This is a genomic window from Kocuria rhizosphaericola (assembly GCF_044462205.1).
GTDB lineage: Bacteria > Actinomycetota > Actinomycetes > Actinomycetales > Micrococcaceae > Kocuria > Kocuria rhizosphaericola.
The window spans coordinates 1-56,484 of record NZ_JBISWK010000091.1 but is presented as its reverse complement, the minus strand read 5'-3'; the positions used below and the strand labels follow the sequence as shown (position 1 = coordinate 56,484).

At 73.5% G+C, this 56,484-nt stretch carries 49 protein-coding genes, 1 pseudogene and 1 riboswitch (1 of these 51 only partly in view); of the genes and pseudogenes, 22 read left to right on the top strand and 28 right to left on the bottom strand.

What is annotated here, in order from left to right:
• Positions 1 to 1,046 carry the 3' portion of an SDR family oxidoreductase gene (locus tag ACH9D2_RS09640; RefSeq protein WP_396362622.1) on the top strand. The gene continues 517 nt to the left of window position 1, outside the view, so 1,046 of the gene's 1,563 nt are visible here — the last part of the coding sequence; the start codon falls outside the window, past its left edge; it ends in the stop codon at positions 1,044 to 1,046.
• Here the strand turns inward: ACH9D2_RS09640 and ACH9D2_RS09635 are convergent.
• On the bottom strand, positions 1,012 to 1,911 hold the full coding sequence (locus ACH9D2_RS09635) for a rhodanese-like domain-containing protein (protein ID WP_396362621.1): 900 nt from the start codon (positions 1,909 to 1,911) through the stop codon (positions 1,012 to 1,014). The two genes, ACH9D2_RS09640 and ACH9D2_RS09635, sit on opposite strands and share 35 nt — an antisense overlap.
• Before the next feature lie 9 nt (positions 1,912 to 1,920).
• The gene (locus ACH9D2_RS09630; RefSeq protein WP_396362620.1) at positions 1,921 to 2,463 is read right to left on the bottom strand and encodes an SRPBCC family protein; all 543 of its coding nucleotides are present in this window, start codon (positions 2,461 to 2,463) and stop codon (positions 1,921 to 1,923) included.
• 268 nt (positions 2,464 to 2,731) lie between these two features.
• Between ACH9D2_RS09630 and ACH9D2_RS09625 the strand changes: the two are divergent.
• A pseudogene (locus ACH9D2_RS09625) lies at positions 2,732 to 2,959 on the top strand (SLAC1 family transporter); the annotation flags it as partial.
• Positions 2,960 to 3,090: 131 nt separating this feature from the next.
• Here ACH9D2_RS09625 and ACH9D2_RS09620 read toward each other — a convergent pair.
• From ACH9D2_RS09620 to ACH9D2_RS09610, 3 genes are all read right to left on the bottom strand, one after another.
• Complete coding sequence (locus ACH9D2_RS09620; RefSeq protein WP_396362619.1) at positions 3,091 to 4,278, bottom strand: cystathionine gamma-synthase; 1,188 nt, start codon at positions 4,276 to 4,278, stop codon at positions 3,091 to 3,093.
• 8 nt (positions 4,279 to 4,286) lie between these two features.
• Positions 4,287 to 5,603, bottom strand: coding sequence for an O-acetylhomoserine aminocarboxypropyltransferase/cysteine synthase family protein (locus ACH9D2_RS09615; RefSeq protein ID WP_396362618.1), 1,317 nt, complete (start codon positions 5,601 to 5,603; stop codon positions 4,287 to 4,289).
• Between the two features lie 47 nt (positions 5,604 to 5,650).
• A riboswitch (SAM riboswitch) is annotated at positions 5,651 to 5,759 on the bottom strand.
• Positions 5,760 to 5,858: 99 nt separating this feature from the next.
• Positions 5,859 to 6,311 (bottom strand): Lrp/AsnC family transcriptional regulator, encoded by a 453-nt coding sequence (locus ACH9D2_RS09610; RefSeq protein ID WP_396362617.1) that lies wholly within the window; start codon positions 6,309 to 6,311, stop codon positions 5,859 to 5,861.
• Positions 6,312 to 6,553: 242 nt separating this feature from the next.
• Here ACH9D2_RS09610 and ACH9D2_RS09605 point away from each other — a divergent pair, with 242 nt between their 5' ends.
• From ACH9D2_RS09605 to ACH9D2_RS09595, 3 genes are read left to right on the top strand one after another with little or no spacing between them, the layout of a single operon-like run.
• Positions 6,554 to 7,729, top strand: coding sequence for a thiamine pyrophosphate-dependent enzyme (locus tag ACH9D2_RS09605; protein ID WP_396362616.1), 1,176 nt, complete (start codon positions 6,554 to 6,556; stop codon positions 7,727 to 7,729).
• Positions 7,726 to 8,775 carry a transketolase C-terminal domain-containing protein gene (locus tag ACH9D2_RS09600; RefSeq protein ID WP_396362615.1) on the top strand — a complete coding sequence of 350 codons (1,050 nt, stop codon included), beginning with the start codon at positions 7,726 to 7,728 and terminating at the stop codon, positions 8,773 to 8,775. The genes ACH9D2_RS09605 and ACH9D2_RS09600 overlap by 4 nt, the downstream gene beginning before the upstream one ends.
• 2 nt (positions 8,776 to 8,777) lie before the next feature.
• Complete coding sequence (locus ACH9D2_RS09595) at positions 8,778 to 10,250, top strand: 2-oxo acid dehydrogenase subunit E2 (RefSeq protein WP_396362614.1); 1,473 nt, start codon at positions 8,778 to 8,780, stop codon at positions 10,248 to 10,250.
• 35 nt (positions 10,251 to 10,285) lie between these two features.
• Here ACH9D2_RS09595 and ACH9D2_RS09590 read toward each other — a convergent pair whose 3' ends face one another.
• From ACH9D2_RS09590 to ACH9D2_RS09580, 3 genes are all read right to left on the bottom strand, one after another.
• A complete protein-coding gene (locus ACH9D2_RS09590; protein WP_396362613.1) occupies positions 10,286 to 11,539 on the bottom strand; it encodes an alpha-hydroxy-acid oxidizing protein in 1,254 nt (417 codons plus the stop codon).
• A gap of 90 nt (positions 11,540 to 11,629) precedes the next feature.
• Positions 11,630 to 11,791 (bottom strand): hypothetical protein, encoded by a 162-nt coding sequence (locus ACH9D2_RS09585; protein WP_396362612.1) that lies wholly within the window; start codon positions 11,789 to 11,791, stop codon positions 11,630 to 11,632.
• 192 nt (positions 11,792 to 11,983) lie between these two features.
• Positions 11,984 to 13,177 carry a nucleotide disphospho-sugar-binding domain-containing protein gene (locus ACH9D2_RS09580; protein ID WP_396362611.1) on the bottom strand — a complete coding sequence of 398 codons (1,194 nt, stop codon included), beginning with the start codon at positions 13,175 to 13,177 and terminating at the stop codon, positions 11,984 to 11,986.
• Between the two features lie 173 nt (positions 13,178 to 13,350).
• Here ACH9D2_RS09580 and ACH9D2_RS09575 point away from each other — a divergent pair, with 173 nt between their 5' ends.
• The gene (locus tag ACH9D2_RS09575) at positions 13,351 to 14,217 is read left to right on the top strand and encodes a UbiA family prenyltransferase (RefSeq protein WP_396362610.1); all 867 of its coding nucleotides are present in this window, start codon (positions 13,351 to 13,353) and stop codon (positions 14,215 to 14,217) included.
• Entirely contained in the window at positions 14,214 to 15,731 is a 1,518-nt protein-coding gene (locus ACH9D2_RS09570; RefSeq protein WP_396362609.1) for an FAD-dependent oxidoreductase, read from the top strand. Before ACH9D2_RS09575 ends, ACH9D2_RS09570 begins: the two co-directional genes overlap by 4 nt.
• On the opposite strand, the gene ACH9D2_RS09565 is transcribed toward ACH9D2_RS09570, so the two are convergent.
• From ACH9D2_RS09565 to ACH9D2_RS09545, 5 genes are read right to left on the bottom strand one after another with little or no spacing between them, the layout of a single operon-like run.
• Positions 15,721 to 16,902, bottom strand: coding sequence for a prenyltransferase (locus ACH9D2_RS09565; RefSeq protein ID WP_396362608.1), 1,182 nt, complete (start codon positions 16,900 to 16,902; stop codon positions 15,721 to 15,723). The genes ACH9D2_RS09570 and ACH9D2_RS09565 overlap by 11 nt on opposite strands.
• On the bottom strand, positions 16,899 to 17,255 hold the full coding sequence (locus tag ACH9D2_RS09560) for a lycopene cyclase domain-containing protein (RefSeq protein ID WP_396362607.1): 357 nt from the start codon (positions 17,253 to 17,255) through the stop codon (positions 16,899 to 16,901). Before ACH9D2_RS09560 ends, ACH9D2_RS09565 begins: the two co-directional genes overlap by 4 nt.
• Positions 17,252 to 19,738 carry a phytoene desaturase family protein gene (gene crtI / locus ACH9D2_RS09555; RefSeq protein ID WP_396362605.1) on the bottom strand — a complete coding sequence of 829 codons (2,487 nt, stop codon included), beginning with the start codon at positions 19,736 to 19,738 and terminating at the stop codon, positions 17,252 to 17,254. Before crtI ends, ACH9D2_RS09560 begins: the two co-directional genes overlap by 4 nt.
• Positions 19,735 to 20,853, bottom strand: a complete 1,119-nt coding sequence (locus ACH9D2_RS09550) for a polyprenyl synthetase family protein (protein ID WP_396362604.1) — start codon at positions 20,851 to 20,853, stop codon at positions 19,735 to 19,737. Before ACH9D2_RS09550 ends, crtI begins: the two co-directional genes overlap by 4 nt.
• A gap of 47 nt (positions 20,854 to 20,900) precedes the next feature.
• Positions 20,901 to 21,509: a MarR family winged helix-turn-helix transcriptional regulator gene (locus tag ACH9D2_RS09545; RefSeq protein ID WP_396362603.1), complete on the bottom strand. Its 609-nt coding sequence runs from the start codon at positions 21,507 to 21,509 to the stop codon at positions 20,901 to 20,903.
• Positions 21,510 to 21,547: 38 nt separating this feature from the next.
• On the opposite strand from ACH9D2_RS09545, the gene ACH9D2_RS09540 reads away from it, so the two are divergent.
• The 3 genes from ACH9D2_RS09540 to ACH9D2_RS09530 are packed head-to-tail and all read left to right on the top strand — an operon-like array spanning position 21,548 to position 23,541.
• A complete protein-coding gene (locus ACH9D2_RS09540; protein ID WP_396362602.1) occupies positions 21,548 to 22,351 on the top strand; it encodes a glycosyltransferase family A protein in 804 nt (267 codons plus the stop codon).
• Complete coding sequence (locus ACH9D2_RS09535) at positions 22,348 to 22,989, top strand: hypothetical protein (RefSeq protein WP_396362601.1); 642 nt, start codon at positions 22,348 to 22,350, stop codon at positions 22,987 to 22,989. Before ACH9D2_RS09540 ends, ACH9D2_RS09535 begins: the two co-directional genes overlap by 4 nt.
• 3 nt (positions 22,990 to 22,992) lie before the next feature.
• Entirely contained in the window at positions 22,993 to 23,541 is a 549-nt protein-coding gene (locus ACH9D2_RS09530) for a tryptophan-rich sensory protein (RefSeq protein WP_396362600.1), read from the top strand.
• Positions 23,542 to 23,587: 46 nt separating this feature from the next.
• Here ACH9D2_RS09530 and ACH9D2_RS09525 read toward each other — a convergent pair whose 3' ends face one another.
• From ACH9D2_RS09525 to ACH9D2_RS09515, 3 genes are all read right to left on the bottom strand, one after another.
• A complete protein-coding gene (locus ACH9D2_RS09525; RefSeq protein WP_396362599.1) occupies positions 23,588 to 25,717 on the bottom strand; it encodes a S8 family serine peptidase in 2,130 nt (709 codons plus the stop codon).
• A gap of 234 nt (positions 25,718 to 25,951) precedes the next feature.
• Entirely contained in the window at positions 25,952 to 27,613 is a 1,662-nt protein-coding gene (locus tag ACH9D2_RS09520; RefSeq protein ID WP_396362598.1) for a S8 family serine peptidase, read from the bottom strand.
• Positions 27,614 to 27,798: 185 nt separating this feature from the next.
• Positions 27,799 to 28,233: a DoxX family protein gene (locus tag ACH9D2_RS09515; protein WP_396362597.1), complete on the bottom strand. Its 435-nt coding sequence runs from the start codon at positions 28,231 to 28,233 to the stop codon at positions 27,799 to 27,801.
• Between the two features lie 126 nt (positions 28,234 to 28,359).
• On the opposite strand from ACH9D2_RS09515, the gene ACH9D2_RS09510 reads away from it, so the two are divergent.
• From ACH9D2_RS09510 to ACH9D2_RS09495, 4 genes are all read left to right on the top strand, one after another.
• A complete protein-coding gene (locus tag ACH9D2_RS09510) occupies positions 28,360 to 28,971 on the top strand; it encodes a malonic semialdehyde reductase (RefSeq protein ID WP_396362596.1) in 612 nt (203 codons plus the stop codon).
• A 92-nt stretch (positions 28,972 to 29,063) separates the two neighbouring features.
• Positions 29,064 to 30,236, top strand: coding sequence for a type III polyketide synthase (locus tag ACH9D2_RS09505; protein ID WP_396362595.1), 1,173 nt, complete (start codon positions 29,064 to 29,066; stop codon positions 30,234 to 30,236).
• A 9-nt stretch (positions 30,237 to 30,245) separates the two neighbouring features.
• On the top strand, positions 30,246 to 31,472 hold the full coding sequence (locus ACH9D2_RS09500; RefSeq protein ID WP_396362594.1) for an FAD-dependent oxidoreductase: 1,227 nt from the start codon (positions 30,246 to 30,248) through the stop codon (positions 31,470 to 31,472).
• 22 nt (positions 31,473 to 31,494) lie between these two features.
• Positions 31,495 to 31,956 carry an SRPBCC family protein gene (locus ACH9D2_RS09495; protein ID WP_396362593.1) on the top strand — a complete coding sequence of 154 codons (462 nt, stop codon included), beginning with the start codon at positions 31,495 to 31,497 and terminating at the stop codon, positions 31,954 to 31,956.
• A gap of 611 nt (positions 31,957 to 32,567) precedes the next feature.
• On the opposite strand, the gene ACH9D2_RS09490 is transcribed toward ACH9D2_RS09495, so the two are convergent.
• The 11 genes from ACH9D2_RS09490 to ACH9D2_RS09440 form a co-directional block, all read right to left on the bottom strand.
• Positions 32,568 to 33,644: a hypothetical protein gene (locus tag ACH9D2_RS09490; RefSeq protein WP_396362592.1), complete on the bottom strand. Its 1,077-nt coding sequence runs from the start codon at positions 33,642 to 33,644 to the stop codon at positions 32,568 to 32,570.
• Positions 33,645 to 33,811: 167 nt separating this feature from the next.
• The gene (gene ygiD / locus ACH9D2_RS09485; protein WP_396362591.1) at positions 33,812 to 34,690 is read right to left on the bottom strand and encodes a 4,5-DOPA-extradiol-dioxygenase; all 879 of its coding nucleotides are present in this window, start codon (positions 34,688 to 34,690) and stop codon (positions 33,812 to 33,814) included.
• 208 nt (positions 34,691 to 34,898) lie between these two features.
• A complete protein-coding gene (locus ACH9D2_RS09480) occupies positions 34,899 to 36,221 on the bottom strand; it encodes an MFS transporter (RefSeq protein ID WP_396362590.1) in 1,323 nt (440 codons plus the stop codon).
• On the bottom strand, positions 36,208 to 37,866 hold the full coding sequence (locus ACH9D2_RS09475) for an ATP-binding cassette domain-containing protein (RefSeq protein WP_396362589.1): 1,659 nt from the start codon (positions 37,864 to 37,866) through the stop codon (positions 36,208 to 36,210). The genes ACH9D2_RS09480 and ACH9D2_RS09475 overlap by 14 nt, the downstream gene beginning before the upstream one ends.
• Complete coding sequence (locus ACH9D2_RS09470; protein WP_396362588.1) at positions 37,859 to 38,701, bottom strand: ABC transporter permease; 843 nt, start codon at positions 38,699 to 38,701, stop codon at positions 37,859 to 37,861. The genes ACH9D2_RS09475 and ACH9D2_RS09470 overlap by 8 nt, the downstream gene beginning before the upstream one ends.
• Positions 38,694 to 39,635 carry an ABC transporter permease gene (locus ACH9D2_RS09465; RefSeq protein WP_396362587.1) on the bottom strand — a complete coding sequence of 314 codons (942 nt, stop codon included), beginning with the start codon at positions 39,633 to 39,635 and terminating at the stop codon, positions 38,694 to 38,696. The genes ACH9D2_RS09470 and ACH9D2_RS09465 overlap by 8 nt, the downstream gene beginning before the upstream one ends.
• A 43-nt stretch (positions 39,636 to 39,678) precedes the next feature.
• Positions 39,679 to 41,103 carry an ABC transporter substrate-binding protein gene (locus ACH9D2_RS09460; protein WP_396362586.1) on the bottom strand — a complete coding sequence of 475 codons (1,425 nt, stop codon included), beginning with the start codon at positions 41,101 to 41,103 and terminating at the stop codon, positions 39,679 to 39,681.
• Between the two features lie 344 nt (positions 41,104 to 41,447).
• Positions 41,448 to 42,215 carry an alpha/beta fold hydrolase gene (locus tag ACH9D2_RS09455; protein ID WP_396362585.1) on the bottom strand — a complete coding sequence of 256 codons (768 nt, stop codon included), beginning with the start codon at positions 42,213 to 42,215 and terminating at the stop codon, positions 41,448 to 41,450.
• A gap of 168 nt (positions 42,216 to 42,383) precedes the next feature.
• The gene (locus ACH9D2_RS09450) at positions 42,384 to 43,607 is read right to left on the bottom strand and encodes an aminotransferase-like domain-containing protein (protein WP_396362584.1); all 1,224 of its coding nucleotides are present in this window, start codon (positions 43,605 to 43,607) and stop codon (positions 42,384 to 42,386) included.
• A complete protein-coding gene (gene speB, locus ACH9D2_RS09445) occupies positions 43,604 to 44,698 on the bottom strand; it encodes an agmatinase (protein ID WP_396362583.1) in 1,095 nt (364 codons plus the stop codon). Before speB ends, ACH9D2_RS09450 begins: the two co-directional genes overlap by 4 nt.
• A gap of 80 nt (positions 44,699 to 44,778) precedes the next feature.
• Positions 44,779 to 45,345 (bottom strand): helix-turn-helix domain-containing protein, encoded by a 567-nt coding sequence (locus ACH9D2_RS09440; RefSeq protein ID WP_396362582.1) that lies wholly within the window; start codon positions 45,343 to 45,345, stop codon positions 44,779 to 44,781.
• 176 nt (positions 45,346 to 45,521) lie between these two features.
• Between ACH9D2_RS09440 and ACH9D2_RS09435 the strand changes: the two genes are divergently transcribed.
• The 8 genes from ACH9D2_RS09435 (at position 45,522) to ACH9D2_RS09400 (ending at position 54,586) form a co-directional block, all read left to right on the top strand.
• A complete protein-coding gene (locus tag ACH9D2_RS09435) occupies positions 45,522 to 47,006 on the top strand; it encodes a sodium:solute symporter (RefSeq protein ID WP_396362624.1) in 1,485 nt (494 codons plus the stop codon).
• Between the two features lie 71 nt (positions 47,007 to 47,077).
• Positions 47,078 to 47,467, top strand: coding sequence for a YybH family protein (locus tag ACH9D2_RS09430; RefSeq protein ID WP_396362581.1), 390 nt, complete (start codon positions 47,078 to 47,080; stop codon positions 47,465 to 47,467).
• The gene (locus ACH9D2_RS09425) at positions 47,464 to 48,954 is read left to right on the top strand and encodes a purine-cytosine permease family protein (RefSeq protein ID WP_396362580.1); all 1,491 of its coding nucleotides are present in this window, start codon (positions 47,464 to 47,466) and stop codon (positions 48,952 to 48,954) included. Before ACH9D2_RS09430 ends, ACH9D2_RS09425 begins: the two co-directional genes overlap by 4 nt.
• Positions 48,941 to 49,597, top strand: coding sequence for a cyclase family protein (locus ACH9D2_RS09420; RefSeq protein WP_396362579.1), 657 nt, complete (start codon positions 48,941 to 48,943; stop codon positions 49,595 to 49,597). The genes ACH9D2_RS09425 and ACH9D2_RS09420 overlap by 14 nt, the downstream gene beginning before the upstream one ends.
• 78 nt (positions 49,598 to 49,675) lie before the next feature.
• Positions 49,676 to 51,079 carry an NAD-dependent succinate-semialdehyde dehydrogenase gene (locus ACH9D2_RS09415; protein WP_396362578.1) on the top strand — a complete coding sequence of 468 codons (1,404 nt, stop codon included), beginning with the start codon at positions 49,676 to 49,678 and terminating at the stop codon, positions 51,077 to 51,079.
• Positions 51,080 to 51,140: 61 nt separating this feature from the next.
• Positions 51,141 to 52,724, top strand: coding sequence for a thiamine pyrophosphate-binding protein (locus ACH9D2_RS09410; protein ID WP_396362577.1), 1,584 nt, complete (start codon positions 51,141 to 51,143; stop codon positions 52,722 to 52,724).
• Positions 52,725 to 52,928: 204 nt separating this feature from the next.
• Positions 52,929 to 53,459, top strand: coding sequence for a hypothetical protein (locus ACH9D2_RS09405; RefSeq protein WP_396362576.1), 531 nt, complete (start codon positions 52,929 to 52,931; stop codon positions 53,457 to 53,459).
• A 446-nt stretch (positions 53,460 to 53,905) separates the two neighbouring features.
• Positions 53,906 to 54,586 carry a hypothetical protein gene (locus ACH9D2_RS09400; RefSeq protein WP_396362575.1) on the top strand — a complete coding sequence of 227 codons (681 nt, stop codon included), beginning with the start codon at positions 53,906 to 53,908 and terminating at the stop codon, positions 54,584 to 54,586.
• A gap of 82 nt (positions 54,587 to 54,668) precedes the next feature.
• Here ACH9D2_RS09400 and ACH9D2_RS09395 read toward each other — a convergent pair whose 3' ends face one another.
• Positions 54,669 to 56,468 carry an L-lactate permease gene (locus tag ACH9D2_RS09395; RefSeq protein ID WP_396362551.1) on the bottom strand — a complete coding sequence of 600 codons (1,800 nt, stop codon included), beginning with the start codon at positions 56,466 to 56,468 and terminating at the stop codon, positions 54,669 to 54,671.
• Positions 56,469 to 56,484: the final 16 nt, after the last annotated feature.

The window sequence follows — 56,484 nt, the reverse complement described above, 5'->3', positions numbered from 1 at the left end:
CGGCCCCGTCCTGGGTGACGAACAGCATCGAGCCCATCGCCGTCCGCGACGTGCTGTACTACCTGATCCATGCGATGGACCTGCCGGAGGGCCTCAACCGCACCTTCGACATCGGCTCCCGCGACGTCATGACCTACGCCGACGCCATGCGCCGCTACGCCCGGGTCGCCGGGCTGCGCCGGCGCACCGTCTTCCACCTGCCCCTCCCGGCGCCGCGGCTGTCGGGGTTCTGGGTGGGCATGGTCACCCCGATCCCCCTGGGCCTGGCGGTGCCGCTCGTGCAGTCGCTGCAGCACGACGCCGTGTCCGCCGAGCACGACATCGACGACTACATCCCGCAGCCCCCCGAAGGGCTGGCCGGCTACCGCCGTGCGGTGGCCCTCGCGCTGAAGAAGATCGAGGACAACTCCGTGGAGACCACGTGGGACGTCCACTACAGCTCCTCCGAGGCCGCCGCGGACCCGCTGCCCTCGGACCCGGACTGGGCCGGGCGCACGGTGTTCGTGGACGAGCGCAGCCGCACGGGCCCGGCCCGGCCCGAGCAGGTGTGGCGGGTCATCGAGTCCATCGGCGGTCGCAACGGCTGGTACTCGCTGCCCCTGGCGTGGCAGCTGCGCGGCGTCATGGACAAGCTCGTGGGCGGGGCCGGCCTGAACCGCGGCCGCCGCGACGCCACGGATCTGCACGTCGGCGAGTACGTGGACTGGTGGCGCGTCGAGGACATGGAGGAGGGGCACAAGCTGCTCCTGCACGCCGAGATGCGCACCCCCGGCCGGGCGTGGCTCGAGCTGTCCGTGGAGCCCGAGGACGGCGGCAGCCGGTACACGCAGCGGGCCATCTTCTTCCCCCGGGGCCTGCCGGGCCGGCTCTACTGGTGGGGCGTGTGGCCCTTCCACGGGTTCATCTTCCCGTCCATGGCCCGCAACATCCTCGCCACGGCCGCCGCGCTCGAGGATCCAGGTCCCGGCGACACGGACGAGACGGGACAGGCGGAACAGGCCGCCGGGCGGATCACTCCGGCCGGGGGGACTCCGGCCCACGGCTGACCCCTTCGGGGCCCGCCACGGGCCGGGGACCCGGGCGGCCCCACTCGCTCCAGGAACCGTCGTAGACCACGACGTCCTCGCGGCCCGCCAGGTGGGCGCCGAGCGCCAGGACGCACGCCGTGAGGCCCGACCCGCAGCTGGTGACGATCCGCCGTCCCTCGGGCGCGGCCGCCGCGATCCGCTCCCGCAGCTGCGGCAGCGGGAGCAGCCGCCCGTGCGCGTCCTGCAGTTCGGTGTACGGCAGGTTGACCGCCCCCGGCATGTGCCCGGGGCGCAGACCCGGGCGCGGCTCGGGCGCGGTGCCCGCGAACCGGCCGGCGGAGCGGGCGTCCAGGACGGTGGCGCCCGGGTCCGCCAGGGCGCGGGCGACGTCCTCCGCCCCGACGAAGCGGCCCTCGCGGGGAACGAGCTCGACGTCACCGGGCTCGGCGGGCGGCGCGGCGTGCGCCCCGGTGGGCCGTCCCTCGGCGACCCACGCCGGCAGGCCGCCGTCGAGGACGGCGACCCGGTCGAAGCCGGCGGCCCGCAGCAGCCACCAGACCCGGGCGGACGCGAAGACCCCCTTGCCGTCGTAGGCCACCACCGTGCTCGTCCGCGAGATGCCGAGCGCGCGCGCCGCCGCGGTCAGCTGCTCCGCCGGGGGCACTGTGTGCGGCAGGTCCGAGGACGGGTCGGAGAAGGGCCCGTCCAGGTCCAGGAGCAGAGCGCCGGGCAGGGCCTCGTCGACCCGGTTGAGCGTGGAGCTCGCGTCCACGAGCACGAGCCGGGGGTCATCGAGGTGCCTGGCCAGCCACTCCGTGCTCACCACGGGTCCGGGGAGCTCGATCGGGGCGGTGGCGTCGTCGGCGCGGATGGTGGGGTCCATGCGCCCAGACTAGGGCGGATCTCCCTCCATGTCGTTCAGGTGCGGGCCCCGGCCGTCCCCGGGGCCCGTCCGGAGCGTGCCGAGGAGGTCCGCGAGGCGGTCGGTCGCCTCCGCCCAGCCGTCCTGGAAGCCCATCTCGGCGTGCCGTTCCCGGGCCTCCGCGGTCCAGTGCAGGGCGCGCACGACGTGGCGGGTCCGGTCCCCGGCGTCGGACATGTCGACGACCGTGGTCATGAAGGGCACGACCGCGGGCCGGCTGGAGGGGATCCAGCCGGGGGCGAAGGCGTTGGTGAACACCAGCCGCCGCTCCGGAAGGGCCTCCAGGAACACGGCTTCGCCGTCGGACCGCTCACCGTTCGGCCCGTGCATGACGATGTGGGACGCGCCGCCGGGACGCGGCTCCAGCGCCTTCACCTCGGTCCTCCAGGACCGGGGGCCGAACCACTGCGCCAGGAGCACGGGCTCCGTCCAGCAGCGCCACACCGTCGCGCGCGGTGCCTCCAGCAGGCGCTCCAGCCGCAGCTCGAACCCCTCGGCCTCTCCGGTCGTCATCGCTCCTCCTCCGTGCCCGGGAGCACGCCGGCGCCGTCCGACGCGCCGGGGCGCTCGGGACCGCCGTACGAGACGTACGAGACGTACGAGACGTACGAGACGTACGAGACGTACGAGACGTACGACGAGTGTGCCGGGCCTGCCCGGCGTCGATCAAGACGGACCCCGCTGCGGCCGGTCGACCTGACCCCGCCCGACTGGGTGGCGATGGGGCGTGCGCCGTCACCGTGCTGGCGGCCTCCCGGAGCGTGGAGAGGTCCGACCCCCGATGGTCGCGGTGGTCCGCGGGCTCGTGGCCGGGCGGGGCGTGGTGTTCTGGGCGTTCGCCACGTGGCTGATCCCCGCCCTCGTGGCCGCGGGGTGGTGGCGCCACCGTGTGCACGGGGTGCCGCTGCGCTGCGAGTCCTCGCCGTGGAGCGTGGTCTTCCCGCTGGGGATGTACGCCGTGGCCGGCATCCACCTGGGCCGCGCGGACGATCTGCCGATCGTGGTGCTGGTCGGGGCCGCCTGGCTGTGGGTGGTCCTGAGCGCCTGGGCAGCGGTGTTCACCGCCGTGCTCGTGCACCTGGTGCGGCGGCTGGTCCTCGGCCGGCGGATCCCCGCCCCGGCATGGCCGGAGCGGGCCGGTCAGGCGGTGAGCGCCCGCTCGAGGTCCTCGAGCTGGTCCTCGACGTCCTCGATGCCCACCGAGAGCCGCACCAGGTCCACCGGCACGGCCAGCGCGGTGCCCCTGACGGAGGCGTGCGTCATCTCGGAGGGGTAGCAGATCAGGGACTCCACCCCGCCCAGGCTCACGGACAGCGAGTACAGCCGGGTGCCCTCCGCCACCGCCCGGGCCGCGGCCTCGCCGCCGGCCGACCGGAAGGAGACCATCCCGCCGAACCCGCGCATCTGCGCGGCCGCGAGCGCGTGGCCGGGGTGCTCGGGCAGCCCGGGGTAGAGCACCTGCGAGACCTCCGGGCGCTCCAGCAGCCACTCGGCGATCCGCTGCGCGTTGTCCTGGTGGCGCTCCATCCGCAGGCTCAGGGTCTTGAGCCCCCGGGCGGCCAGGTAGCTGTCCTGGGGGCCGGCCACCGCGCCGGCGGCGAACTGCTGGAAGCCGACCGTCTCCGCGAGCGGGGCCCCGCGCCACTCGGCCGCCCCGACGACCACGGCGCCGCCGAGCACGTCGGAGTGCCCGCCGATGTACTTGGTGGTGGAGTGCACCACGGCGTGCGCGCCGAGCTCGAGGGGGTTCTGCAGGTACGGGGACGCGAAGGTGTTGTCGACGACGAGCAGCGCCCCGGCGTCCCGGGCCAGCTCCGCCCAGGCCGCGACGTCGGCGATGCCGAGCAGCGGGTTGGACGGTGTCTCGAGCCACAGCACCTTGGTGGAGCCGGGCCGCACGGCCGCGCGGACGGCGTCGAGGTCGGTGATGTCCACGGGCGTCGAGGCGATGTCCCACGGGGCCAGGACCTTGGTGATCAGCCGGTTGGTGCCGCCGTAGCCGTCGGCGCCGAGCACGATGTGCTCGCCCGGGCGCAGGACCGCGCGCAGCAGGGCGTCCTCGGCGGCGATCCCCGAGGCGAACGCGAATCCGCGCTCGCCGCGCTCCAGGGCCGCGAGCTGCTCCTCGAAGCCGTTGCGGGTGGGGTTGGAGCCACGGCTGTACTCGTGGCCGGCGCGCAGCACGTTGATCCCGTCCTGGGCGAACGTGGAGGTCTGGTAGATCGGGGGGATGACCGCCCCGGTCAGCGGGTCCGGCTCCTGGCCGGCGTGGACCGCGGTGGTCGTGAAGCCCCGGTGGCGGGTGCGGGCGGCGGTGGAGGACGTCATGGCGGGGCTCACTTCCGGGTGGTCTGGACGGTGTCGAGGGCCTGGCCGAGGTCGGCCACGAGGTCCTGCGGGGACTCGAGGCCGATCGACAGCCGGATCGTGGTCTCGGCGATCCCGCCGGCCAGACGCTGCTCGGGGGTCAGCCGGCAGTGCGTCATGGCCGCGGGGTGGGCCACGAGGCTGCGGGTGTCCCCGATGTTGGCGACCAGCTTGAACAGCCGGAGCGCGTCGATGAACGGTCCCACGGCGGCGTCGGGGGCGGCGAGGTCGAAGGAGAACACGGAGCCGGTCCCGCGCGGGAAGTCCCGGGCCGCGATCCCGGCGCCGGGGTCCCCGGGCACGCCGGGGTGGTGGACGCGGGCGACGGCGGGGTGCCCGGCCAGGAACTCGGCCACCTCGAGGGCGGAGGCCGTGTGGCGGGCCACGCGCAGGTCGAGGGTCTCGGTGCCCTGCAGGATCTGGCTGGCGTTGAACGGGGACAACGTGGTGCCCAGGTCGTGCACGTACTTGGCCCGGACCAGGTGCAGGTAGGGGCTGGCCCCGGCGCACTTCTCAGCCAGGCTGAGCCCGCCCCAGCGGGCGCGGGCCTGCGTGAACTGCGGCCACTTCTCGGGCCGCGCGGACCAGTCGAAGGTCCCGCCGTCCACGACCGCCCCGGCGAGCGCGTTGCCGTGCCCGCCCAGGAACTTGGTGGCGGAGTGCACCACGATGTCGGCGCCCTTCTCGAGCGGCCGGTACAGGGCCGGGGACGCGAGGGTGTTGTCGACGACGACGGGCACCCCGGCGGCCCGGGCGACGTCGGCGATCCCGGGCAGGTCCGGCAGGGTGGCCAGCGGGTTGCCGATGGACTCGAGCAGGAACGCCCGGGTGTCGGGGCGCACGGCCGCGGCCCACGCCCCCGGGTCGGTGGGGTCCACGAAGGACACCTCGACGCCGAGGTCGGCGAGGGAGTCGGTGAGCAGGTCCACGGTCCCGCCGTAGAGCTTCTCGGAGGCCACGAGGTGCTTGCCGGCGCCCTGGCCGAGCAGGGCGAGCAGCGCGACGGCCACGGCGGACTGCCCGGAGCCGGTCGCCACGGCGCCCGCGCCGCCCTCGAGGTCGCTGATGCGCTGTTCGAGCACCGCCACCGTGGGGTTGCCGGTGCGCGTGTAGGTGAAGCCCGGCCGGGTCTGGGCGAACATCTGCTTGGCCGCCTCGTAGTCCGGGAACTCGAACGCCGCGGTCTGGTAGATCGGCACCGTCAGGGTGCGCTGGGTGACGTCGCCGTGGGTGCCGGCGTGGATCTGCCGGGTCGCGAGGTCGTGGTCGGTCACGGGGATGGACATGGCGCTGCTCCTGTGCCTTGCTCTTACCCGCACCGGACGGCCGCGGTCACCCGGGGGTGCCGCAGTGGATGCAGGCCGCTTCTTCATCCGAACCACCCAATGAGCATGGGGTTGGTGCGCGACCCAGTCGGAGCTTGGCGGTCACGTCTCGTGAAGCTGGAACAACACTATGCGCAGAGGTAGTGGGTGTCTCCCCGCGACGGAAGATGACGACCGTGACGGTTCATGACGCGGACCGTGCGCACCGGACCCGCGTCAGGCCCGTGTGTCGATGTCCTCGAAGACCAGGAACGTCTGCGTGTCCACCACGCCGGGCAGCTGCTGGATGTGCTCGAAGATCACCTGCCGCAGGTGCACCGTGTCCACGGCCCGGATCAGCAGCATGACGTCGAAGTTCCCGCCCACCAGGGCGATGTGGTGCACGGCCGGAATGGCCTGGAGCTGGGCGCACAGCTCCCGCCAGGTGTTCTGCTGGAGCTTGAGCGTCACATACGCGGAGGCCTGCAGCCCCGCCCGCACGGGGTCGATCACAGTGCTGAAGCGCAGGATCACGCCTTCGTCCCGGAGCCGGTTGATGCGGGCGTAGGCGTGGGCCCGGGAGACGTGCACGGCCGCGGCGATCGCGGTCACCGACTGCCTCGCGTCCCGGGACAGCTCCGCGAGGATCTTCCGGTCGGTCTCGTCCAGCTGCACGGGGGTCGAGGGCACGGCGGGCTCCTTCGGGGTGGGTGGGTCGCGGGGTGCGGAACGGGTCGGACGAATGCGTGTGCTCCACGCCACACTAGAACATTTCGTCCACATATTGTGCACTGTGTGTCACAGTCTTCTGCACTTTCCCGGCTCTCTGGGTACGAACCATGTCCGGATCGCATACTGGGGAGACAGAGCTGCACCAGCCTTCCTGCCTTCCCGGGCCCGCGTCCGGGCCGGGGACCGACCGAGGGGACACCATGAGCCAGACCGCCGAGACCCCCGAGGACCCGATCCTCCGGGCCTCCCAGAGCTTCGGCATCACGCCGGAGCAGTACATGCTCCCGGCCCGCGGCGAGATCCGCATGGTCGACCCGAGCGGGCGGCTGCTCGCCCCCGAGGAGCAGGGCACCGGCCCCGGCCACGAGTACCCGCTGCCCGCCAGCGACGTCCTGCTGGACGCCTACGAGAAGCTGGTGGTCGGGCGGCGGGTCAACGACCAGAACTCCGCGCTGGTCCGCCAGGGCCGGATGGCGGTCTACCCGTCCAGCCACGGCCAGGAGGCGTGCCAGGTGGCGGCCGCCCTGTGCCTGGAGCAGGACGACTGGCTGTTCCCCACCTACCGGGACACCGTGGCGGTCATGACCAAGGGCGTGGACCCCATGCAGGTCATGGCGATCTTCCGCGGCGAGTGGCACGGCGGCTACGACCCGTACGAGCACCGCGTGGGCATCCAGTCCACGCCGCTGACCACCCAGCTGCTGCACGCGGTGGGCGTGGCCCACGCCGCGAAGCTGCGCGGCGAGGACACCGTGGTCCTGGCGATGTGCGGCGACGGCGCCACGAGCGAGGGCGACTTCCACGAGGCCCTGAACTTCGCGGCCGTGTTCAAGCTGCCGGTCGTGTTCTTCGTGCAGAACAACGGCTACGCGATCTCCGTGCCCCTGTCCCAGCAGTCCGCGGCCCCGAGCCTCGCCCACAAGGCGGTCGGCTACGGCATGGCCGGCGAGCGCGTGGACGGCAACGACCTCGTGGCGCTGCTCGCCACCCTGCGCCGCGCCGTGGACCTGGCGCGCTCCGAGTCCGAGCCCCTCCTCCTCGAGGCGCACACCTACCGCATGCAGGCCCACACCAACGCCGACGACGCCACGCGCTACCGGGACGACGCCGAGGTCCAGGAGTGGATCGCCAAGGACCCGGTGACCCGGATGCGCTCCTACCTCGCCGGGGAGGGCGTGCTCGACGACGCTGCGGAGCAACGCATCGCCGCGGCCGCCGAGGACGTCGCCGCGGCCCTGCGCGACGGCATGAACGCCGACGTGGAGATCGACCCGCTCGAGCTGTTCCGCCACGTCTACACCGAGCAGACCCCGCAGCTCGCCGAGCAGGAGCAGTTCCTGGCCGCCGAGCTCGCCCGAGAGGAGACCGGACAGTGAGCACCCTCCACGCCCCCGCCCCGTCCGGCGAGGCCCCGGCGGTCAAGCCGGCCACCTTCGCCCAGGCGCTCAACACCGCCCTGGCCGACGCCCTGGCCGCCGACGACGCCGTCGTCGTGTTCGGCGAGGACGTCGGCACCCTCGGCGGCGTCTTCCGCATCACCGACGGGCTGGCGAAGCGCTTCGGCCGCACCCGCTGCTTCGACACCCCGCTGGCGGAGTCCGGGATCGCCGGCATGGCCGTGGGCATGGCGATGAACCGCATGCGCCCCGTCATCGAGATGCAGTTCGACGCCTTCGCCTACCCGGCCTTCGAGCAGGTCGCCTCGCACATCGCGAAGATGCACAACCGCACCCGCGGCGCCGTGCGCCTGCCGATCGTCATCCGCATCCCGTACGCCGGCGGCATCGGCGGCGTGGAGCACCACTGCGACTCCTCCGAGGCCTACTACGCCCACACCCCGGGCCTGAAGGTCTTCACCCCCGCCACCGTCGAGGACGCCTACCTCATGCTGCGGGAGGCGATCGACTCCGACGACCCCGTCGTGTTCCTCGAGCCCAAGAAGCTGTACTGGTCCAAGGCACCCGTGGACCTGGCCGAGCTGAAGGACCGCTACGAGAACGAGGCGCCCGAGCGCCGGGAAGGCCGCGCCGTGGTCGCCCGCGCCGGCGAGGACGCCACGCTGCTGGCCTACGGGCCGTCCGTGCCGACCGCCCTGGCGGCCGCGGCCACCGCCGCCGCCGAGGGGCGCTCGCTCGAGGTCGTGGACCTGCGCAGCATCGTCCCGTTCGACGACGAGACGGTCGCCGCGTCGGTGCGCAGGACCGGGCGCGTGGTGGTCGTGGCCGAGGCCCCGGGCTTCGCGTCCGTGGCGGCCGAGATCGTCGCCCGTGTCCAGGAGCGCTGCTTCCACTCCCTGGCCGCGCCCGTGCGCCGCGTGACCGGGTTCGACATCCCGTACCCGGCGCCCAAGCTCGAGGAGCACTACCTGCCGAGCGTCGACCGCATCCTCGACGCCGTGGACGACCTGCAGTGGGAGGACTGACCATGACCGTGAAGACGTTCACCCTGCCGGATCTCGGCGAGGGACTGACCGAGGCCGAGCTCGTGAGCTGGCTCGTCCAGGTGGGCGACACCGTCGCCGTGGACCAGCCGATCGCCGAGGTGGAGACCGCCAAGTCCGCCGTGGAGGTGCCGTGCCCCTTCGCGGGGACCGTGCACCAGCTGCACGGCACCTCCGGGCAGACCCTCGACGTGGGGGCGCCGCTGATCTCCGTCGACACCGGGGACCGGGACGGGACCCCCGCCCCGCAGGGCGGCGGCCCCAAGGGCGGGCTCTCCTACCGGGAGGAGGAGCGCGCCGGGGCCGACCCCGCGGCGGCAGCGGGGGCCTCCGACGACGACGCCGGATCGGGCAGCGTGCTCATCGGCTACGGCACACCGGCCGGCGGCACGGCCGGGCGCCGGCGCCGGCCGAAGCGGGCCGGTTCCGCGGACGAGCAGGGTTCCGCGCAGGCGGCGGCGCAGGCCGCGGCCACGGACGCCGCCCACGACGCGATGGCCTCCGCCCCGCGCCTGGCGCCCACGGTCGTCTCGCCGATCGTGCGCAAGCTCGCCAAGGACCGTGGGATCGACATCTCCACCGTGCGCGGCTCGGGCCCCGGCGGGCTCATCCTGCGCCGCGACGTCGTCGCCGCGGCGGACGCCCCTGCGCAGCCGGCACCGGTCCCGCAGGAGGCCGCCGCCCCGTCGTCGTCCCCCGCCCCCGAACCGTCCGCCGTGGCGCCGTCCGCCGTGGACGCCCGCACGGGGCTGAGGGTGGCCGAGCGGCTCCCGGTCGCCGGGATCCGCAAGGCCATCGGGCAGGCCATGACCCGCTCCCGCAGCGAGATCCCCGAGGCCACCGTCTGGGTGGACGTGGACGCCACGAAACTGGTGGAGCTGCGCGCCGAGCTCAAGGCGAAGGACCCCGAGCGGGCCCCGGGGCTCATGGCCCTGATCGCGCGGTTCGTGCTCGCCGGCCTGGCCCGCCACCCCGAGCTCGCCACCCGGATCGAGACCCTCGAGGACGGCAGCCAACAGATCGTGCGCTTCGACGGCGTGAACCTGGGCTTCGCGGCGCAGACCGACCGCGGCCTCGTGGTGCCGAACATCCGCGACGCGCACACGCTGAGCGCCCGCGGGCTCGACTCCGAGCTCCGGCGGCTCACCGAGCTCGCGCGCTCCGGCAAGGCCGGCCCCGCCGAGCTGTCCGGCTCCACGTTCACCCTCAACAACTACGGGGTGTTCGGCACGGACGGGGCCGCGGCGATCATCAACCACCCGGAGGTCGCGATCCTCGGGATCGGGCGGATCATCGACCGCCCGTGGGTGGTCGACGGGCAGCTGGCCGTCCGCAAGGTCACCCAGCTCTCCCTCGCCTTCGACCACCGGGTGTGCGACGGCGGGGCCGCCGGCGGCTTCCTGCGCATGGTGGCCGACGCCGTGGAGAACCCGGTGTCGGTGCTCGCGGACCTCTAGCAGCCGGCGGCTCCCGCGCCCGCGAGGGGTCGTGCTCAGCGCTGGTCTCTGGGCGCGCCCCTCCGGGAGAGGTCGGGGTGCCGGCGGGTGCCGAGCAGGTGCGGGCCCAGGTCGGCGACCGTCTCGGCGCCCATCAGCTGCATGCTGATCCGCACCTCCTCGGCCAGCAACTCGATGGCCCGCTCCACGCCCTGCTGCCCGCCGGCCATCAGCCCGTAGAGGTAGGCCCGGCCGATGAGCACGAAGTCCGCACCGGTGCACAGGGCGGTGAGGACGTCGGCGCCGCTCATGACCCCGGAGTCCAGGATCAGTTCGACGCCCTCGCCCACCTCGTCCCGCACCTCGGGCAGGGCGTGCAGCGAGGCGGGGGCGCGGTCCAGCTGGCGGCCGCCGTGGTTGGAGACCACGAGCCCGTCGGCCCCGGCGGCCCGGGACTGCCGGGCGTCGTCGCGGGTCAGCACGCCCTTCACGAAGAGCTTGCCCGGCCACACGGAGCGGATCCACTCGAGGTCCTGGTAGGACAGGGTCGGGTCGAACATCGAGTTCGTGATGGTGGGCAGGTCTGCGCTCGTGCTCGAGAGGGACGCGAATTTCAGGGAGTCCGTGGTCAGGAAGTTGAACCACCACTCGGGCCGGTAGGAGGCGTCGACCACCGTCCGCAGCGTGAGCTTGGGCGGGATGACCATGCCGTTGCGCACGTCCCGCAGCCGCTGCCCCGCCACCGGGGTGTCCACGGTGACGAGCAGGGTGCCGTAGCCGTTGGCCGCGGCCCGTTCGAGGAGGTCCCGGGACCGTGCCCTGTCCTTCCACAGGTACAGCTGGAACCAGCGGGTGGCGTCCGGACCGGCCGCGGCGACCTCCTCCAGCGACCGGGTGCCCATGGTGGACAGCGTGAAGGGGATGCCGGCCTTCTCCGCGGCGCGGACTCCCCCGATCTCGCCCTCCGAGTGCATGAAGCGGGTGAAGCCGGTCGGGGCGATGCCGAACGGCAGCGCGGACCGGGTCCCGGCGATCGGCGTGGACAGGTTCGGGGCGGCGATGCCGTGCAGGATCCGGGGCAGCAGCTCGACCGCGTCGAACGCCTCCCGCGAGCGCCGGCGGGTCAGCTCGCGCTGGGCGGCGCCGTCCGTGTAGTCGAAGGCCGGGCGCGGGGTGCGGCGGCGGGCGATCCGCCGCAGGTCCCAGAGGTCCGCGGCCTTGGCCAGCCGGGCCGCGCGGCGGTCGAGGGCGGGGGTCTCGAACTGCATGAGCGGGCGCAGCTCGGACCACTGGGGCAGACGCCGCTCCATGACGGACCTCCTGACGGTCGGGGTGCTCCCGACCACACTACGACGGAGGTCCTGCCGCCGGGCTCCCGCGCCCCGGAGATCGTGCGCCGGTCAGTCGGTCTCGGGCCCCGCGCAGTACGGGCAGTTCTGCTCGACGTCGTCCCACCCGTGCTGTGCGTCCCGGAGACTCCGGGACGGCGTCGCGACGTCCGTGGCCTCGTCCGGGAGCGCAGCGGCCTGGGCGGGGCGGGGCGGAAGCAGGTCGACGGTCATGGTTTGTCCTCCTGAAGGGGTGCTGCCGGGCGGGGCGTCGCCCGGTCGTTCCAGTATCGAGGTCACCACCCGTGCGGAACAGCGATGATTCCCGATGCCCATTCGTCAGTGGAGCCGATGTGTCGGCCGCGGGCGCGCGCCGGTGCGGGGCCCGCCGTCACGGCCGGGAGGACGCGGCGACCGGTGCCGGGCTCAGAGCGTGCCGAGGACGTCGAGGGCGGTCCGCAGCCCCTGCTCCTCCCGCACCGCGCGTCCCACCCGCTGCGCCCGCTCCCGGCGGGCGAGGGCGTCGCCCACCGCAGGGACCAGGGTCTCCGCCGTCAGCAACCGGCGCGGGATCGGAGGCGCGGCGACGCCGAGCCGGTGCAGCTGCCGGCCCCAGAAGGGCTGGTCGACGAGGAAGGGCACCACCACGGACGGAACACCCGCGCGGGCCACGGTGTGCACGGTCCCGGCCCCGCCGTGGTGAACCGCCAGGGCGGCGTCCGGGAGCACGGCGTCCAGCGGTGCGGCCGGCACGACGAGCACGTCGTCGCCGCGGCTGCCCTCCGGCAGCGCCAACCCGCCCCAGCCCGTGATCAGGAGGGTCCGCAGGCCGTGGGCACGCGCGCTGTCCACGAGGGTCCTCCCGAGCGCGGACGGGTCGCCGGCCGACATGGAGCCGAAGGTCGCCACCAGGCACGGCCCGCCCCGGACGAACTCGGTCACCGCGGGGTCCGGTGCGGGAACGTCCGCGCCGTCGTGCCAGGAACCGGTCAGGTGCACCCTGGCCGGCCAGTCGGCAGGTCTGGGCAGCAGCTGCGGGCTGATCCCCATCAGGGTGGCGCGGGACGCCGATGCGGGTGCGGGCGCCCGCCCGCCGGGCAGCTGCCGGCACGCCCGCTCGACGTCCCGGCGGAACAGCCGTGCACCGCTCCGGGGCACCGCGTAGGTCGTCCGGTTGAAGCGGCCGAGGTCCGTGGCGACCGTGGGGCCGCCCGGGGCGGAGAACTCCCGCGTGGGCGTCGCCACGGGCACGAACTCGGCCAGCGCGCGAGGGACGCCGAGGGCGTCCGCCACGGCCGGTGCCGTGAGGATCAGCGGGTGGTGCAGGACCAGGTCGGGGTCGAACGCGAGGGTCTCCCGCACCGCCGCGGAGAACATCCTCCGCATCCCCGGGCCCACCTCGGAGCGGAAGTGGCGCACCGCCGTCCACGGCGAGAGCCCGTGGGTCCGCATCAGCCGGTGGAAGTCCACGTCCAGGCTCACGGTGTCGAGCCCGGAGAGGTCCACCCCGGAGTTCTCCGGCACCCCCAGCCGGACGCGATGTCCCTGTGCGGTGGCGTACCGCGCCAGGGCCGCGAACGGCTCCACGTCGCCGCGGGTTCCGGAGGTCAGCAGCATCATGCGCACCCCCACAGTCTGCCCCGCGGCCGGACGGAGCACGAGTGGACCGTCCGGCCGCACCTGCGCCGCACCGGATCCGCCGGCGCCCTCCGTCCCGCCGGCGCCGGAAGCCACGTAGTGTGGGGCGCACCGGGGGGCCCCCGGTCACCCGTCGTCCGAGGAGAGCCGCCGCCGTGACCCAGGCAGGATCCGTCCCCGCGGTGCCGCGGATCGTCCACATCGCCCGGCCGGTGCTCTGGGTCAACACTCTGGGTCCCGGCATGGTGGGCATGTGGCTCGCCGGGGCGCTCTGGCAGTGGGAGGCGCTGCCGCTCCTGCTGTGGCTCACCCTCCCGTTGAACCTGCTGATCTACGGCGTCAACGACGTCTTCGACCAGGACACCGACGCCCTCAACCCGCGCAAGGGCTCGCTCGAGGGGGCGCTGATCGAGTCCTCCGAGGTGCGCACGATCTGGACCGCGGTGCTCGTCACCAACGTGCCGTTCCTCGTCTGGTTCGCCGTCGTGCTGTCCCCGGCCGCGCTGGCCTGGATCGCGCTGTACGTCCTGGTCTTCGTGTTCTACTCGGCCCCGCCCCTGCGCTTCAAGGGCCGGCCCTATCTCGACTCGCTGAGCAACGCCGCCTACGCGCTCCCCCTGGTCTTCGTCCCCCACGCGCTCGGGGACACCCCCGTGTGGCCCGCCGCGCTGGGCCTGATGGCCTGGAGCGTCGCCAAGCACGCGTTCGACGCCGTCCAGGACATCGAGGAGGACCGGGCAGTGGCCATCACGACGACGGCCGTCCGGCTGGGCCCGCGCGGGGCGGGCCTGTGGAGCGGTGCCTGGTGGGCCGTGTCCACGCTGTGCTTCGCGCTGGTCAGCATCCCCGTGGCCGCGGTCAACGCCCTCATCGCCGGGTGGCTCGTGGTGTCCCTCCTGCGGGACCCGAGACCCGGGACGGGGCACCGGCTGTACAGGCATTCCATCGCCTTCCCCTATGTCGCCGGCGCCGTGGCCGGCGTGCAGCTCACGGTGGCGCTGTACCTGGGGCTGTACCCGTGAGCCGCGTCGTCGTCATCGGCGGTGGCATCGGCGGGCTGACGTCGGCCGCCCTGCTCGGCCACGCCGGTCACCACGTCATCCTGCTCGAGGCCGCCGACCAGCTCGGCGGCAAGAGCCGCCGCATCGAGGCCGCGGGCCAGCGCATGGACACCGGGCCGTCCCTGTTCACGTTCCCGGGCGTGTGGGAGGAGCTCCTCCGCCGCCTGGACCGCCTGCGGGCGGCCGGCACCGCGCGCCCGCAGGCGTCCGCCCTGGAGACGCCCGCTCCGGGGGCCGGGGAGACCGCTGCGCTCGAGCTGGAGCGCCTCGAGGAGGTCGGCACCTACTACTACCGTGGCACCCGGTGCGAGCTGCCCGTTCCGCCCGGGCATCCCTGGCACGCGGCATGGGCCCGCTTCGAGGCCGATCACGGGGTGCTCGGCCCGGACATCACGCGGTTGCTGACCACGGACGTGCTGGACCGGGCGGCCCATCCCGCGCTGGGCCGGCTGGGGAGGCTGTACGGGCGGAGGCTCACGACCCGCAGCTACCTCGACAGCCTCACCTGGATGCCGGAGGGCCTGCGCGAGGTCATCGCCATCCACACCCTCAACGCCGGCGTCGGCCCCGCGCGGACCCCGGCCCTGTACGCGAGCATGCCGGCCGTCATGGCTCGCGACGGGGTCTGGGTCCCCCGGGGCGGGGTCTACGAGCTCGTCGAGGCCCTGCAGCGCCTGGTGGTGGGCTCCGGGGTGGAGATCCGCACCGGGGAACCGGTGATCTCCGTCGCACGCAGCCTCGTCCGCACGGCCCGGGGCACGTATCCGGCCGACGCCGTCGTCAGCGGGCTCGACGCCCACCAGCTGGACGGGCTGCTCGCCGGTCGCGCTCCCCGGTCCCCGCGCAGGCTCAGCTGCTCGGCGATCGGGATCTACGCGGTGCTCGACGCCGAGCTGCCCGGGGGGACGCCCCGGCACGGCGTCGTCCTGCCCGACCGCCCGGCCGATCTCTACGCCGACCTGGAGGCCGGGGCCGAGCCCGAGCAGACCATGGCCTTCGCGAACTACTATCCGGCGCACGGGGTCTACCCCAACAGCGCGGCGACGTTCGCCCTGCTGCTGACCGCACCGGCCAACGGGAAGTCGTACACCCTGGAGGACCCGTTCGTCGTGCGGGAGCTCGAGCGCTCGGCGCGGGTGCTCGGGCTGCCCGGACCGCTGGCGGATCGCTTTCGGAGCACGGAGATCCTGGATCCTGCGCATTTCGCCGAGCACGGTTCGGAGGGCGGCGCGCTGTACGGCGCGGTGCGCCCGACCTGGCGCAGCGGCCCGTTGCACACCCCGGCCCACACGAGTCCCCTGCGGCCGTGGCTGTGGCGGGTGGGGGCCTCCGTCCACCCGGGCGGCGGACTCCCGGCGGTGCTGGGCGGGGCCATGGTCTCGACCGACAAGCTGCTGCAGCGCCTCCACCGGGGCCGGGCCGCCGGGCGCGTCCGCGCCCCCCGGTCGAGGCGGCAGGAACCGGTCAGTGGGTGAGCTCCCACGCCCAGAGCAGCAGCAGCGTCACGAGGAACCCGGTGACGTAGTTGAGGGACAGGAACCGCCGCCAGCCCTGGTTGGCGCGTTCGCAGCCGGCGTCCGTGATGGTCAGGAACGGCACGAGGTTCGCGAGGTAGGGCAGCACCAGGAAGGACGCCACCGGCCCGGGCCAGGGGGTGAGCAGCAGGAGCACCCCGGCCACGAGGTAGAACGCCGCTGCGGCCCACACCGTGGAGCGCGCGCCCAGGACCGTGGCGATCGAGCGCAGCCCGCCCTCCCGGTCCGCCTGGACGTCCTGCACGGCCCCGAACGCCTGCGAGGCCATCGACCACAGGAAGAACCCGGCGCACAGGGCCACGAGCCCCGGCGACCAGTCCGCCCCGGCGAGCACGAGGCCGTGGACGGCCGGGGACACGAAGTGGGTGGCGGAGGTGGCCGAGTCCAGGAACGGGACCTCCTTGAAGCGCAGCCCCTTGAGACTGTAGGCCGCCACCGCGAAGAGACTGATCACCAGCACCCACGCCGCGGCGGCGCCGCCGGCCAGGAACAGGTACGCGAGGAAGGGCAGGGCGACCAGCACCGAGCCCACGAGGATCATCCGGTGCTCGGACCGGTCCACGAGCGCGCCCTCGACCCCGCCCTTGCGGGGGTTGAGGAGGTCGGACTCGTAGTCGAAGACGTCGTTGATCCCGTACATCAGGAGGTTGTACGGGAAGAGGAAGAACAGCGTCCCCACCACGAGGGGCAGGTCCACCCGGCCGGTCGTCATGACGTAGGCCGCCGCGAAGGGGTAGGCGGTGTTGACCCAGGAGACGGGCCGGGAGGTGGCCACGAGGGTGCGCACGGTGGCGGCGAGCCGTCCGCGCTCGGCCAGCCCCCACCACAGCGAGGGCAGCAGCAGCAGCGCGGCGAGTGGGTACGCGAAGTCCTCGACCGGCACGAGACCGATCCGGAGCTCGGTGATGTGCCCGGCCCCGTAGTCGAAGAACCCTGCCGCGATCATGAGGTTGTCGAACACGACCGTCAGGACGGCGAGCACCGCGAAGGAGATGCCGAGCACGGCCAGGGCCCTGCGCCGGGGAGGCGCCGGGGAGGGGCTGCGGACCAGGAGGGTGGCCGGGGTCAGGGCGAGCGCGAGGAAGACGGGGATCACGAGGGCGTAGGTCACGGGGCGTCCGCCTCCCCGCGGGCCGGCTCCGCCGCAGCGGAGCGGCGGGCCAGCACCTTCTCCGTCAGCCGGACCAGGTTCATGGTCAGGTAGCAGAGGAACACGAGGAACACGACCTCCTCGACGGGGATCTGCGGGGCGACCATCCAGCCGGTCGCCCAGTCGCTGCGGCTGTGCAGGAAGATCCCGAGGCTGATCCCGGCGACGTCCCAGGCGAGGAAGAACACCAGGCCCGCGAGCAGCACGATCGCCGCGCGGCGGGGGTCCTGGGCGAAGAACAGCCTCTGCCGCACGTCGAGGAGCACCATCCCCGCCAGGCTGAGCAGCAGGAGACCGAGGTACACGAAGCTCATCCGCGCGGCACCAGGGGTTCTGCCAGCGGTCCGGTGGAGGTGTCCCCGCGCAGGTCCTTGAGCAGGATCTCCGCACTGATCAGGCACATCGGCAGGCCGATGCCGGGGAGGGTCGAGGCCCCGCAGTAGTGCAGGCCCGCGACCTTCCGGCTGCGGTTGGCGCCCCGGAAGAACGCGGACTGCTTGAGCACGTGGGCGGGACCCAGCACGTTGCCCCGCCAGGAGTTGAAGTCCCGCCGGAAGTCCTCGGGGCCCACGGTGTGGCGCACCACGATGCGCTCCCGCAGGTCCGGCACGCCGGCCCACGCCGCGACCTGGTCGATCACCCGGTCCGCGACGGCCTCGACCTGCGAGGAGCCGGTGCCGTCCGGTCCGCCCGCGCCGAGGGCGGGGTCGGCGGGGACCGGGATCAGCACGAAGAGGTTCTCGTGCCCGTCCGGGGCCACGCCGGGATCGGTCGCCGAGGGCTTGCAGACGTAGACGGACGCGGGGTCCGGGACGCTCGTGGGCTCCTCGAAGATCGCCCGGAAGTTCGTGTCCCAGTCCTCGCTGAAGAACAGGCTGTGGTGCGCCAGCCCGGGCAGCTCCCCGCGCACCCCGAGCATCACGAGCACCGCCCCGGGGCCGGTCTGGCGCCGGTCCCAGTACCGCTGCGGATAGCTCTGCAGCTCGCGCGGGAGCAGCGCGGTCTCGGTGTGGTGCAGGTCCGCGGCCGAGACCACGACGTCCGCCGCGAGCTCGTGCTCCGCCCCGTCCGCGTCCCGCCACACGACGCCCGTGGCCCGGACCGGGCCGTCCGCGGCCGGGGCGGTGCTGATCCGCACCACGTCCGCCCCCGTCCGGATCCGTGCCCCGTGGGCGAGCGCGAGCCGTTCGACGGCCTCGACGACCCGGCGGAACCCGCCCTGCGGGTACTGGACGGAGTCCGTGAGGTCCATGTGGCTCATGAGGTGGTACAGCGACGGCGTCATCCGGGGCGCGCTGGCCAGGAAGACGGCCGGGTAGCCGAGCACCTGCCGCAGCCGCGTGTCCTGCACGGTCGCGGCGGCGAAGTCGTGCAGGGACCCGGTGAGGTGCCGGGCGAGCGCCGGCAGTCCCCGCACCACCGGCCGGGTGAGCAGCGGCGTGAACGAGGCGTAGGAGGTGTACAGGAAGTGGTCGACGGCCAGCTCGTACGTCCGCTTCGCCGAGGCCAGGTAGGCACGGATCCGCCCGCCCGACCCGGGCTCCACCGACTCGAAGAGCGCCACGGTGTCCTCGAGGTCCGAGCGGATGTCGATCGGCCGGTCGTAGCGCTCGCCCCAGACCCGGTACGCGGGGTCCAGGCGGACGAGCTCGAGCTCCTTCGCGGCGCTGGAGCCCATGAGCCGGAAGAAGTGGTCGAAGACCTCCGGCATGAGGTACCAGGAGGGCCCGGTGTCGAAGCGGAAGCCGTCCCGCTCGAGCAGCCCGGCGCGCCCGCCCGTCGTCGTCCCGCGCTCCAGGACGGTCACGTCCCAGCCGTCCTTGGCAAGCAGGCCCGCCGCGGCGAGCCCGGCGATCCCCGCCCCGACCACCACGGCGCGGCGTCCCCGAGGTGCGGGGGCGCGACGGCGGGTGCGCGCCTTGACCACGGCGGCCGCGGCGAGCCCGGCCTTGCGGGGGTTCGGCACGCGGATGCGGGAGCTCAGCAGCTCCCGGGCAGGGGTGGCACGGATCCGCACGGACAGCTCCCGGAACAGGTCGTGGGCGGCGAGGACGGCGGCGCGGGAGGACCCGGGGAGGTCGTCGACGACCGCGCGGGCGGCCGCGAGGTCGGCGTCGATGTCGTCGAGGAGGCGGTTCTTCTCGGTCTCGGAGAACTCCCCGGGCTCCACGCCGGGGAAGTAGACGCGGCCGAGCTGCCCGTAGTCCTCGGCCAGGTCGCGCAGGAAGTTGACCTTCTGGAACGCCGCGCCGAGCCGGCGGGCCCCCGCCACGAGCTGGGCCCGGCGCTGCTCGGGCACGGGACGGCCGGCCAGGAACACCTGCAGGCACATCAGCCCCACGACCTCGGCCGAGCCGTACACGTACTCGTCGAGGGAGTCGGCGCTGTGCCGGTCCTCGCTGAGGTCGGCGCGCATCGACGCGAAGAAGGGGCGCACGAGGTCGGGGCCGATGCCCGCCCGGCGGGCCGTGCGGGCGAAGGCGTGCACCACGAGGTTGCTGCTGAAGCCGCGCTCGATCGCACCGTACGTCTCCTCCTCGAGGGCGTCCAGCAGCTCCCGCGACCCCCGGGGCGGGACGCCGGCGCCGGCGCTGGCGCCGTCCACGATCTCGTCGGCGATCCGGACCAGGGCGTAGACGGCGTAGACGTGCGGGCGGATCTCCGGGCCCAGCAGCCGGCAGGCGAGGCCGAAGGACGTGGAGTAGCGGCGGATGACGGTCGCGGCGGCCTGCTGGGCGGTGTCGTCGTACCGGGCGGCGGCCTCGGCCGGTGACCCGGTGTGCTGGGCGGCGCTCACCGGATGCGCTCCGTGGCCCCGGCGACGATGCGGCGCAGGTCCTGCTCGAGGGCCGTGGGCAGCCCCGCGGCGTCGAGCAGCGCCCGGGCCTCGTCCGCGCACTCGGCGACCATGTCCTCGACCTCCCGCCGTGCCCCGCACCGCTCGAGCAGGTCGCGGGCCCGCAGGGCCTGCTCCCCGGTGATCTCGTGGCGGCCGAGGATCGCCTCGAGCTCCTCGCCGGCGGGCGTGCACAGGGCCGCGGCGACGAGCATGGTCTGCTTGCCCTCCCGCAGGTCGCTGACCACGGACTTGCCCGTGGTCTCCGGATCCCCGAAGACGCCGAGCAGGTCGTCCACGAGCTGGTACGCGGTGCCCACGGTCCGGCCCAGGCGCCCGAGCACCTCCACGTCCGCGTCGGGGGCCCCGCCGAGCACTCCGCCGGCCTGCAGGGGGGTCTCGAAGGAGTAGACCGCAGTCTTCAGGCACGTGGCCGCGAGGACCTGCTCGCGGCCGGGACGGGCACCGGGCAGTGCGTGGTCGACGTCGAGCAGCTCGCCCGCGGCCGAGGAGAACAGGGCCGCGTCGAGCAGGTCGAGGAGGCGGGGAAGCCGCTCGGACGAGAGCCCGGAGCGGGACACGAGCCGGTAGGCGCCGGCCAGGGCGAGGTCCCCGGCGATGACGCCCACACTCGCGCCGTACTGGCGCGCCTGGTCCAGCCCCGAGCCGGACGCGAAGGCGCGGGTGGCGGCGGCGGCGTTGATCGTGGGCTGGTGCCGGCGCTGCTCGTCCTGGTCGATGACGTCGTCGTGGACGATGAGGGCGGTGTGCAGCAGCTCGAACGCCGCGCCGACGGCCTCGACCACGGGCTCCGGCTCGGGCTCGGGATAGGCGCCGGCCGCGAGACGGACCAGGCGCGGGCGGATCCGCTTGCCGCCGGCGCTGAGCCGGGCGACCTCGCCCCACAGCCGGGCGAACCCGGGGTCCACGGCCTCCGCGCGGCCGGTGGCCTCGGCCAGGAACTCCTCCAGGACGGGAACCGGGGCAGGCTCCCTGCCGCCACCGTGCCCGGTGCGTGTCCCGGTGCCCGGTCGGGCGTTCGAGAAGGCCGATTCGCGCGAGAAGACCGTCACCATTCCCCCATTCCACCACAGTCCTTCGAAAATCGAATCAATCATCGGCGTCACGCCGTGCGCGGAGCCGCCCTGGGCTCTGCCGGCGAGGTCCCGTCCCGCTCGGCCGCCCCGTCCGCGGCCGTGCCCTCCCCCGCCCGGCGTCCGGCTCGGCGGACCGCGTCGGTGAGCTGGGGCAGGCGCCGCCGCAGGACCTCGATCTCCTCGTCGGTGCAGTCGTCGAGCACCGCCAGGACCTCCTCGGCCATGGCCGCGAACATCTGGCGGCCGGAGCGGTAGGCCTGGTCGGTGGCCTGCAGGCTGATCTCCCGCCGATCACGGGGATCGACCGCGCGCACCAGATGGCCCGCGGCGACCAGGCGCTTGATGACCGTCGTGGTGGCCGAGCCGCTCAGCACGAGCCGCTGGGCGATGTCCCCGGCACGGACCGGCCGGCCCGCGCGGTTGGCCTGCATGACCTCGTTGAGGGCGTGGACGTCCTTGTGCGCCAGACCGAAGCGGCGCCGGACCTGGTCCGCGTAGCGCTCGGCCTCGGTGCTGAAGTGCTGCAGCAGGAAGAGCACGTCGAACCCCCGCCGCCCCTGGTGCGGGCTGCCGCCAGGGATCACGTCCGGCGCCGTGGCGCCGGACGTGCTGATCGTGCCCTCGTCGGACTGCATGTCCTGATTCTAGGGCGCGAGCACGGGAGAATGGGCGCATGACCGACAGCAGAGACCACGCCGGAGCGGACCTCCCCCCGCCGGAGGCACCCGGCGGCCCGGCGGTGTCCGTGGTCGTGCCGGCCCGGGACGACGCCGTGCACCTCGCCCGGTGCCTGCGGCTGCTGGCGGCGCAGACCCGGCCGCCGGACGAGATCGTGGTGGTGGACAACGCCTCGAGCGACGGCACCGCCGACGTCGCCCGCGCCGCCGGGGCCCGCGTGGTGTTCGAGCCCGTGCGCGGCATCCCGCCCGCCGCCGCCACCGGCTACGACGCCGCCCGGGGTGACGTGGTGGTGCGCTGCGACGCGGACAGCGTCCCCGGCCCGGACTGGATCGCCCGGCTGCTCGCCGCCCTCGGCTCCCGACCGGGCGTGGTCGCCGTGGCCGGTCCGGGCTGCTTCCGCGGCCTTCCGCCCGGCCTCGACCGGCTGCTGTCCGCGCTCTACATCGGCCTGTACGTGCTCACCACGGCCGCCGCGCTGGCCCACCCGCCGCTGTTCGGCACCAACATGGCGATGCGCCGGTCCTGGTGGCTCGAGGTGAGGGACCGCGTCCACCGGCACGACCCGGAGCTGCACGACGACCTCGACCTCAGCTTCCGGCTGGCCCCCGGGCACAGCATCCTCTTCCGGCCCGGCCTGTCCGTGGGGATGTCCCCGCGGGCCCTGCGGGGCGGACGGCCCGCCGTCCGCCGTCTGCGGCGCGCCTTCCGGACGATCCGGCTCAACTGGGCCGACGAACGCCCGTGGGAGCGGTGGCAGGCCCGCCTGGGGCACCGGCTGCGCGGGGGCCTGCCATGAGCCGGCTGGCCCTGGCGGTGCGGTGGGTCGGCCCCCTCTCCGTGCTGCTCACGGCCCTGTTCTTCGACGTGGTGGGGGCTTCCGTCATGATGCTCGTGTGCCTGGCCATCACCATCACGTGGCGGGCCCGGCTGCCCGCGGCCCTGGAGATCGTCACGGACCTGACGCTGCTGCTCGCGGCCTGGAGCTCCGTGTTCCTGCTCTACGAGAAGTACGCCTACTGGGACGCCGTCATCCACTTCGCCGCCACCGCGGTGCTGGCCGAGCTCGCGTTCCGCTCCCTGGAGCGCTGGTCCCGGCTGTCCCCCCGGGGCCCGGTGTCCCACGTGGTCGTGGTCACCTCCCTGGGCGCGGCACTGGCCCTCGTGTGGGAGTACCTCGAGTTCACCGGCTACTACCTCGTGGACCCGCAGGTGAACGTGGGCTACCTGGACACCATGGGCGACCTGGCCGCCGGGCACGCCGGGGCGCTCGTCGCCGGGATCGTCGGCACCTGGGCGCGGCAAGGAGCGGTCCTGCCCGGCGGCACCCTGACGGGCCGTGACACCGCCCGGGTGCCGCGCACCGCCGGCGACGCGGGCACCTCCGGGAATCCGCGCCCCTCCGGGAGACCGGACACCACCGAGAAGAAGGACTGACCCATGTTCTGGACGAACCTGCTCAAGACCACCGTGCAGACGGGGGCCGCCGCCGCGGCCGGCACCGCGGCCTCCGCCGGGGTGGACAGCCCCTGGTACCGGCAGCTGCGGAAGCCGGAGCTGCAGCCACCGGCCGCCGTGTTCCCGGTCGTGTGGACCGCGCTCTACACGGACCTCGCGGTGACCTCGGCCGCCGTGCTCACCGAGCTGCAGCGGCAGACCGCCCCGGGCCTGCACCGCCGCGGCCCGCGGGTGCGGACGATCCGGCGGCCGGGGCGCACCCCGTCCGAGGCGGCACGGCACGAGCTCGGCTACCGCCGGGCGCTCGCGCTGAACCTCGCCCTCAACGCGGGGTGGAGCTGGGTCTTCTTCACGAAGCACGACACCGCCCTGGCCACGGCCACGGCCGCGGCACTGACCGCGAGCACCGCCGACCTCGCACGCCGGGCGGCGCAGGCGCGACCCCGCCACGGTGCCGCGCTGCTCCCCTACGTGGGCTGGTGCGGCTTCGCCACCGTCCTGAGCGCCCGCATCCACCGGCTCAACGCCTGAGCCCGCCGTCCGGGCGTCCGGTCGGCGCCGGCCGGACCGGACCCGGTCAACGGTGGGAGATCGTGATCCCGCCGTGGCGGTAGACGATCGATCCGCCCTGGAAGCGCTGGACGGTCGTGTCCCCGGAGCGGTGCTCCGGGGACACCGGGTAACCCAGGCGACCCTGCTCGCCCCCGAGATCCGCGTAGGCGCGTCCGATCGCCCCGTGCACGGGCTGCGCGCCGGTGGCCGGTGACCACAGGATCCTTCCGCGTTCGAAGTCCTGGTCCGCCCCGCCGCCGGTCAGGCCGCCGCGCTCGCCGCCCAGCGGGTACCCCAGCAGACCGGTCTCGCCGCCCAGGGCCGCCCAGCGCCCGCCGATGGCCCCGCGCACGGCGGCCGCACCGGTCCCGGCGCTCCAGACGACCGTGCCCCGCTGGAAGAGCTGGTGGACACCGCCGGCGCCGTTGCTCCGCTCCCCGGACCGCGGGTAGCCGAGGAAGCCGTTGACGCCGCCGGCCCGGTTCCAGGCGCTCCGCACACCACCGTGCACCCACCGGGCGCCCGAGTCCGCGCTCCAGTAGATGGCTCCGCGCTCGAACTCCTGGTAGCAGCCGTCCTGCGCGAGGCCGCACCGTTCGTGCGAACGCGGGCCCCCGGTGGACGAGCCGATCCGGGCGTGGAGCCACCCGATGGCGCCCTGCGCGGTGTAGCCCTCCTGGAGCGTGGCCCGGGCGACGGCGGCCCTCGGGTGCACGAGCCCCGCACCGCAGCCGCCCGAGCAGTGCCCGGGCAGGGGCCGGGCCGTGGCGACCAGGACGTCCTTGACCTGGGCCGGTGACAGGGACGGGTCCGTCTCGCGGACGAGGGCGACGACCCCCGCGACCGTGGGGCTGGCCATCGAGGTGCCGTACTTGTAGGAGTAGGAGCCGCTGCCGGGCCGGGCGCTGCCGGTGTTGGCGGTGGACAGGATCTGCCGGGCGGGGTCCCCGCCCGGGGCGGCCAGCGTGACCCGACCCCAGTTGGAGTACCCGGCACGGGTGCCGTACGCGGTGGTGGAGGCCACGGTGATCACTCCCCGGCAGTTGGCCGGGGACTCCATCCTGGCGTCGCGGTCGTTGTTGCCCGCCGCCACGACCACGCTCGCCCCGCGGGACAGGGCCCGGTCGATGCCGTCCTGCAGGACGGCCGGGCACGTGCTGGACAGGAACCCCAGGCTGAGGTTCACCACGGTCGCCGGGTGGGGGTTCGCCGGGACGCCCTCGACGTCGTCACCGGCGGCCCAGGCGATCGCCACGGCGATGTCGGACACGTACCCGTCCCCGCAGGCCCCGAGGGCGCGCACCGGCAGGATCTTCGCGTCGTAGGCGACACCGGCCACGCCGGTCCCGTTGTCGCCCCGCGCCGCCGCGGTGCCGGCCGTGTGCGTGCCGTGCCAGGAGGAGTTCCTGGCGGCGGAGCCGGACCAGCACTCGTCCAGGCCCGCGTAGTCCCCCTCGTCCCAGGGGTCCGGGTCCCACCCGTCGCCGTCGCGGGAGTGGCCCGGCTGCACGCCGCCGGCGTGCAGGGAGACGAAGTCGTGGCCCGGCAGGACGTTGGCGTCCAGGTCCGGGTGGGACGTGATCCCGGTGTCCACGACCGCGATGGTCTGCCCGGCGCCGGTCGCCCGGTCCCACGCGCTGGGCAGGTCGAGGCCCGCCGCCGTGGGCTGGAGGTTCCACTGCGACGTCGCGTAGTAGGGGTCGTCGGGCGTCGCGGCGATGCTCGCGAGATGGTCCGGCTCGGCGTACTCGACGGCCGGGTCCTCCTCGAGAGCGGCGGTCAGGGTCTCGAGCTCCTCCGCGTCGAGGAGCCCGTCCGCCGCCACGACCTTGGCCGAGTCCACGGTCTCGCTGATCTCGTCCAGCCGGGGCGCCGCCACCTCGTGCTCGCCCGCCGCCGCCGCGCCCCGTGGCACGACCTGCTCCGCGGCCTCCGCGTAGACGCGCTCGCGGGTCCGCGGGGCGCTCTCCGCGCCGTCCCGGAACTTCACGACCACCCGGTCGGTGGCGCCGGCGCGCCCGGACCCGTCCGACGCGTGCGCGGCCGGGACCGGCACGGTGGTCCCGGCCGCGGGCTGGGCCGCCGCGGGAGCCGTGGCGCCGATCAGGGTCAGGACCAGGGCGGCTGCCAGGCCGCGGGCGTGGAAGGACGTCATGGATTCTCCAGCCGGTGGGGGGTGCAGCGCGCAGCGGGGATCTGCAGCGCACCGACCAGGGTGCGGGAGTCGGCGCCGCTGCGCTCAGCGTACGAAGCGGTTGCTTTTGTTACCGAATGGGAAGATACATGCGTTTCGTTGAATCCTCGGGAGCGTTCCCGAAGAACCGGCCGCGGACGACGGCGGCGCCGCCCACCCCGGGAGGTGGACGGCGCCGCCGGGCGGGCCGGGGAGTCAGCCGACCGTGGAGATCTCCCACCACTGGGCCGGCAGGATCTGCTGCCAGCGGGCGCCGAGACCGTCGTTCCAGATGATCCACCCGTTGCGGAACTCCTGGAAACACGGCGTGCCGCCGAGGGCGCACAGCTCCCGGGAGCGGGCCTCACCGGTGGTCGCGCTGATCTTCCGGTGCAGCGCACCGATGCCGCCCCGGGTGGTGAAGGGCTCGCCGCCCTGCACCGCGACCAGCGCGGAGACCGGGTCGACGACGCCGGCGCCGCACCCGGGAGCGCACCCGCCGGGGGCCTGCCGGGCCGTGGAGGTCAGCGCTTCCCGGACGCCCGCCACGCCCAGCCCGGGCGAGAGCTCACGGAGCAGCGCCACGGCGCCGGAGACCGCGGGCGCCGCCATGGAGGTGCCGTTGCGCTCCGTGTACGTGGGCGCGCCGAGGCCCTGGGCCCCCGCGTTGCCGGTCGAGAGGATCTGCGCGTAGGGATCTCCGCCCGGGGCCGCGAGCGTGACCGAGCCGAAGTTGGAGTAGGGGGCCAGGGCACCCGCGACGTCCGTCGCGGCGACCGAGATCACGCCGGCGCAGTTGGCCGGAGCGGACTGCGCGGCGTCCACGCCCTGGTTGCCGGCGGCCACGACCACGGGGATCCCGCGGTTCACGGCCTCGCTGATCGCGGACTGCAGCACTGCCGGGCACTCCCCCGGAACGCCGAGACTGAGGTTGATGACCGTCGCGGGGTTCGGGTTGGCCGCGGCACCTGCCACGGGTGCGCCGCTGGCCCACCGGACGCCTGCGGCGACGTCGGTGATGTACCCCTGGCTGCAGGCGCCCACGGCGCGCACCGGGAGGATCTTCGCGTCCGGGGCCACCCCCGAGATGCCCACCCCGTTGTTCGCGTCGGCCGCGGCGACGCCCGCCGTGTGGGTGCCGTGCCAGGTGGCGTCGGGGAGCATGGGGCTGCTGGGGCACAGCACGGCGTCCGGGTGGTCGCCCATGTCGGTCGGGTCCGCGTCCCACCCGTCGCCGTCCCGGCCGTTCTGGGCCGTGGAGACGAAGTCGTAGCCGGGCAGGACGTTCGCGTCCAGGTCCGGGTGGGAGGTGATGCCCGTGTCCACGACGGCGATGGTCTGCCCGGCGCCGGTGGCCCGGTCCCACGCGAGAGGCATGCCCAGGCCGGCCGGGTCGTCCCAGAGGCTCCACTGCAGCGTCGCGTAGGACGGGTCGTTCGGCACCGCGGCGGTGGTGGCCAGGAGGTCCGGCTCCGCGTACTCCACGGCGGGGTCCTGCTCGAGGGCGGTGGTCAGCGCCTCGAGCTCGGCGCCGGCCAGCATCCCGCCGGTGCGCAGCACCTGCGCGCCGTCCGCGGTGGCCGTGGTCTCCTCGAGCCCGGCGCCGCCGGACCGGTCGGCGGCCTGCGCGTACACGACGTCACGGGAGTCCTCGGGGACGGCGCCGTCCCGGAACTTCACGACGACTCGGTCGGTCGCCCCCGCCGCTCCGTCCGCGGGACCGGCTCCGGGAGCGGCCCCGGCGGCCTCCGCAGCCGGCTGCGGGAGCTGGACCGCGGGCAGGACCGCCCCGGTCGCCGCCGCGGCGGAGCCCAGCGGGACGAGGGCGAGGGCGGCCGCCAGCGCGAGGGAAGCGGTGGTGCTGCGGGTGGTCGTCAAGGATTCCTCCGGCCGTCGGGACGGGAGGCGGCACGGCGAGCACGGCCCACCCCCCGATGGACTGGAGCGAGGGCGATCCCCCTGCGGAAACGGAGCCCCCACTCCTGTGCTCTGCCCAGCGTAGGGAGCGTGTGCGTGTGTGACCCAATGCGTACCCTGCGCTCCGGCCCCTGGAGGCCGGGCTCTCAGCGGGCGCGGGCGATGCGCAGCGCTGCGGCGATCATCGGGAGCTGCAGCGGGAGCCGCACGAGCGTCACTGCCCGCCGCACCGGGGAGCCCCGGCGGGCACGCCAGGCCATGGTGACGTTGCCCGGCCACACGCCCACGAAGAGGGCCGTCGCGGCCCAGCCTCCGGCGCGGCGGGTGCGGGGGTGGAGCAGCAGCGCCCCGACACCGAGCTCGGCCGCTCCGGAGCCCAGCGTCCAGGTGCGGGGCGACCCCGGCAGCGAGCGGGGGATCAGTGCGTCGAAGGGTGCGGGCCGGACGAGGTGGAGCGCGCCCATCCCGCACAGGGCCGTTCCCATGCGGCGCGCGCGGGACGCCACGGCACCGCTGCGGACGCCGCGGGGCTCCGCTCGGCGCAGGGGCAGGGGCAGGGGCTGGTGGGGACGAGAGAACATGGGGTCAGCGTACCCACCGCGACGCACAGGGACGTGACGGACAGCACACCCCTCCCACGGCATAGACCTCTCCCTACCCTTGTTGACGTGCACACCAAGAAATATTTGAAGCTGAAAGGACTCCGCATGACCCCCGACGCCCTGCAGGACCAGCTCACCCTCGACGCCTTCGCCGCCGACCTGCTCTTCCGCGAGGCCCGCACGGCCTCCGAGTTCCTGGACGAGCCCGTGGCCGACGAGCAGCTCCGGGCGGCCTTCGAGCTCGCCAAGATGGGTCCCACCGCCATGAACATCCAGCCGCTGCGCGTGACGTGGATCCGCTCCGCCGGGGCCCAGGAGCGCCTGCTCCCCCACATGGCCGAGGGCAACCGGGCGAAGACCGCCGCCGCGCCCGTCGTCGCGGTGCTCAGCTACGACGTCGACTGGCACGAGCACCTGCCCGTGCTCTTCCCGCCCGCCGCCGGCAACCAGGAGATGTTCGCCGGCAACGAGGAGCTGCGCGCCCAGATGGGCCGGGACAACGCGCACCTGCAGGCCGGGTACTTCGTGCTGGCCGTGCGCGCCCTGGGCCTCGCCGCAGGCCCCATGGGCGGGTTCGACCCCGCCGGCGTGGACGCCGAGTTCCACGCCGGGACCACCCGCCGTTCCCTGATGGTCGTGAACATCGGCACCCCCGCCGCCCCGCGCCACGACAGGCTGCCGCGGCTGGACTTCGACGCCGCGACCACCACCGTCTGAGACCGTCGCGGGCGGACCCGCCGTGCACGGGTCCGCCCGGCCCCGCGCGCCCTCCGTGGCACCTGTCAGCCCGAGGACGGATACTGGACGGGATGACGCCCGCACTCCTGTCCCTCGGCACGGCCCTCCCGCCGCATGTGCTCGAGCAGACCGACGCCCAGGACCTCTACCAGGCCCAGCCCGGCACCGACCGGCTCAACGCCCGGCTGCTGCGCACGGTGTTCGGCGCCTCCGGGGTCGAGCGCCGGCACACGGTGCTGCCGGAGCTGGTCGAGGACGACGCCCGCGCAGGATCCCCCTACATCACGCCGGACGGCGTGTTCCTGGGGCCCCTGACCGGCGTCCGCAACCGCACCTACGTGGAGCGGGCCCCGGCCCTCTTCGCCGAGGCCGCGCGGGACGCCCTCGCGCGATGCCCCGGTCTCGACCCGGCGTCCATCACCGACGTGGTGACCGTCTCCTGCACCGGCTTCTTCGCCCCCGGCCCCGACTACCACCTCGTCCGGGACCTCGGCCTCGACCCGGCCGTCCGCCGCGCGCACATCGGCTTCATGGGCTGCCACGGCGGGCTGATCGGACTGCGCCAGGCAGCGTCCATCACCACGGCGGACCCGGACGCCGTCGTCCTGCTGGTCGCCGTGGAGCTGTGCACGCTGCACCTGCGCCCGGCCAAGGACCCGGACGCCATCCGGGGAGCCGCCCTCTTCGCCGACGGCGCGGCGGCGGCCGTGGTCAGCGCGCGGACCCCCGAGGGCGTCACCCCGCTGCTCGAGCTCGACCGCTTCCGCACCCTCGTGATCCCCGACGGGGAGGAGGCCATGGCCTGGACCATCGGCGACGCCGGTTTCGAGATGATCCTCGGCGCCGCCGTGCCCCAGGTCCTCGAGGACAACATCCACACCGCCCTGGAGGCCCTGCTCGACGGGCCGGAGGGGGCCGTGGACCGGGACAGCATCACCGACTGGGCCCTCCATCCCGGCGGCCGGGGCATCCTCGACAAGCTCGAGCACACCCTGGGGCTGCCGCCCGAGGCGCTGCGGGAGTCCCGGGACGTGCTCGCGACGCGGGGCAACATGAGCAGCGTGACCGTGCTGCACGTCCTGCGCCAGGTGATCGACGCGGCCCCTGCGGACGAGACCCGCACCGTCTGCGCCCTGGCGTTCGGGCCGGGCCTGACCGTAGAGTCGGCGCTGTTCACGATCCCCGCCCGGCCCGCGGCACCGGCCGCGGACCTCGATCCCGCCGCGGCCGTCCCGATCCGCTAGGAGGTTCCCGTGGACCACGATGTCGTCGTCGTCGGCGCCGGACTCGCAGGACTGCAGTGCGCCCACCTGCTCGAGCGCCACGGACTCGACGTGGTGGTCCTGGAGGCCTCCGACGGGGTCGGGGGCCGGATCCGCACCGACGTGGTCGACGGCTTCCGGTGCGACCGCGGGTTCCAGGTGCTCAACCCCGCCTACACCGAGCTGCGGCGCAGCGTGGACGTCGCGGCGCTGGGCCTCCAGAAGTTCGACGCCGCGGCCGGGGTGCGCCGCGCAGAGGGGATCGACGTCCTCGCCGATCCGCGGCGCGTCCCGTCCCGGCTGGCGGGGACGCTGCGCAGCCCGCTCGTGGAGCTGCGCCGGCTGCCCGCCCTGGCGGCCTGGCTCGCCCCGGGGCTGGACCCCCGCGCTCAGCGGCAGGAGGAGCGGGACCACGCCTGGCACGACTCGCTCGACGCCGCCGGGGTGCGGGGACCGCTGCGGGACCTGGTGCTCGAGCCCTTCCTGGCCGGGGTGATCCTCGAGGACGAGGGCCGCACCTCGGCCGCCTTCGTACGCGAGCTCGTCGGCTGGTTCCTGCTCGGCACGCCGGGTCTGCCGGCCGAGGGCATGGGTGCGCTGCCGGCCTGGATCCACGACGGACTCCGGGCCCCGGCCGTCCTCGGCGCCCGCGTGGACTCGGTGGAGCGCAGCGGCAGCGGGTGGACCGTCGGCGCCGGCGACGCCGCCTGGCGGGCGCCCACCGTGGTCGTGGCCACCGAGGGCCCGGCGGCCTCCCGGCTCCTGGACCTGCCGGACACCCCCATGAAGGGCGAGGCGACCTGGTGGTTCGCGGCGGAGTCGGCGCCCTCGGAGCTCGGCTGCCTGGTCCTGCCGGGCGAGTCCGGCGGCCCGCTCATCGACACGGCCGTGGTCAGCAACGCCGCCCCCAGCTACGCCCCGGACGGCCGTGCGCTGATCCAGGCGACCGCCCTCCTGCCGCGCGGCGCCGGGCTCCCGGCCGAGGCCGACGTCCGCCGGCAGCTGGGCACGATCTGGTCCGCCGACTCCGCTGCCTGGGACCTGCTGACCGTGCACGAGGTGCGCGGGGCGCTGCCGGAGCAGCCGCCCGGGCTCGTGGTCGACCGGCCCGCGGCCCTCGGCGACGGCCTGTACGTGTGCGGCGACCACCGCACCAACGGCTCGACCCAGGGCGCACTGCGCTCCGGGCGCCGGGCCGCCGAGGCCCTGCTGGCCTGAGCCCGGGTCCCAGGACGACGCCATGGCACGAACGGACACGGCCTCCCGGGTGATCGCGGCCCCGCCCGGCCGCGTGTACGCCGCCCTGGTCGACCCGGACGCGCTGACGGCGTGGCTGCCGCCGGAGGGGATGAGCGCTCGCTTCGAACGGTTCGCCGCCCGGCCGGGCGGCTCCTACCGGATGGTCCTCACCTACGCCGACGCCTCGGCCGCCCCCGGCAAGGCCACCGCCGACTCCGACGTCGTGGAAGCCCGCTTCGTGGACCTCGTCCCCGGTGCGCGCGTCGTGCAGGCCGTGGACTTCGTCTCCGCCGATCCGGCCTTCGCCGGCACCATGACCATGACCTGGGAGCTCACCCGGGCTCCGGGGGGCACGCGCGTGGACCTGCGCGCCGAGGACGTCCCCGCCGGCATCTCCGCGGAGGACCACGCGGCCGGCCTCGCCTCGTCGCTGGCGAACCTGGCCCGCTGGTTGCAGGGATGAACCGACCCAGGGAGGGGAGCTGCAGCGATGCGGCGGCGTCGAGGAGGATCCCGCGCAGCCAGGCCCGGAACCGTTCGTCGGCCGGCCACGGGTTCCAGACCATGTCGATGCCCGGTCCCGGGATCGGGAAGGGGTACTCCTCGATGCGCCGACCGAGGACGTCCCGCACGGCGGTGGCGACCCGGTGCCGGTGGAGCCCCACCCCGCCCGAGCCGGCCACCAGGAGCGGGACCAGCAGGTTGTCGTCCACCCGGTCGCGCACCGTGTACCGCACGCCCTCCTCGTCGAGGAGCTCGTAGGGGCGCAGGCGCCGCGAAGGCCGCTGTCCGCGTCTGCCCGGCCGCCGCGCTGCGGGTCGCACGAGCGCGCCGCAGCTCAGGCGCGTCGTCGTCGTCGGCAACGGCATCGCGGGCCTCACCGCCGGGGACTCCCTGCGGGCCGCCGGCTTCGGCGGGGAGCTGGCGGTCGTCGGCGACGAGCTCTCCTACGACGGGCCGGTCATCGCCACCGGGTCCCGGGCACGGCGCCTGGGCGCCGCTGGTCCGGCCCACGAGGAGGGCCCCGAACTGACGCTGCGCCGCCGGCTCACCACCACGCCGACGGCACCGCCCTCAGTCGTCGTAGGTGTCGGCGAGCTGGCGGCGCTGGTGCTCGCGCCGGCTGTAGGTGGCTTCGCGGATGGCCTCGTCGCTGTCGAAGTTCGAGCCGAGGGCACCGGCCAGGGTGCCCAGGGAAGCGGCCAGCCAGGACAGGTGCACGTAGTCGAAGAGGTTGACGGGGTGCCCCAGCTGGGACTCGAGGTAACCGGCCTCGATCACCGCCAAGCCCACGAGGAAGAGCATCGACCACAGCAGCACGTACATCAGGGCCACGCTCAGCCACACGGTGATGACGGTGGAGGCGTTGTCCGATCCGGCCCGCCAGGGCTCGTCGGCATCCCGGGAACGGTTCCACAGCCTGTTGTGGAAGATGAGCCATCCGCTGAGCGCACCGGTCACCACCACGCTGACCGTGGTCAGCCGGAGCGGGGAGAGCGCGTCGGACATGCTCCAGATGGAGGCGTAGAAGATGCCGAAGGCGCCGGTGGCCGCGGCGGCGGCCACGCAGCTGGCCAGGGCCGGCAGCAGGCGCCCGGGCCGGTTGTTGAGCACCATGCCGATCAGCAGGCGCAGCTGGTTCATCCGTCCGGGCAGCACGATGTACGAGGCGTCCCCGCCGCCCGTCGGGGACACCCGGCGCACCGCGGTCCGGCCCAGGGCCTCGCGCACCGCAGCCGGGGACGGGTAGTCCTCGGCGCCGCTCCGGATGGCACCGACCAGGGCGACCACCAGTCTGCAGGCCTTGCGCGAGAAGTGGTCGGCCCCCAGACCCGGCAACGAGATCAGCGCCGCGGCGGCCGCCGCACCGACCTCGCACAGCAACGGATCCCCGTCGTGGGAGCGCGGCAGGTCCGTCAGGTACACCACGTAGTCCCAGTCGTACTCGTCGCGCAGCTCGCCGGCCTTGTCCAGCAACGGGATGTCCCCGTCGGCCGTCAGGGGCAGGGTCTCGCGGCTGACCTCCACCTCCCAGGACACGGCCGAGCCGGTGTGCTCCGGCAGCGCCCGCGGCAGGTCCTCGGCCACCCTGCGGGCCACCTTCTCCGGCAGCCCCGGATCGGCCAGCACTCCTACCGTCAGCGTCTGCACGCTGCCTCCTCCCCACTGCGCACCTGGTGTCCTGGCAACGGGGACTGATCCGGGGAACAGTATCGACGTCGCCCCACGAGCATAGTCAGCAGGGAACCGGCGTCCCGGAGGCACGACGCTCGCACCACCACGCCGGAGCCGGCCGCGGGCACGGCCGGTCGGGGGTCTCAGATGTTGGAGGCGTCCGGGGGCAGACCGGCCGGCGGCCGGGAGGCCCCGCCCTCGCCCGCCGCCTGCGGGCAGTCCATGCCCAGGGTGTAGGCGGTCATCGACAGGGAGCCGTAGGAGTACCCGTCGACGAGCACGGCGGTGTCCGTGGAGCCGGCGGCCCCGGCGAGCCCGGCCAGGTAGAGGGACGGGATGAAGTGGTCGGGGGTGGGCACGGCCAGGTCCCAGTCGCGGTGGGCGTCGAGGGCAGCCAGCTCGGTGGGTTCGGTGAGGATGCGCTCCTTGGCGTCCTCGTTGAAGCGTTTCGCCCAGTCGTAGCCGTCGTCGGTGCGCGTCCAGTCCATCCCGCCCAGGTTGTGCACGATGTTGCCGCTGGCGATGACCAGCACGCCCTCCTCCCGCAGCGGCGCCAGGCGGGCACCGAGGTCCAGGTGGTAGTCCAGGGGCTTGTCGGCGTTGATGCTCATCTGCAGCACCGGGACCGAGGCGTCCGGGAAGGCGTGGGTGAGCACGGACCAGGTGCCGTGGTCGATCCCCCAGCTGTCGACGTCGGCCCCGATCCAGGTGGGGTGGACGGTGTCGCTGATCTCCTCGACGAGACCCGGCAGCCCGGGCGCCGGGTACTGCACGTCGAACAGCTCCTGCGGGAAGCCGTAGAAGTCGTGGATCGTGCGCGGGGACGGCATCGCGGTGACCGCGGTGGCGTTGATGTACCAGTGCGCGCTGACGACCAGGATCGCCCGCGGCCTCGGCACCGAGGCCCCGAACGCCCGCCAGGCGGAGGTGTACCGGTTGACCTCCAGGGCGTTCATCGGGTTGCCGTGCCCGAAGAACGCCGCCGGCATCACGACGTTCGCATCGGGGCTCTGCGTGCTCATCCTGCCTCCTCGGCGCCGGCCCCCGCGGGAGCGCGGTCACAGGGGTCCCTTGCGGCCATCCTGCCTTGTGCTGCCGCGTCCGCCAAGGCTGCCCCGGGCCTCGGCGGGCATGATCGGCACGTCCCGACCTCGGTCGGAGACCACGGGGCGCGCCGTGTCCACCGCCGTGCTGCCATCTCCCGCTCGAGGGTGGGTGGATGGTCGGTCGTCAGCGGGTCCTGCCGGCAGGCGCTGTGGTGGAGGACGCGTCAGCGGGCCGGGTGGTGCTGTGCCCGCGGAGCACGACCGGCAGTGCCGCAGCGGCCAGGAGCGCGAGCACGACCAGGGGCATCCAGGGGATGCCTGGCCACCAGTGGTGCCGGTCGGTGAGATCGAACAGCTGCCCGAGCACGGCGTTTCCGGCCAGCACGGCGATGCCGCCGCAGGTGGCGGCCAGCCCGTAGTAGGCGCCCCGCCCCGAGGTGGACCCTCGATCGGGCACGAACCGCGGGATCAGGGACAGGATCGTGGGGGTCAGGAGCATGTGGCCCAGGATCAGGACGGTGACGGTGCCCGCCAGCGGCGCCATCGAGCCGGCAGCGGCCCCGGGGTGCATCGCGGTCAGGGCGGCCAGGGCGAAAGCGCCGGCCTCCAGCACGAAGCCGACCGCCAGGGCGCGGCCAGGGCCCATGCGCCGACCGGCGGCGGAGACAGGCAGCTGCAGCAGCAGGGTCAGACCCGACGCCAGCAGGAACAGCGCGGCGAGCCGGGCGCCGTCGAGGCCTCGTCGGCTCAGCTCGACGGGCACGGCGAAGTAGAGCTGGTTGTAGGCCAGCATGTTCATACCGGCCAGGGCACAGAACAGCACGAAGCGCCGGTCGCGCAGGAAGGCCCACCGGGGGGCGGCCGCAGAGGGTGCCGGGGCGGGCACCTCGGCTTCCCGGTCCGACGGCAGGGGGACCGGTTCGGCCGGGAGCAGATACCAGAGCAGGACCGTCACTGCCGCGAACACCCCGATCCCCGCGGCCAGGGCCGCGTCGAATCCCCACCCCAGGAGGACCGATCCCACCACCGGACCCAGGACGGCGCCGATCTCTCCGGTGATCGCCAGCCACACGAACACCGATCGCCGGCTTCTCGACGCGCCGGACGGATCCTCGGTCCCGGCCGGCTGATCGGCGTGGGAGAGCCGGGACTCCAGGGCGGGTGAGAACAGGGCGCCTCCCGCGCCGGTGAGCACCGCGCCGAGGAAGAACAGGGCGAAGTCGGACGCCGCGGCCAGCGTGGCGTAGCCGACGATGCGCACCAGGCACCCGGTGAGGATGGCCCGGCGGGCGCCCCACCGGTCGGCCAGCATCCCGCCGAGCAGGAACATGCCCTGCTGACTGAAGGTCCGGGCTCCCAGCACCAGTCCGATGGCTGCGGCGCCCAGGCCGTACTCGGTGGCCATGGCTCCGGCCAGGAAAGGCACGACGGCGTAGAAGCCGATGTTGAACACCAGTTGAGCACTCAGCAGGGTGCGCGTCTCGGGCCGGTGGTCACGGAACGGCATCGAGGTGCTCCTCGGACGGGCGGCGAGTGTCCAGGATGGCGCACACCTGGGGCAGTGCCGCTGCTACCAGCTGCTTGCTGTGCTCGTGGCGTGGGCGGGTGAAGAGTTCTGAGGTCTCCGCAAGCTCGACCAGGCGGCCCCGGAAGAGCACGGCGACCCGGTGGCTCATGTAGCGGACGACGCTCAGGTCATGGGAGATCATCACCAGGGACAGGCGTCGGTCACGGTGCAGGCGCAGCAACAGGTCCAGGACGGTGCGCTGGGTCACGGCGTCCAGGGCCGACGTTGCCTCGTCGCAGATGAGGACCTCCGGTTCCAGCAGAAGTGCTCGGGCAATGGTGAGCCGCTGCAACTGGCCTCCGGAGCACTGGCCGGGATATCTGTCCAGCACCCCGGGCTCCAGTCCCACCTCCCGCACGACCCCGTGGATGCGTTCACGCCGTTGCTCGGGCGCACCGTACCGGTGCCGCAGCAGAGGGGCCTCCAGGCTGGTGCGCAATCGCATGCGGGGATCGAAGGAATCGTGCGGGTCCTGGAAGACGAGCTGGACGTGCGAGGCCGCCGCACCGGTGCCACCGCCGTCGGCGCCGAGGGCGGTGGTGATGCGACCGCCGTCCGGGGTCTCGAGTCCGACGATGAGCCGTGCCAGGGTGCTCTTCCCGGAGCCCGACTGCCCCAGCACGCCGAGGATCTCGCCTTCTCGCAGATCGAGGGACACCTGGTCCACGGCAGGAGGGGCCGCACGCCGGTTCGGCCGGAATCGCTTGGTGAGGTCGTCCAGCACCACGACCGGGCGCGCCCCGCCGGTGGGGGGCGGTGTTCCGGTGGGGGTGAGGGCCGATGCCTCCAGCAGGGCCTGCGTGCACGTGCGCTGCGGATCGCCGAGCACGGTGCCGGCCGGCCCGGATTCCTGCACGCGTCCGGCGTCCATCACCACGACCCGGTCGGCGTAGGCGGACACCGTGGCCATGTTGTGGGTGATGTAGAGGACCCCCAGTCCCCGCTCGCGCCGTTCGCGGTCGATCAGCTCCAGGATCTGACGCTCGAGCACCGTGTCCAGGGCTGACGTCGGCTCGTCGGCCAGGAGCAGTCCGGGGCGGCCGGCCAGGGCCAGGGCCACCATGGCCCGTTGGGCCATGCCACCTGAGAGCTGGTGGGGATGTGCCCGGGCGCACCACTGGGGGTCCTCGAACCCCACTTCGGCCAGCAGTTCCAGCGTCCGTGCACGGGCCCGCGTGCCGCGGAGCCCGGCGTGGAGCCTCAGTGGTTCCCTCAGGTGGCTGCTGATGGTCCGGCGCGGGTTGAACATCCGCTTGGGCTGTTGGTAGAGCATGCCGATCCGACCGCCGCGCACGCGGGCCAGCTCCGCCTCGCCGGCCCGGGTGAGGTCCGTCCCGCCCAGCCGGATCGTCCCTGCGTCGCGGTGCACCTGCGAGGGCAGCAGCCCCATGACGGACATGGCCGTCAGGGTCTTGCCCGACCCGGAGGCGCCCACCAGCGCCACGAACTCGCCCGGAGCCACGGTGAGGTCGATGCCGGACAGGATCGGGCGGCCACCGGCGCTGTCCGCGGCTCCGGGACGGCGCGCGGTCGCGGCCGGCCGGTGGCTGAGGTGCAGGTCCTCGACGACCAGGTGCTCAGACATCCCGCTCCATCCGTGACGATGCCGGCAGCAGCATGCGGGTGCTGCTCATGTGCGCCAGTCGTTGGCCGATCAGGGTCACGCACAGCGCAACGGTGAAGACCACCAGGCCCGGGGCCAGGATCGTCATCGGTGCCCTGGCGGCGTACGGCTGGGCCGCAGCCAGCATCGACCCCCAGTCCGACTGCGGTGGCTGCACCCCCAGCCCCAAGTAGGACAGGGCACCGACGGTGATCAGGAACTGGCCGAACCGCAGCGCGGCCTGCCCGAGCAGCGGTCCAGCCAGGTGCGGCAGGATGTGCCGGAGAACGACGAAGGACGGCGAGCACCCCAGCACGCGGGCGGCCTCGACGAAGCCGCGGGCCGAGACGTCGTATGCCAGTGCTCGGGCCAACCGGGCGAAGGGTGTCCAGCCGGTCACGGTCAGGGCCAGCAGCAAGGACAGGTGGCCGGGCCCCAGCACGGCGACCAGGAACAGGGCCACCACCATCTCCGGCAGCGCCAGCAGGACGTCGTTGGCCCGCGTGAGGAGCTCGTCGATCCACCCCCGCCGGCGGGCACTGACCACGCCGATCCCCGTGCCGATCGCGGCGGTCAGCACGGTGGCCACGGCGGCGGTCACCAGTGAGAACCGGCCGCCGTCGAGCAGCCGGCTCAAGGTGTCCCGGCCCAGGTGGTCGGTACCCAGCCAGTGGGCCGGGCCGGGCTGGGCGAGCCGGGCACCGAGGTCCTGATCGGCGGGCGGATACGGTGCGATCCACGGCGAGACGGCCACGGACAGCACGATCAGGGCCAGGACCGCCGCCGCCGCCCAGACGAGCACGGGCCGCTTACCCAAGGTGCCCCCTGAACCGGGGGTTGAGCAGTCCGTGCACCAGGTCCGCCGCGGTCGTCAGCGCGACTGCCGACCCCACGACCATCACCACGCCGCCCTGGGCCAGAGGGATGTCGCTGTTGAGGACGGCGTCGAACAACAGTCTCCCCATGCCCGGGATCGCGAAGACGACCTCCACGATGACGGACCCGCCCAGCAACCCGGCGAACCAGACGGCCACCAGGGTGGTCAAGGGCAGCAGACCGTTGGGGATCACGTGGCTCCACACGGCCTGCCGGTAGCTGAGTCCCCGGGCCCGGGCGGCGACGACGTGCTCGGCGCTCAGCGCCTCGAGCACTCCCTCACGCACCGCCGAGGTGAAGTAGCTGATCGGGCGCAGGGCCAGCACCGACACCGGCAGCACCGCAGATGCAGGGCCCGCCCACCCGGCAGAGGGCAGCAGGGACAGCTGCAGCGCGAAGACCAGCACGAGCATCGGGGCCAGCCAGTACTCGGGCATCGCGATGAAGGCCTGGGTGACCGTGGTGATCGCCCGGTCGGCCGGGCGTCCCTCCTGCAGGGCGGCGGCGACCCCCAGCACCACGGACACCGTGGCCGCCACCCCGAGGGCCATGACCACCAGGCTCAGTGTGATCCACAGGGCGGGCAGCACCTGCTCGATCACCGGTGTCCGGCTGGCGTAGGACAGGCCCATGTCGCCGCCGGCGAGCCTGCCGAGCCATCGCAGGTACTGCACCGCCAGAGGATCCTGGAGTCCCAGCTCGAGGGCCAGCCCCTGGGCGGCGGCGTCGTCGATCACCTCCCCCGCCACCCGCGACCGGATGATCTTGCGCACCGGATCCCCCGGGGTGACGTAGGGGATGAGGAAGACCACGAAGGATGCCAGCAGGACGGTGACCCCCAGGGTCGCCGTCCTCCTGGCCAGGAACGCCGTCACCGACGCCCTCGTGCTCCGGGGGTTCTGCGGTGGCCGGTCGTGCTCACGAGCCGGACTTCGCCGTCTCTGCGCGCAGCACGTACCGCGAGAGCGGATCCTGCACGTAGTTCTGCAGGTCGGTGCGGACCGCGTCGATGGCCTGCTCGTTGACCAGCCAGACGTTCACGGCCTGTTCCTCGAGGATCTGTCCCGCCTGGGCGTACAGCTGGTAGCGCTGCTCGGCGTCGGCGGTCTCGGCCGCCCGGGCGATGAGGGCGTCGTACTCCTCGTCGCAGAAGTGGCTGAGGTTGTAGCTGCCCTCGCAGGTGTAGTCGGCGGTGAGGAACCCGATCGGGTCGGCGATGTCGATCAGGCGGTTGCGCTGGCTGAGCACCATGTCGTAGTCCCCGGACAGAAGGTCCGGCTCCACCGCGGCATACTCCTTGGTCGTGATGGTGACAGGGACGCCGACGCTCTTCAGGTTCTCCTGGATGACGGTCGCCACGTCGGCGAACTCCGCCCGCTCCACGATCGCGACGATCTCCAGCGGCCGCTCGGCGGTGTAGCCGGCGGCGGCCAGCAGCTCCTTCGCCGCCGCCACGTCCTGCTGCGGTGTCCCGGCCCCCTCGACGGCCCAGGGCTCGGACGAGGCGAAGGGTCCGGTGCCCGGCAGGGCCGCGCCCTCGTAGACGCTGCCGGCCAGGGCGTCCAGATCCAGCGCCGAGCGGACGGCCCTGCGGAAGTCGACGTCGTCGAAGGGCGCCCTGCTGTTGTTCATGTACAGCGTCGCGGTCCGCGGGGACTCCGCCTCGAGGACCTCGACGTCGGGGTCGGCCTCCAGCGCGGACAGGTTGGCGACGGGAACGGACAGGGAGACGTCGGCCTCGCCGGTCTGGACCTGCGTCGCACGCGTCGCCCCGTCCGTGATGAACCGCACCTCGGCCCCGGCGAGCTGCACCGGACCGCCCCAGTAGTTCTCGTTCCGGTCCAGGGTCAGGGACTGCTCCGGCTGCTCCGAGACGGGGGTGAACGGCCCGGTGCAGTGCCCGAACGGGTCCACCGTCTCGCCCTCGAAGGCGGCAGCGGCCAGCACTCCGGTGTTGACGCTGGCCAGGCGGTACGGGACCAGGGGGCTCTCGGCCGGTGTGGTGACCCGCACCGTGCGCTCGTCGACGGCCTCGACGCCGCTGACGACGTCCGGGCTGAAGGCTCGGGCCGGGACCTCCGCGTCCAGGACGTTCCGCAACGAGGTCACCACCGCGTCGGCGGTGAGCTGGGTGCCGTCCTGGAACTGCACGCCGTCCCGGAGGGTGAAGTCCCACTCCCTGGGCGAGACCTGGCTCCACTCCGTGGCCAGTGCCGGAACGATCTCGCCCTGGGCCTCGTCGTAACGGGTCAGGGTCTCCAGGCACCCGGACAGCGACAGGATGTAGGCGGCGTCGCTCTCCAGGGCCCAGTCGGCCACCGGAGCGCGGAAGTTGTCCACCACGATTCGCTGGTCGAGGTCCGCCGCCTGCTCGCTCCCTCCGTCCCCACCGCTGAAGCCACAACCTGACAACGTGAGAACGGCGACGACACCCATCGATGCCGATGCCCGGAGCACAGCGCGCACAGAACCACCTAAGATCGTCGTCCCTGGGCGGAGCGCCCACCGACGACATGTGAATGACGGGGAAATCCCCCGGAGGAGAGGTTAGGCTAACCTCAGTCCGAGGTCCACTCAGCCGGTGAGATTCGTCATGATCAGGCCGGACCCGGCTTCCGCCACGGATGTGCCGGCGGCCCGCTCCGGCCGCCCCGCCCCATTCTGCCGCTCCCGCCAGGACCGCCAGGTCAGCGTCCGGGCCGACGCCGTCTCGGGGCGAAGGTGGCCGGCTTGTCGGCTGCGTGGAAGTCGGTGATCAACCGCGCGCACAGCTGCGGCTTCTCGACCAGCACTCCGTGGGAGGCGTGCGGGACCACGGCCAGCTCCCCGCGCGGCAGGGCGCGGTACATGGCCACGGCGTGCTCGAGCCGCACCTCGTCGTCGTCGCCGACGAGCACGAGGACGGGAAGGTCGAGGCCGGCCAGGTCCGTGTCCGTGAAGGCCGGTTCTCCCGCGTGCATCTGCCGCAGCTTCTCCACCACCTGGCCGTAGTGCTCGCGCCCGTCGGGGGAGACCTCCGCGTAGGCGTCGACCATGAAGACCGGCACCTCCGCCTCGCCCTCCAGGACCCCGGGCTCCCACCCGTCGTGGTGGTGCACACCGGCCGCGACCACCAGGTCCCGGACGAGGTCCGGCCGTCGCACGGCCACGGTCAGGGCGATGACCGCCCCGTCGCTGTAGCCCAGCAGGTGCACCGGCGCCTCGGCCTCGGCGTCGAGGAAGGCGATCGTGTCCTCGGCCATCGCCGCGTAGGAGAGCGGGCCCTCCCGGTCGGGGGTGCGGCCGTGCCCGCGCTGGTCGGGGGTGATCACCCGGTACCGGTCGGTCAGTTCCGCCACCAGCGGACCCAGGGCCCGGGAGTCCGTGCCACCGGGGTGCAGCAGGACGAAGTGCGGCCCGTTCCCGCGGGCGCTGGACCACAGTCTCCCGGCCCGGCCGGTCCTGTCCTCGCTCATGCGGCCAGTATCGCCCCTCCCGAGGACACCGCAACAGCACCGGAGCGGTGCAGGACCGAATGCTCCGCACCGTCCCCGGGGCCGGCCGCAACGGCGGCGGCACGCCCGCGGCCCAGCCGCTCAACCGTTCAGTCGCCCAGTCGCCCAGTCGCTCAGCCGCTCAGCCGCTCAGTCGCGGAGCATGACCCCCACGCGCCGGACCCCCTCGGTGATGTCCTCCTCCGAGGCCGCGGAGTAGGCCAGGCGCAGGCTCGTGGAGGCGCGGCCGTCCGCGTAGCAGGCGCCACCGGGCACGAGCACCACGCCGTGCCCGATGGCCCGGCCCAGGAGGTCCCCGTGGTCGAGGCCCGGGTCGAGGTCCAGCCACGTGAAGAAGCCGCCGGCCGGGCGCGTCCAGCGCACCCCCTCGGGCATGAACTGCTCGAGGGCGGCCATCATGGCGGCGCAGCGGGAGCGGTAGAGCTCGACCGCCCGGTCCAGAGCGGGCCGCCAGTGCTCGCCGGCCACGTACTCGGCGGCGAGCTCCTGGCCGAGCACGGACGGGTGGATGGTCACGGCCTCGGCCGCGATCTGCAACCGGGCCCGCACCGCCGGCACCGCCGCGATCCACCCCACCCGCAGCCCGGGCGAGAAGATCTTGGAGAAGCTGCCCAGGTGGATCACGGTGCCGGGGTCCAGCGAGTACAGGGACGGGAGCCGGTGGGCGCGGTCGAAGCCGAGCAGCGCGTACGGGTCGTCCTCGAGGATGAGCACGCCGCGCTCGGCGCAGACCTCCACGAGCCGGCGGCGCCGTTCCTCGGTGGTCGTCACGCCCGTGGGGTTGGAGAAGTTCGGCACGGTGTAGACGAACTTCACCCGCCGGCCGGCGGCCCGCAGCCCGTCGATCCGCTCGGCGACCGCCTCGGGGTCCAGCCCGTCGTCGTCGACGTCCACGTGCGCGACCTCGACCTCGTAGCTGCCGAACACGCCGAGGGCTCCCACGTAGGTGGGGCCCTCGGCCACGACTACGTCGCCCGGGTCGCAGAACAGCTTGGTCACGAGGTCGAGACCCGCCTGGGACCCGGCGGTGATCTGGATCGTGTCGGGCGTGGTCTCCGCGCCCTGCAGGCGCATGAGCTCGACGACGAGCCCCGGCAGGCGCTCGATCCCCGCCCCGGAGCCGTACTGGAGGACCTCGGGCCCGCGCTCGGTCAGGATCCGTGCCGCCATCGCGGCCACGACGTCGTGCGGGAGCACGCTCATGTCCGGGTTGCCGCCGGCCAGGGAGATGATCCCGGGGCGCATCGCGATCTCGAACACGGCGCGGACCGGGGAGGGCCGGAACTCCTCCGAGCGGTGGGCGAAGAGCGAGGTGTGATCGGGCCGGGGGGTCACGGCCGCGCCCCCGGTCACCGCTCCTCCCCCGGAGTGCCCGAGGCGTCCTGCGCCGGGTCCTGCGCCGGGTCCGGGACGGCGTCCCCGTAGACGTGCCCGGCCAGACCGTAGGCGGGTCCGCCCGGCGCTGCGCCGGGGCCCAGGGCGAGGAGGCTGATGAGCTCGTAGGCCACGTGCGCGGCGGCCACCCCGGTGATCTCGGCGTGGTCGTAGGCCGGGGCCACCTCGACGACGTCGCAGCCGACCACGTGCGTCCCCCGCAGCCCGCGCAGGATCTCGAGCACCTCCCGGCTGGTCATCCCGCCGGCCTCCGGGGTGCCGGTGCCGGGGGCGTGGGCCGGGTCCAGGACGTCGATGTCCAGGGACACGTAGAGCGGGCGGTCGCCGACGCGCTCCCGCAGGTGCGCGACGACGGCGTCCACCCCCAGCCGCATGACGTCGGCGGAGGAGACGATGCCGAAGCCGAAGCGGGCGTCGTCGTCGAGGTCCTCGGTGCCGTAGAGCGGCCCGCGGGTGCCGACGTGGCACACGGCGTCCGTGTCGAGCAGGCCCTCCTCGAACGCGCGGCGGAAGGGGGTGCCGTGGGTGTACTCGGCGCCGAAGTAGGTGTCCCAGGTGTCCAGGTGGGCGTCGAAGTGCAGCAGCGCGACCCGGCCGTGGCGCGCGTGGGCGGCGCGCAGCAGCGGCAGGGCGATGGTGTGGTCGCCGCCGATCGCCACGAGCCGGGTGTCCTCCCCCATGAGCTCCTTGGCCTGGGCCTCGATGGAGGCGATCGCCTCGGGGATGTCGAAGGGGTTGGCCACGATGTCCCCGGCGTCGGCGACCTGCGCCCCGGCGAACGGCGAGACGTTCTGCGCGGGGTTGTAGGGGCGCAGCAGGCGCGAGGACTCCCGGACGTGGTTGGCCCCGAACCGGGCGCCCGGCCGGTAGGAGACGCCGGAGTCGAACGGCACCCCCACCACCGCGATGTCCGTGTGCTCGACCTCGTCCGTGCGCGGCAGGCGGGCGAACGTGCCCAGCCCGGCCCAGCGAGGGGTCCTGGCGGCGTCGACGGGTCCGACGACGGGGGTGCCGTCCGGGGCAGTGCCGGTGATGCGTTCGGGGTTCATGGTGTGCGGTCCTCTCGGTGGGTGCTGACGTGGGTGCTGACGTGCGTGCTGACGGGGGTGGTGGGGACGGGGCGGGGCGCTCAGGAGCCGAGGATCCACAGCAGCACGGCGTCTTCCGCGCCGGGGTTCTCCCAGGTGTGCGGCTCGGAACCGGGGAACGTCACGGTGTCCCCGGCTTCGAGGTCGTAGGTGCGGTCCGGGACGTGGAGCCGGAACCGGCCGCTGATCAGGTGCAGCACCTCGGTCTCGCAGTCCATGCTGTACATCGTGTCCTCGCCCCGGCCGCCGGCGGCCACGCGGGCCCGGATGACCTGCACCGTGCGCTGGGCCGTCGGCGTGACGAGCTGCTCCTCGATCCCCTCACCGCCGAGGTCGATGTGTGGGGCGTCCTCGAGCCGGACCACTTCCACGTCGGCGGGGCCGGTGAAGAGCTCGCCCATGTCGATCCGCAGCACCTGGCACATCCGCACCAGCGAGTCCACGGACGGGGAGGTGATGTCCCGCTCGACCCGGCTGACGAAGCCCTTGGTGAGACCGGCGGCGGAGGCGAGCTGGTCGATGGTCATGTGGCTGCGCCGCCGGTGGTTGCGCAGCCGCGACCCCACGGCGGCGGAGTGACCCGAGCTCTCGATGGGCAGTGCTTTCACGACGCCTTCTCCTCCTGGACAGGTTCACCGGCCCGGCATGAGCCGGACCGGTTCCCAAAACATGATCTGCATCATACTATGTGGGACAACTTTTGTTTCTTACTGAGCAACTTAGTCTCGAGGAAACACTCCGTCGATCCCGTGGGCGCCCGCGCTCCGAGGAAGAAGTGACCACCATGAACGTGCTGATCATCGTGCTCTACCTGGTCGCCATGGTGGCGGTCGGGCTCTGGGCCAGCCGCCGGGCGCACAACGCCGAGGACTACCGGGTGGCCGGACGCCGCCTGGGTCCGGGCTTCTACACCGGGACGATGGCCGCCGTGGTCCTCGGCGGTGCCTCCACCGTGGGCGGGGTGGGCCTCGGCTACACCTACGGCATCTCCGGGATGTGGCTGGTCGTGGCGATCGCCACGGGCCTGGCCGCGCTGAGCCTGTTCTTCGCGGGCCGCATCCAGTCCCTCAAGGTGTTCACCGTGTCCCAGATGCTGCAGCTGCGCTACGGCGAGCACGGCGGGGCCAAGGCGTCGTCGTTCGTGATGCTGGCCTACACCGTGATGCTGTCGGTGACGTCGACGTCGGCCTACGCGGCGATCTTCTCGGTGCTGTTCCCGATCGACCGGACCTGGGCGATCCTGCTCGGCGGCGTGGTGGTGGTGGGGTACTCGGTGCTCGGCGGGATGTGGTCGATCACGCTCACCGACATGATGCAGTTCGTGTTCATGACGATCGGACTGTTCCTGATCCTGCTGCCGTTCTCCCTCTCCGCCGCGGGCGGCTGGAGCGGGCTCGAGGAGCGGCTGGACGCCACGTTCTTCACCTGGGGCGGCATGGGCACGCAGGCGATCATCACCATGTTCGTCGTCTACGGCTTCGGCATGCTCATCGGCCAGGACATCTGGCAGCGCGTGTTCACCGCCCGCTCCCCGCAGGTCGCCCGCTGGGGCGGGCTCGGCTCCGCCGCCTACGTGGCACTCTACGGCGTGGCCGGCGCCGTCATCGGCATGACCGCCGCGGCCGTGGCCCCGAACCTCGCCTCCCCCGACGACGCGTTCGCCACGATGGCGCAACAGTACGTCCCGGCCGGGCTCGGCGGGATCGTGCTCGCCGCCGGTGTCGCCGCCATGATGTCCACGGCCTCGGGCGCGCTCATCGCCTCGGCCACCGTGGCGAGGGTGGACGTCGTCCCCGCCCTGAAAGCCCTGTTCGGCCGCAGCACCGCTCCGGCCGGGCAGGAGGCGACCGCCGCGGACGAAGCCGCGGAGCTGCGCACCGACCGGCTCTACATGCTCGTCTTCGGCGTGGTGATCACCGCGATCTCGGTCTTCATCTCGGACACCGTCACCGCCCTGACCATCGCCTACGACATCCTGGTCGGCGGCCTGCTCGTCGCGATCCTCGGGGGTCTCGTGTGGAAGCGGGGCACCGGCCTCGGCGCGGCGCTGTCGATGCTCGTCGGCTCGGTGGTCGTCCTGGCCTCCATGGTGTTCTTCGGCGTGCTGGCCAACGCCCCCATCTACCTGGGCCTGGCGAGCTCGGCGCTGGTCTACGTGGTGGTCTCCCTGCTGTCCCGGCCCACGCACGAGGGCGTGCTGCAGCACTGGAACGAACGCCTCACGGGCTCCGGCTCGGTCGCCGCCGACCGCACGGAGGCCCGCCCGTGAACGGGGCGACCGGCACCCGCGGAGCGGACGCCGCACCACAGGGGATATCCGCTCCCCTGAGTCGCGAGGAGGTGGAACGGGCCGCCACCGCCCTGGTCGCGGCGTTCGCCGCCACCGACACGCAGGCTTATTTCGACGCCTTCTCCCCGGATGCCGACTTCGTCTTCCACAGCGAGCCGGACCGCCTGGCGGACCGCGACAGCTACGAGCGGCTCTGGCGGGGATGGCTCGCGGAGGGCTGGCGCGTGCTCTCCTGCGAGAGCACCGACGCCGTCGTGCACCTGTGCGGGGAAGCCGCGGTGTTCGTCCACGACGTCCGCACCACCACGGAGACCGACGGCGTGGCCGAGACCACGACCGAGCGCGAGACCATCGTCTTCCACCGGACCGCGGACGGTTCCGTCACCGCCGTCCACGAACACCTTTCTCCCGTCCCGCCCACCAGTGAGGCAAGCGCATGAGCACAACGAACCGCACCACCGACGGGCACAGGTCCCCCTGGTCCCGGCTCTCGGACCACCTGGACGAGAACTCCGAGGGCTACGGCCCGCTGCGGGGCACGCTGGGGGCCGGCCGGATCGGGATGATCTGGCTCGCGGCGAACCTCGTGGTGACCACCCTGCTGACGGGGACGCTGTTCGTGCCCGGGGTGTCCTGGCCCACGGCCCTGGGCATGATCGTCCTGGGCACGCTGATCGGCGGGACGGTGCTGGTGCTCGTGGGGAACATGGGCACGCGCACCGGTCTCCCCACCATGTCCCTGACCAAGGGCTCCTTCGGGCTGCGCGGCTCCTTCCTCCCGGTGGCCGCGAACGTGGTCATCCTCATGGGCTGGAGCTGGGTGCAGGCCATGCTCGCCGGTGTCACCGTGAACTTCCTGGTGGAGCAGGCGACCGGCTACTCCAACCCGGTGCTGTTCTCCGTGCTCTGCCAGACTCTGGTCGTGACCCTGGCCGTCTTCGGCCACGAGGGCATCGCCCGGGTCGAGCCGTGGCTGGCGGTGGTGATCCTGGGGATCATGGCCTGGGTCTTCACCGTGGCGTTCACCTCCTACCCGCCGGCCGACTTCGCCGCCCTGCCCGTGGACGCCGGGGCGGGCTGGTCCTCCATCACGGTCCTCGACGTCGTCATCGCCACGGCCATCTCCTGGACGGTGCTCTCCGCGGAGTTCAACCGCCTCGCCCGGTCGCAGTCCGCGGGCGTGATCGGCTCCGGCACGGGGTACGTTTTGTCCACGGTCGCGGCCATGAGCCTCGGGGCGACCGCGATCGCCTACGTGGTGCTGGAAGGCGGGGAGGCGGTCGGATTCGACCCGACGGTGCTCGTCGCCGCCTTCGGCGCGCCCCTGGCGGTGGTGATCTTCCTGTCGGTCATGGCCACCAACACCATGGTCGTCTACGGCATGGTCTCCTCGGTGGTGAACCTCACGCCCTCGCGCCGGGTGCGGTTCCTGCCCACGGCGCTGGTGCTGGGAGCCGTGTCGATCCTCGGGTCCACCTGGCTGGGCCTGCTGGACCAGTTCACCGGCTTCCTGGTCCTGATCGGCTCGCTGTTCATCCCCGTCTTCGCGATCATGCTGGTGGACTACTACGTGGTCAAGCGCGGCGCCTACGCCGCGGACATCCTGCGAGGACGCGGTGGCCGCTACTGGTACCGGAGCGGGGTCCACCCCGCCGCCGTGGTGGTCTGGGTCGTCGGCGCGGCCACCTCCCTCGTGCTCACCTACGTGCTGCCGAGCCCGGTGGGCGCCACGATCCCCACGTTCGTCGTCTCCGCGCTGCTCTACCTGGTCTGGGCCGTGGCGGCCGGGAGCATCGTGGCGGACCGCCCGGTGCAGCGCCACCTCTCCGCCGCGGCGGACGAGGTCACCGCGCCGGACCGGAGCGACAGGGCCGCCGCGGTGGGCGAGACCGGCCGACCGGAGGAGACCGCCGATGCTCCTCGTTGACCTGAGCCACCCCGTGGAGGCCGGCATGCAGGTGTTCCCCGGGGATCCGCCCGTGGACTCCCGGCTCGCCGCGTCCGTCCCGCGGGACGGTTTCCAGGTGGCCGAGCTGCACCTGGGCACGCACAGCGGGACGCACCTGGACGCTCCCCTGCACACCGTGGACGGGGGGTCTCCCGTGGACGAGCTCGACCTCTCCCGTCTGGTGGGGCCGGCCCGGGTCGTGCCCGTGCCGGAGCTCCGGGAGCACGACGTGATCCGCTGGGACGACGTCCGCGCGCAGCTGGAGGACGTCCGCGCCGACACGATCGTGCTGTTCCGCACCGACTGGTCCCGGCACTTCGGCACGCCGCGCTACCTCGAGCACCCGGTGCTGCACGTGGAGATCGCCGAGCACCTGCTGTCCGCGGGCGTGCGCGTGCTCGGCGTGGACACCCTCAACCCGGACCGCACCCCGGACGCCTCCTCGACCGGCCCGCTCGAGCTGCCGGTGCACGCGGCGGTCCTGGGAGCGGGCGGGGCGATCATCGAGAACCTGACCAACCTGCACGCCGTCACCTGGCCGGACCCGCTGCTGAGCGCCCTGCCGCTGCGCCTGCGCGGCCTGGACGGCTCCCCTGTCCGGGCGGTGGCGATGCAGCTGTGAGTCCCGCCCCCGGCCGATCCGCACCCCCGCGCCACGACCCCGCTGACGACATCCGATCCCCGACGAGGAGACCCCGCCATGACCGCTGATCCCCGCACCACCACCCCGTCCTCCTACCGGTCCGTCGACCCGGCCACGGGCCGGGTCCTGGCCGAGCACCCCACCGCCACCGACGCCGAGGTCCAAGAGGCCCTCGCCGGCGCCGACGCCGCCTTCCGCGAGTGGCGGTCCCGGCCGATCGAGGAGCGGGCGGCCGTCGCCGCCCGCGTCGGCGCGCTGTTCGCCGAGCGGGTCGAAGAGCTGGCCGCGACCATCACCGAGGAGATGGGCAAGCCGCTGACCGAGGCACGGGAGGAGGTCGAGTTCTGCGCCGAGATCTTCGGCTACTTCGCCGGCCAGGGCCCCGCCCTGGCCGCCGACCAGCCCATCACGGCCTCCGGCGGAGGCCGGGCGGTGATCCAGAAGCGGCCCGTGGGGGTGCTGCTGGGGATCATGCCGTGGAACTACCCCTACTACCAGGTGGCCCGCTTCGTGGCCCCCAACCTGGTGCTGGGCAACACGATCCTGCTCAAGCACGCCGAGAGCTGCCCCCAGGCCGCCCTGGCCATCCAGCAGCTCCTGTCCGACGCCGGGGTGCCGGCCGGCGTCTACGTCAACGTCTTCGCGAGCCACGACCAGGTCGCCGACATCATCGCCGACCCCCGGGTCCAGGGCGTGTCCCTCACCGGGTCCGAGCGGGCCGGGGCGAAGGTCGCCGAGATCGCCGGACGGAACCTGAAGAAGGTCGTGCTGGAGCTCGGCGGCTCCGACCCCTATGTGGTGCTCGACACCGAGGACGTCAAGGAGTCGGCCCGGGCGGCCTTCGCCACCCGGATGGGCAACACCGGCCAGGCGTGCAACTCCAACAAGCGGATGATCGTCATGGCGGAGCTCTACGACGAGTTCGTGGCCGAGCTGACCCGTCAGGCCGAGGCGCTGACCCCGGGCGACCCGGCCGCCGACGCCCCCGGCACCTTCGCGCCCCTGTCCTCCCGGGCCGCGGCCGAGGGGCTGGCCCGCCAGATCCAGGACGCCGTGCACGCCGGGGCGACCCTGCACGCCGGCGGGCGGCTGCTCGAGGGCCCGGGCGCCTACCTGGAGCCGGCCGTGCTCACCGGGATCACCCCGGACATGGCCGCCCACCACGAGGAGCTCTTCGGCCCCGTGGCCGTGGTCTACCGGGCGGCCGACGACGAGGAGGCCCTCGCCCTCGCCAACGACACCCCCTACGGCCTGGGCGGGGCCGTCTTCAGCACGGACCCCGACCGGGCGCGCCGGGTCGCCGAGGGTCTTGAGGCCGGCATGGCCGCCGTCAACGCCGCCGAGGCCGAGGGCGCCGAGATGCCCTTCGGCGGGGTCAAGCGCTCCGGCTACGGCCGGGAGCTCGGTCCGCTGGGCATGGACGAGTTCGTCAACAAGCGCCTGCTCTACATCAAGGACTGATCCGCCGCACGACCCGCCCCATTCACCCCACCCCACGCATCCCACTTCTGGAGGACCGCTCATGACCACCCGCAGGACCACCGCCCGAGCCGTGCTGGAGACGCTCCGGGGCTACGGCGTCGACACCGTCTTCGGCATCCCCGGGACCCACTCGCTCGAGTTCTACCGGCCCCTGCGGGAGCTGGGCATCCGGGCGGTCACCCCGCGCCACGAGCAGGGCGCCGCGTACGGCGCGGACGGGTGGAGCCAGGTCTCCGGGCTGCCCGGGGTCGTCATCACCACGTCCGGGCCCGGCCTGCTCAACTCCCTGTCCGGCGCGGCCACGGCCTACGCCGAGTCCCGCCCGATGATTATCCTGTCCCCGGGACGGCCCGTGGGCCACGACTTCCGGGACATCGGCTCGCTGCACGAGACGAAGAACCCGTCCGCGGCCGTGGACGCGATCGTCGGCCACAGCCGCCGGGTGACCAGCGGGGCCGAGGCCGTGACCATGGTCCACGACGCCTTCCGGGACTTCGCCCACTCCCGCCCCCGCCCGGTGCACATCGAGATCCCGCTGGACGTGCTGGAGGCGGAGCTCGACTACACCGACCGGCAGGTCGCGCCGCGCCCGCTCGGCGCTCCGCAACCGGCCCCGGTCGACGACGTGCGCCGCGCCGCCGAGGTGCTGCGCGCCGCCGAGCGACCCGTCATCCTGGCCGGCGGTGGCTCGCTGGCCGCCGGAGGGCGGCTGCTCGAGCTCGCGGAGCTGCTGGAGGCGCCGGTCATCACCACGACCAACGGCAAGGGCGCCATTCCCGAGCGGCACCGCCTCGCGCTGGGCGCCGACCTGCGCCTGTCCACCGCGCACGAGTTCCTGCGCTCCGCCGACGCACTGCTGGTGATCGGCTCGAAGGTGGGCGAGGCCGAGCTGTGGGGCGGCGACATCACACCCCGGGGCCCGGTCGTGCGCGTGGACATCATGCGCGACCAGATGCTGTGCAACCTCGACCCGGACATCGAACTGCCCGGCCACTCCGCGGCCGTGGTCCCGCAGCTCCTCGAGGCGATCGGCCCGCTGGCGCCGCGCCCCCCGCGCGACCTCGCCGAGATCTTCGCCCGGCTCGACGACGAGGGCCGCCGCACCGCGCCCGAGCTCGCGGCCCTCAACGAGACCATCATGGCGGTGGTGCCGGAGGACACGATCATCGGCGGCGACTCCTCCCAGGTCACCTATCTGGGCTCCACCACGTTCTTCCGCGCCCAGCTCCCCCACTCCCTGCTCTACATGGGGACCTACGCGACCCTCGGCTACGGCCTGCCGGCCTCGATCGGGGCCAAGCTCGCCGCCCCGCACCGTCCCGTGCTGTGCCTCGTGGGCGACGGCGCCCTGATGTTCTCGATCCAGGAGCTGATGACCGCCGTGGAGCTCGGCGTGGACCTCCCGATCGTGTGCGTGGACAACGGCGGCTACGGCGAGATCCGCCAGAACATGACCGACCGGGACATCGACCCGCTCGCCGTGGACCTGCGGCAGCCGGACTGGCCGGCGCTCGCGGAGGCCTTCGGCGCGGTCGGCTTCGAGGCCACCCAGGACGACCTCGCCGAGAAGGTCGTCGAGGCACTCGCGGTGAAGGGGCCGAGCCTCGTGCACCTGCGCCTCTGACGGCTGGCCGGCCGACGGATCACGCGGCGGTCACGACTTGCGCAGAGTGCTCTCGGAAGGCCCGTGGAAGACTCGCAGAGTCCGGTGTCACGCCTTGTGAGCGGGCAGAAAGCCTGCTTACGGTGAGTGTGCACGCAGCCGGGTCCGGTGTCTCACCGCCGATGCGCCGAACCGGTGACCATGGCCAACACCAGGAGGCACATCATGAGCACGCGTGAACACCACAGCACCCGCAAGGCTGCCGTGAGCCTGCTCGCCGCCGCCGGGCTCGCGCTCGCCGGTTGCGGGGCCGACGAGCCCGAGACAGGCACCGAGGTGGAGGACATCACCGAGGGCGAGGTCGCCGAGACCAGTCCTCCGCCGGACACGGGAGCGGCCCCCATGACCCCGTACGGCGGCGCCTACAACCGTCAGTTCTACGACGACCGGGCCGTCTACGAGGGCCAGGACGTCACGCTCTCCGCCGAGGTGGAGGAAGTCGTCTCCCCCTCGGCCCTGACGGTCGGCGACCCCGACGACCTCACCCTCGACCCCCTGCTCGTGGTCCACGACCTCGACGTGCCCGACCTCCAGGAGGGCCAGACGCTCGAGGTGGTCGGCATGGTCCAGGAGGGCTTCGAGGTTGCCGCCGCAGAGGAGCAGCTCGGGGTCGACCTCGAGGACGCCCTGTTCGAGGACCACGTGGGCGATCCCTGGCTCCACGCCACCGACGCCACCGTCACCGCGGAGGAGTAGGGGCGGCGTTCCGTCCGGCCAGAGGGGCCGTGCCCTGCTCGAGCGTGCTGAGCGTTCCGGCAGGGCACGGACCCTCACGGCTGCGGGGGAAGGGACCGGTCGGCGCGGGACCTGGTCGTCGTGGACGTCGGGGCGTCCTCGCCTGCTGCACGGAGCGCGGGCACGCCCCCAGGTCTCCCCGGGGACCGGTGCCACGGCCGGCCCGGAGGGGCGTACCGCGGCACTGGCGCCCGCCGCAGGGCGACGCCGCGCAGCCCTGCGTGGTCATGGGTCACGGCTTCACGGCTTCACGGGCACCCAGGACCAGCTGGCCCGTCACGCCACCGGCTTCGCGGAGCACGGCCTGGCCGTGCTGACCTTCGACTACACGGCGTTTCGGCCGCAGCGGCGGCGAACCCCGGCAGATCGTCGACGTCGAGGAGCAGCTCGAGGACTGGCGGGCGGCCGTGCGCCTGACCCGTGGCCTGCCCGGCGTGGACCCGGCCCGGATCGCACTGTGGGGCAGCTCGTCGTCCGGTGGACACGTCCTGCGCCTGGCCTCGGAGGACCGGCGGACCCGGGCCGTGGTCCTCCAGGTGCCGGAGTTCGGCAAGGGCTCCCGGAGCACCCGCGAGGAGCTCCGGGCCGAGAAGCAGCAGGAGCACATCCCGCTCGGGATGCTCCTGGGGGCCGCCGTCCGGCTGGTGGCCGCCGCGGTCCGCGATGAACTGCGGGGCCGGCGCGGCCTGCCCCCGCACTGCATCCCCGTGTTCGCGCTCCCCGGGGACCTGGGAGCGGTCATCGGCCCGGACAGCGACCGCCACCTCGCGCAGGCGGTGGAGACGGGCCCCACCTGGCGCAACGAGTTCGCGCCCCGGCTGTTCTTCCACCCGCCGGTGTACCGTCCCGGCACCGCCGAACGGGTGCAGGCGCCGCTGCTCGTGTGCGTCGCCGAGCAGGACACCGAGACGGATCCGCGGCGGGCCGCGGAGATCGCCCGGGCTGCGCCGCGGGGAGAGCTCCTGACGTACCCGGTGGGGCACTTCGAGATCTACGCGGATCCGGTGCAGTCCCGCGTGCTCGAGGACCAGACCCGGTTCCTGCCCCGCCATCTCCGCCCCGGGACGGAGCCGACCGGCGGCGGCTGACGGATCACCCCGCGCGGGCGCGGGGACGCGTTCCTCCCCCACGGCCACCGGCCATGAGGGAGGAACGCGTGCCCGTCCGCCGTCAGACGCGGGAGCGGGTGTTGCCCCGTTGCTGGGTCGGTGTGTCCGTGCGCCAGAGTCGGTGGGCCAGGAGGGCGAGTCCGGTGATGAGCAGGACCAGCATGATGGTGCCCAGGTTGAGGCCCAGGCCGTGGATGAAGAGGTAGGCGACCGCGCCGCCGGCGAGGCAGTAGTAGGTGGTCACGATGATGGTCTTGCGCAGCAGGTCTCCTTCGCGTCCGAGCAGTCCCACGGTGGCGGAGGCGGCCACGATGTTGTGGATGGCGATCGGGTTGCCACCGGCCCCGCCGACGGCCTGGGCGGCGACCACGAGCTCGGGGCGCTCCAGGCCGATCGCGGCACCGGTGGAGAACTGGAACTGGGAGAACGTCAGGTTGGACACGGTGTTGGACCCGGCCACGAAGGCCCCCAGCGCCCCGATCCAGGGCGCGATCAGCGGCCAGGAGCTGCCCGAGATCGCCGCGGCCCCCTCGGCGAGGGTGACCGGCATGCTGGAGAGCCCCGAGTCGTTGAGGGCCGGGCCGGACTGGATGAGCACGCGCACCAGCGGCACGGCGAAGAGCAGCGCGGCGGCGGTGCCGGCGAGCTGACCGGCCGAGATCTTCAGCGTGCGGGCGATCTCCCGGGAGTTCATCCGGTGCAGCGCGTAGGCGAAGAGGGAGGCCAGGATCATGAGGAACCCCGGCAGGTAGAACGGCTGCACGGTGGTGGTGATCTCGGTGCCCAGGATGTTCTCGAACGGGATCGCCAGGCCGGTCAGGAACTCCTTCAGCGGGGCGATGACCCGGGTGGCCACCAGCAGCCCGGCCATCAGGGCGTAGGGGGCCCAGGCCCGGACCACGCTCATGTGCGTGGACACGTCCGTGGCCTGGGCCGGCTCGATGGTGCCCATCCAGCGGGCGGGCCACTCGGCGCGGGGGCCGAAGTCGAAGGTGTCCTGGGGCATCAGGAAGCCCTTGCTGGAGGTGAGCATCACCAGCACCAGGCCCAGGAGCCCGCCGAACATCGCGGGGAACTCGGGCCCGAGGAAACGGGCCACCAGCACGTAGGGAACGGTCATGGCCAGGGAGGCGTAGACCGCGAAGGGCCACACGGCCAGTCCGTCGCGGAAGCGGCGGTCGGGGCCGAAGAACCCGGTGAGCATGCTCACGAGGATCAGCGGGATGAGGATGCCCACCACGGCGTGGATGGCCGCGGTGTAGAAACCGATCGAGCTGACGAACTCGGGCATGGTCACGCCCAGGGCGCTGACGCGCTCGGCGACCGCGGGATCACCGCCCAGGCCGTTGGTCACGCCCACCAGGATGGGGGTGCCGACCGCTCCGAAGCTCACGGGGGTGCTCTGGATGATGAGACCGACCATGACGGCGGCCATCGCGGGGAAGCCCATGGCCAGCAGCAGCGGGGCGACCACCGCGGCCGGGGTGCCGAAGCCCGAGGCGCCCTCGATGAAGGACCCGAAGAGCCAGCCGATGATGATGGCCTGGACCCGCCGGTCGGCGGAGATGTTGTTGAACCCGGCCCGGATCGTGGCCATGGCCCCGCCCACCGTGAGGGTCGACAGCAGCAGCAGCGCCCCGAAGACGATGTAGAGCAAGGTGACGGCCACGACCAGGCCCTCGATGGTCGCCGCCAGCACCCCGGTGAAGCTCATCCGCCACACCACCAGCGCCACCACCACCGCGGTGAGATACCCCACCGGCATCGCGAACTTGGCCGGCCACCGGAACCCGGCCAAAAGCACGCCCACCAGCAGGATGGGCAGCAGAGCCAAAAGGCTCAGCACAGCAAGATTGTCCACGGAAAGGTCCTTTCTG

Excerpts from the sequence above, each read along its gene's own strand:
- ACH9D2_RS09635 (WP_396362621.1), bottom strand. The coding sequence starts at position 1,911 with ATGGACCCCACCATCCGCGCCGACGACGCCACCGCCCCGATCGAGCTC.
- ACH9D2_RS09630 (WP_396362620.1), bottom strand. The coding sequence starts at position 2,463 with ATGACGACCGGAGAGGCCGAGGGGTTCGAGCTGCGGCTGGAGCGCCTG.
- ACH9D2_RS09620 (WP_396362619.1), bottom strand. The coding sequence starts at position 4,278 with ATGACGTCCTCCACCGCCGCCCGCACCCGCCACCGGGGCTTCACGACC.
- ACH9D2_RS09615 (WP_396362618.1), bottom strand. The coding sequence starts at position 5,603 with ATGTCCATCCCCGTGACCGACCACGACCTCGCGACCCGGCAGATCCAC.
- ACH9D2_RS09605 (WP_396362616.1), top strand. The coding sequence starts at position 6,554 with ATGAGCCAGACCGCCGAGACCCCCGAGGACCCGATCCTCCGGGCCTCC.
- ACH9D2_RS09595 (WP_396362614.1), top strand. The coding sequence starts at position 8,778 with ATGACCGTGAAGACGTTCACCCTGCCGGATCTCGGCGAGGGACTGACC.
- ACH9D2_RS09590 (WP_396362613.1), bottom strand. The coding sequence starts at position 11,539 with ATGGAGCGGCGTCTGCCCCAGTGGTCCGAGCTGCGCCCGCTCATGCAG.
- ACH9D2_RS09585 (WP_396362612.1), bottom strand. The coding sequence starts at position 11,791 with ATGACCGTCGACCTGCTTCCGCCCCGCCCCGCCCAGGCCGCTGCGCTC.
- ACH9D2_RS09580 (WP_396362611.1), bottom strand. The coding sequence starts at position 13,177 with ATGATGCTGCTGACCTCCGGAACCCGCGGCGACGTGGAGCCGTTCGCG.
- ACH9D2_RS09560 (WP_396362607.1), bottom strand. The coding sequence starts at position 17,255 with ATGAGCTTCGTGTACCTCGGTCTCCTGCTGCTCAGCCTGGCGGGGATG.
- ACH9D2_RS09550 (WP_396362604.1), bottom strand. The coding sequence starts at position 20,853 with ATGGTGACGGTCTTCTCGCGCGAATCGGCCTTCTCGAACGCCCGACCG.
- ACH9D2_RS09545 (WP_396362603.1), bottom strand. The coding sequence starts at position 21,509 with ATGCAGTCCGACGAGGGCACGATCAGCACGTCCGGCGCCACGGCGCCG.
- ACH9D2_RS09540 (WP_396362602.1), top strand. The coding sequence starts at position 21,548 with ATGACCGACAGCAGAGACCACGCCGGAGCGGACCTCCCCCCGCCGGAG.
- ACH9D2_RS09535 (WP_396362601.1), top strand. The coding sequence starts at position 22,348 with ATGAGCCGGCTGGCCCTGGCGGTGCGGTGGGTCGGCCCCCTCTCCGTG.
- ACH9D2_RS09530 (WP_396362600.1), top strand. The coding sequence starts at position 22,993 with ATGTTCTGGACGAACCTGCTCAAGACCACCGTGCAGACGGGGGCCGCC.
- ACH9D2_RS09525 (WP_396362599.1), bottom strand. The coding sequence starts at position 25,717 with ATGACGTCCTTCCACGCCCGCGGCCTGGCAGCCGCCCTGGTCCTGACC.
- ACH9D2_RS09515 (WP_396362597.1), bottom strand. The coding sequence starts at position 28,233 with ATGTTCTCTCGTCCCCACCAGCCCCTGCCCCTGCCCCTGCGCCGAGCG.
- ACH9D2_RS09510 (WP_396362596.1), top strand. The coding sequence starts at position 28,360 with ATGACCCCCGACGCCCTGCAGGACCAGCTCACCCTCGACGCCTTCGCC.
- ACH9D2_RS09505 (WP_396362595.1), top strand. The coding sequence starts at position 29,064 with ATGACGCCCGCACTCCTGTCCCTCGGCACGGCCCTCCCGCCGCATGTG.
- ACH9D2_RS09495 (WP_396362593.1), top strand. The coding sequence starts at position 31,495 with ATGGCACGAACGGACACGGCCTCCCGGGTGATCGCGGCCCCGCCCGGC.
- ygiD (WP_396362591.1), bottom strand. The coding sequence starts at position 34,690 with ATGAGCACGCAGAGCCCCGATGCGAACGTCGTGATGCCGGCGGCGTTC.
- ACH9D2_RS09480 (WP_396362590.1), bottom strand. The coding sequence starts at position 36,221 with ATGCCGTTCCGTGACCACCGGCCCGAGACGCGCACCCTGCTGAGTGCT.
- ACH9D2_RS09475 (WP_396362589.1), bottom strand. The coding sequence starts at position 37,866 with ATGTCTGAGCACCTGGTCGTCGAGGACCTGCACCTCAGCCACCGGCCG.
- ACH9D2_RS09455 (WP_396362585.1), bottom strand. The coding sequence starts at position 42,215 with ATGAGCGAGGACAGGACCGGCCGGGCCGGGAGACTGTGGTCCAGCGCC.
- speB (WP_396362583.1), bottom strand. The coding sequence starts at position 44,698 with ATGAACCCCGAACGCATCACCGGCACTGCCCCGGACGGCACCCCCGTC.
- ACH9D2_RS09435 (WP_396362624.1), top strand. The coding sequence starts at position 45,522 with ATGAACGTGCTGATCATCGTGCTCTACCTGGTCGCCATGGTGGCGGTC.
- ACH9D2_RS09425 (WP_396362580.1), top strand. The coding sequence starts at position 47,464 with ATGAGCACAACGAACCGCACCACCGACGGGCACAGGTCCCCCTGGTCC.
- ACH9D2_RS09420 (WP_396362579.1), top strand. The coding sequence starts at position 48,941 with ATGCTCCTCGTTGACCTGAGCCACCCCGTGGAGGCCGGCATGCAGGTG.
- ACH9D2_RS09415 (WP_396362578.1), top strand. The coding sequence starts at position 49,676 with ATGACCGCTGATCCCCGCACCACCACCCCGTCCTCCTACCGGTCCGTC.
- ACH9D2_RS09410 (WP_396362577.1), top strand. The coding sequence starts at position 51,141 with ATGACCACCCGCAGGACCACCGCCCGAGCCGTGCTGGAGACGCTCCGG.
- ACH9D2_RS09405 (WP_396362576.1), top strand. The coding sequence starts at position 52,929 with ATGAGCACGCGTGAACACCACAGCACCCGCAAGGCTGCCGTGAGCCTG.